Source organism: Micromonospora sp. NPDC023633, from assembly GCF_040640035.1.
Classification (GTDB): Bacteria; Actinomycetota; Actinomycetes; order Mycobacteriales; family Micromonosporaceae; genus Micromonospora.
This window is the reverse complement of sequence record NZ_JBFABB010000012.1, coordinates 1-57,489: the sequence shown is the minus strand read 5'-3', so window position 1 is coordinate 57,489 and position 57,489 is coordinate 1. Positions and strand designations below refer to the sequence as shown.

The following is a 57,489-nucleotide window of genomic DNA, read 5'->3' as shown; positions in this document are numbered from 1 at the left end:
GTAGGTGAGGGCGAACCGCAGCGCGTCGGCCTCGTTGGCCAGGCCGCCGTGGGGATCGTTGCTGGCGGTGGCGGGCGAGCCGACCGAGACGTACCGCAGGGTGTCGCCGGCGGTGGTGGCGGTGGCTTCGTCGGCGTCGCCGCCGCAGCCTGCGGCGGCGAGCAGGGCGAGCGTGGTCAGGGCGCCCAGGGTTCGGCGCCGGAGGTGCATTGTCATGGTCACCTTCGTGGGATGGGTCGTCAGTGTTGGTGGGACAGCAGGGTACGCAGGCTCCGGTTGATCGCCGCGGCGACCGCGGCGACCGCGGGTGGGCGCACCACCGAGTAGTGGTGGGCGGCGACGCCCACGGTGTGCAGCGGGCCGGTCAGGTGTGGACGCCATCCGAGGTCGGACAGGCCGGGCGGGGTGTCGTCCACGCCCATTCCGATGCCGGAGTTGCGCGGCGCGGGCAGCTCGGCGTGGACCAGCAGGGTGGCGGTGTCGTCCGCGGCGAGGCGGCCGGGCTCGTGGGCCGCCAACGCGCGGAGGTGCCGGTCGAGGACGGCCAACCGGTCACGGAGGGTCTCTCCCCGTCCCAGGAGGCGGTGGGTACGCAGTCGTCGCTCCGCCTCGGCGAGCCGGTCGGGTTCGGCTTGCGCGGTCAACCGTTGCCGCAACCCGGGTTCGGTGCTGCCGAGATCGACTCCGAGGTACGCCTCGAGCGCGCCGAGCTGCCGGACGATCAGCTCGGCCTGCCCGGCAGCCGGTGACTCGGCGGCCAGGTGCCGGATGTAGGTCGGATCATTCGAGTCGATCATGACCAGCAGGGGCACCTGCCAGCCTCGGGCGTACGCCTGGCGGGCCATCTCCTGCGCCACGGTCCCGCCCATCGACCAGCCGCCCAACAGGTACGGGCCGGTCGGTTGCCGTCGACGCAGCACGGCGAGGTAGGCCGCGGCCAGCTCGGGGATCGTGTCCGGGGCCGGTGCGCCGACCAACGCCGCATCGGTGAGACCGACGACCGAGATCCGCTCGTCGAGCAGCTGGGCCAGGTCGGTGTAACAGAGCACGTCCCCGCCCGAGGGGTGCATCAGGTACAGGGTGTCCGGGCCGGTACCGGTGCGCACCGGTACCGCGACGTCCGGCAGCGCCCGCGGGTCGCAGACCACGGGAGCGAGGATGTCCGCCGCTGCCGTCTCAGGGGGCGGCGGCGCGGTGGGCACCGCTGGCCGGCGCGCGGGCGGCAGCGCCGCGAGCGGGTCGTCCCAGCTGTCCGTGTCATCGGCCAGCCGGCGCACCCGCTCGGCGTACGCGTCGAATGCCCTCTGCACCTGGCCGGGGTCGAGCACCGGTTCGAGCGCGTCCCACTGCAACCAGAGCTCCCCGCCCTGTTCGAGGACCTGGTGGTCGAGCAGCGTCTGCGGAGTCTGGCTGACCCCGTGGACCTGCCGGCCGGCCCACTGCAGGTCGTGGTCCTCGCCGATCGTGTCCGCCATGCCGAGGGCGCTGGTGAACACCACCGGCACCGACGCCAGCCGGCCGTCCGAGACCGACCGCTCGGCGAGCACGTCAAGGCCGGAGAACTCGCGATGGTCCAGGTCGGTGAAGAGCCGCCGTTGGGTGGACGCGGCGCGCTCGGCGAACGACATCGATCCGGCGGCGTCGACCTCGTGCACGACCAGTGAGGTGAAGTCGCCCACCACCGCGTGCGCTCCCGGCACCTCGTCCGGCCGGTCGAAGAGGGTGAGCATGATGCTGAAGCGGTCGTCGCCGGACCACTCCCGCAGGGCGTCGGCGTACGCGGCCAGCAGGACGGCGGTCGGGGTGAGTCGACGGCGTACGGCATGACCGCGCAGCGTCCGCCACTGTTGCGCGGTCAACCGGGCGGTGCGGCGGACGAAGCGCACCGTCTGGTCGGGTGCGTCGCTGACGGGCAGGTCGGGCGGTGGCGGCAGGGTGGGCATGCGTCGGCGCCACCAGTCGACCGCCCGGGCGGCGGCCGGCCCTGATCGCCGCTGGTGCAGCGCGGCGGCGCAGGCCGCCGGGTGCACGGCCGGTGCCGGCAACGGCGCGTGCGGATCCTGGTAGAAGGCGCGCAGCTCGCGGTCGATGAGCCACCAGCTCGCCGCGTCGCAGATCAGCGCATCGACGCCGATGAACAACCGGACGTTCCCCTCGGGCAGTCGGGCCGCCTGCACGGTGAACAGCGGCCACCGGTCCGCCGGACCGGGTTGGCGGGAGATCCGCTCGCGCAGTGCGGCCAGTCGCCCGCCGCGCTCGGCGTCATCGGTCGTGGTCAGGTCGTGCACGCGGATCCGGTAGGCGGGCAGCGGGTCGAGCACCCGCATGCGGCCCTGCGGCGTGACGACCGCACGCAGCATCGGGCCGCCCGATCACCGTCCGCCACGCGTTCTCGTAGCGGCGCAGGTCGAGGCCGGGACAGTCGTACTCGAGGTAGAAGTGGCAGGCTCGGTCGCCCCAGCGGTAGCCCCCGGAGCGGCCCACCCAGTACGCGTGCTGGATCCGGGTCAGCGGAAACGTCCCGTCCACGTCGGGCATCGCCGTGCCCTCGTCCCCGGCCGGCGGCCTGCCGCCCGTCGGGCTGTCGGCGTGATCCGGTGCCGGGCCCGTGTCGAGGAGTGCGGCGAGGCCGGCGACGGTGGGCTGCGCCAACAGGTCGCGCAGCCGCAACTCGACACCGGTCCGGTCGCGTAGTTGGGCGAGCATCCGGGTCGCGAGCAGGGAGTGCCCGCCAAGGGCGAAGAAGTCCGTTCCGGGGCTGGTCACCGGCTCTCCGGTCAGCTGCGACCAGACCTGCGCGACCGTCTGCTGCGTGGCGGTCAATGCCGCCGGCGACTCGGGGTTGGTGGGCCGGGCCCGGGCGGCGGGGCGTGCCGCCTCGGCCATCGCCGCTGGCAGTTCCCGTGGCGACACGGCGACCAGGGGTGGCACCGTGGGCAGCGCGGCGCGGATCCGCTCCAGCGCGGCGAGGCCACCGACGGCGTCCAGGCTGTCGTGCAGGCTCACCGCGGGGTCGGTGCCTCCCGGGCCGGTCCGCCAGGCGTCCCAGGCCACCGCCAGCCAGCGGCACTGCGGGGTGTCCACCCGGTGGGCGTACGCCTCCAGGGCCGCGTTCGCGGCCGCGTACGGGCCGGTGCCGACGCCGCCGAGCAGCGTCGCCGCTGAGGACATCAGCAGGACCAGCGGCGGTCGCCGGTCCGCCGGAAGGCCGGTGATCGCGTCGTGCAGGGCGCGCGCGACGCCCAGCTTGGCGGCAACCTGCCGGGTGACCTGCGCCGCGGTGGCGTCTCTCAAGGTGGTCCAACGGTCGTCGCCGGCCGCGGCGGCGTGCACGACCAGGGCCAGCGGGGCCGGCTCGGACAGCGCCGCGACCAGCGTGGCGGTCGCGGGCGCGTCGGTGCCGTCCAGCCGGTGGACCGTCACCTCGGCACCGGTGGCGCGCAGTCGGGCCAGCGTCTCAGCACGGTCGGTGCCGGGCTCGGGTTCACCGTGCCGGGAGGTGAGCACGACGTGGTGGCCGGCTTTGGCGAGGTGGCCGGCGATGGTCAGCCCGACGTCACCGAGCCCGCCGATGATGAGAACGGTGCCGGCAACGGCGACGGTGGCCTTCGGCGTGTCCGGCCGCCAGGACGCGAGGTTGCGGTGCCAGCGGTGCGTGCCACGCACCGCCCGCTCGGTGCCCGATGCCGCGCCACCCGCCAGCGCGGCGGCTTCCGTGAGCGCCGCCGCCGCGACGTCGGCGGGGGCCGCCTCGGCGACGTCGACGGTGCACCAGCGCAGGCCTCGCCGCTCCTGCGCCACCACCCGGGGCAGGGTGTGCAGGGCCGCCTCGGCCGGATCAGGGCGTTCGCCGGGCAGCACCGCGACCGCTGCGCGGGTGACCTGGACCAGCAGCGGTGCACCGGCACCGGCCAGCAGGTGGGCCAGCCGCCCGTGGCGCAGCACCGCCGCCACGACCGCCGCGCCGTCGGCGCCGGACGCGTCGGCGCGGTTGCCGCCGGGCAGGACGACGACCCCCGCGAGGCTGCTCTCCCCCCGTTCGCCGGGGCTCCGCTCGGCGGCTGCCCCGGTGGACCCAGCGTCACCACCGCAGGCCTGCGCGGCGGGCCCGTCGGCATCCGGGTCGCGGACCGGGGACTCCGCCGGGTCGGCGGTCAGGACCGCAGCCGCCCCGGCGGTGATCAGCGCGGTGGTGACCGCCGTCGTGGTCTCGTCGTCGCCGCCGGGCATCACCAGCCACCGTCCTTCCAACCGGGGCTCGGCGGCCGGCGGTGGCGACTGCTGCCAGAGCGGCACCTGCAACGGCTCTTCGACGTCCACCCTTGAGCCCGTGACAGGTGCCTGCGCCTGCGGCGGGTCGATCCAGAGGGGACGCCGCTGGAAGGCGTAGCCGGGCGCGGCAACCCGGCGCCGCCCCGGCAGGTGCCCGGCGGCCGGATCCACTGCGGCGCCGTGGCACCACAGCGCACCCACCGCCTCCCGCAGCGTGCGCGCGTCAACGTGCGGCTCGTCGGTGGGCATGGTCGCGACGGCGGTGAGCAGCGTGTCGAGCCGGTTCCGGCGGGCCAGAGCGACCAGCGCGGCGCCGGGTCCGACCTGGACCAGCACGGTGTCACGGTCGGACACCGCCGCGCGCAGCGCCGCACCGAACAGCACCGGCTGGCGCAGTTGCCGCACCCAGTAGTCGCGGTCGGTCAGTTCGTCCGTCGCCGTCTCGCCGGTCACCGTCGAGGCGTAGTCGACGTACGGACGGGTCGGCGTCACGACAGCCGCGGCGGCGGCGAGCGCCGGCTGGGCCGGCTCGACCATCCGCGAGTGCAGGCCTGCGGCGACCCGCAGGCGCACCGGGCGGACGTCGCGCACCGAGGCGGCGAACGCGTCCAGCGCCGACGACGGCCCGGAGACCACGCAGGCGTCGGGGGCGTTGACCACGGCCAGGTCCAGCGCCGGGTGGGCGGCGAGCCGTGCGGTCACCTCCTCGGCCGGCAGCGGTACGGCGAGCATGCCGCCGCCGGAGGCGACCCGGGCCACCTCGGCGCAGCGCACGGCAACCAGGCGGGCGGCATCGGGCAGGGTCAGCGCGCCTGCGGTCACCGCGGCGGCGTATTCGCCGACGCTGTGGCCGAGCACGACGTCCGGGCGCACGCCCCAGTCGGCGAGCAGTCGGGCCGTGGCGACCGAGACGGCGAAGATCGCCGGCAGACCGAAGCCGACGTCGGCGAGCGACGCCGCATCGGCGTCGGGTCGCAACGCCGCGCGGACGTCGACGTCGAGGTGCACGGCGAGCAGTTCCGCGCACTCGTCCAGTGCGGCGGCGAAGACGGGCTCCTGCGCGTACAGCTGGGCACCCATCGCCGGAAACGCGCTGCCGGCACCGGGGAAGGCGAACACCAGTCGGGGCGGGCGGGCCGCGGCGCGTACCGGCGTCGATGCCCGGCGCGCTTCCCCGGCCCCGGCCACCGTCGCCACCCGGTAGGGCCCGTGCACGCGGCCGGTCGCGAGGGTGTGGGCGACGTCGGCGAGCCGTCCGTCGGCCGGCACCTCGACCAGCGCCGCGCCACCGGCGCGCGCCGCGTCCGCGCAGTGCCCCGAGGTGACGAGCAGCTGCGGACGACGATCCGGAGCAGCAGGCGCCCGGTCCGGCGGTGGGCCGAGGACCACGTGGCAGTTCGTGCCACCGATGCCGAAGGAGCTCACCCCCGCGTACGCGGCGTCCGGCCAGGATCGGGGCTCAGTGACCACGTCGAAGGGCGAGTCGTCCAGGCTGAGCAGTGCGTTGACCGGTCGGGCGTGCAGCGATGCGGGGATCATGCCGTGCCGGCGGGCGAGGACGGTCTTGATGAACGAGGCGATGCCGGCGGCGGTGTTGGCGTGGCCGATGTTGCTCTTCACCGATCCCAGCCCGCACCAGGCCGGACCGGCGCCGAAGACCCGGCGCAGGGCGGTGACCTCCACCGGGTCGCCGATGCGGGTGGCGGTGCCGTGCGCCTCGACGTAGCCGACCTGGCGGGGGGCGACACCGGCGACCGCCAGCGCCTCGGCGATCACGCCCGCCTGGCCGCGGACGGAGGGTGCGGTGAAGCCGGCCTTGTCGGCGCCGTCGTTGTTGGTCGCCGAGCCGTGCACCACCGCGAGCACCGGGTCGCCGTCGGCGAGCGCGTCGGCGAGTCGGCGGAGCACCACCACCCCGACGCCCTGGCTGTACACGATGCCCGTGCCCTCGGCGGAGAACGGCCGGACCCGCCCGTCGGCGGAGAAGATCCCGTCCGGCACGTACCGGTAGCCCCGTCCCTGCGGCACGATCAGCGAGGCGCCTCCGGCCAACGCGGTGTCGCACTCCTCGGCCAGCAGCGACTGCACGGCCAGGTGCACGGCGACGAGTGACGTGGAACAGGTGGTGTTGACCGCGATGGCCGGCCCGGTCAGGCCCAGCCGGTAGGCCACCTGCAACGGCAGGTAGTCCACGTGGGTGCTGATCGCGGTCTGCAGGCTGCCGCCGGGATCCGGGCCGCCGCCGGTCGGGTCCCACCGGCCCGCCAGGTTGCTGGTCAGGTACGCGCTGTGCGCGGCGCCAGCGAACACGCCGACCGCCCCGGCCGACCGCCCGCCCCCGTGGCCGGCCTGCTCCAGGGCCTGCCAGGAGCACTCCAGGAACAGTCGCTGCTGGGGGTCGAGCAGCGCGGCCTCGGCGTCGGTGAATCCGAAGGGCGCCGGATCGAACAGGTCCGGCCCTTCGATGAGCCCCCCGACCGGAACGTAACTCGGGTCCCGGCGCCAGCGTCGGGGCACCCCTCGAGCGGCCAGTTCCTCGTCTGTGAAGCGGGTCAGTCCTTCCCTTCCCTCGGCGAGCAGCCGCCAGAACGCGTCGGCGTCAGGCGCGCCGGGAAACCGGCAGGAGACGGCGGTGACCGCCACCGCGGAGGCACCGCTCATCGGGTCGCCTCCGCCGCCAGCGCCCGTGCCTGCCGCCGGTTGAGCGGCCGTGGGCCGCCAGCTCCGCTCCCGATCCGCGTGTCCGTCGCTGGCCCTTCCGGGCTCGTCGCCGGTGCCGGATCTGGCACCGGCGAGGGGAGGGTGGCTGGTCCGGAGGCGACGGTCTCGGCGCGAGGACGCCCGGCGGTGATGTGCCGGGACAGCTCGCGGACCGTCGGGTGGGCGAACAGGTCCACGATGGCCAGTTCTGGACAGAGCTCGGCGACGAGGCGACGGTGGGCGAGGACCAGCGTCAACGACGTGGCACCCAGGCGGAAGAAGGGCGTGTCGACGTCGACCGGCGCGTGGAGCAGATGACCGAAGACCGCCGTCACGGCCTGCTCCACCGCCGCGTCGGGCAGGTCGTCCGGGGTGACCGCGACCGGGGGCGCGTCGGGTTCGGCCAACGAGGTGAGGGTCACCTCCAGTGCCAGCACCGCCGCGCCGGCACCAACGTGCGCGGTGAGCGCGTATGGCCGGGCGGGATGCCGCGCCGCCGCGGTCGCGATCCGGGCGGCCTGAGTCAGCGCCGCGGCGGCGTGCAGGTCGCCACCACCCACCTCGATCCGCACGGTGAGCCCGGAGCGGACCGCGTCGACCACCAGGGACTCCAGGCTCACGTCGGGGTCGTTCGCCGCGACAAGTGGGCGTTCCGGCGCGACGGCACCGTCGGACGACGCCGCGTCCGGGCCGTCTCCGTCGGCCGTGACCTGCGGCGGCGCGGCGTCGGCCGGCGCCGACCGAACGGTGCGGTAGGGATCGGGCAGGGCGCCGTGGTCGACCTTGCCGTTGTCGGTCACGGGCAGGGCCGGCAGGTGCAGGAACCGACTCGGCACCATGTATTCCGGCAACTGTTCCCGCAGCCGGGCCACCAGGTCGTCCTCATCCGGAGGCGCACCGGGGTCCGCAGCCACCACGTAGGCGACCAGTCGGGGCCGGCCGTCGGGGCCGGGCACCGCACGTGCCACGCACTGCCGCACGCCCGGGGTCCGGTCGAGTACCGACTCGATCTCCCCCAGTTCGATCCGATGCCCCCGGATCTTCACCTGTCGGTCCACGCGGCCGAGGAACTCGATCGTGCCGTCGTAGCGCCAGCGGCCGAGGTCGCCGGTGCGGTAGACGCGGCGACGCAGCACAGGGTGGTGGGCGAAGCGATGGGCGGTCTGCTCCGGGTCGCCCACGTAACCACGGGCCACCCCGTCGCCGCCGATGTACAGCTCGCCCGCGACGCCGACCGGGCAGGGGCGTCCGTCGCGGTCGAGGATGTGGAACGACTGGCCGCGCAGCGCCCGGCCGTACGGGATGCTCGGCCAGGTGGGGTCGACCGCGTCGACCGGGTGGCAGATCGACCAGATCGAGCCCTCCGTCGCGCCACCGAGACTCACCACCTGGGCGCGCGGGGCGAGGGCGCGGAGCCGATCGGGCAGGGTGACCGGAATCCAGTCGCCGGAGAGCAGTACCAACCGCAGCGCCGCCAGCGCGGTCGCGGCGGACGCCGGGTCGATCTCGGCGTATTCGACGAGCATCTCCAGCAGTGCGGGCGCGGAGTTCCACACCGTCACCCGGTGGCGGCCGGCCAGCTCGAGCCAGTGGCCCGGGTCCCGCTGCCGGGCGGCGTCGGGCAGCACCATGGCAGCGCCGGCGCCGAGCACCCCGAAGACGTCGTACACCGACAGGTCGAAGCTCATTGCCGACAGGGCGAGCACCCTGTCGTCGGGGGTCAGCGGAAACCGGGCAGCCATCTCGTCCAACGTGGTCCGGGCCTGCCGGTGCTCCACCGCCACCCCCTTCGGCTGGCCCGTGGACCCGGAGGTGAAGATCGCGTACGCGAGGTCGTTGGCGCACGGCCGACGGGGACGCCCGGGATCGGCGCCGGCGAGCACGCCGTCGGCGTCGAGCGGGTGCGCCCGTACGTCGTCCGGCCACCGGATGTCGGCGCCGTCGGCGACCAGGGCGTGCCGGATCCCCGCCTGGGCGCAGACCGAGCCGATACGGGACGCGGGCCAGCTGGGCTCGACCGGAACGTAGCCGAGACCGGCCGCGGTCACGCCGAGGGTGGCGGCGATCTGGGCGGGTTCCCTGTCCAGGGCTACGGCCACCAGGTCCCCGGGCCGGAGCCCGAGGCCGGCGAGGGCCGAGGCGGTACGAGCGGCGCGGTCGGCCAGCTCGCCGTGGCTGACCGGCTCGGTGCCGAGCAGGGCGGCCCGTTGCGGTGCGGTGGACGCGGCCCGGCGCAGCGGGCCGTCGAGCAGCGGGCCGGCCGTGGCGAACGGAGAGCCCTCGACGCGTTCGTCGGGCCGGAACGACGGGTCCCACCCCAGGGCCGGGTCGGCCCAGATGTCCTCGTCGTCGGCGAGACGCCGCAGCAGCCGCAGGTGCGCGTCCCGCATCCCGCCGGCGTACCCGTCGGGTAGGCAGCCGTCGACGACGTCCCAGGCGATCCGCAGCCGGCCGCCCTCGTCCCAGACGATGTGGTCGATGAGGACCTGGGGGGTCTGTGAGACGCCGAAGACCTCCTCACCGAGCCACGCCGTCGGCGGCTCCCCCGGTCCGGCCAGCCCGATCCCGCTGGTGAACACCACGGGATAGGCGGGGGTCAGGTCGGCGGTGCGCCGTTCCCGCAGCGCCTCGACCGCGGACACCGAGCGGTGTTCCAGGTCGGTCCAGAACTGCCGGTTGACGGCGGTGGCGTAATCGGTGAAGCCGGTCCACCCGGTCGGATCGACCTCGGGGGTCTCGCTGAGCACCGTGGTGGTGAAGTCCCCGGCCACGGTGGCGAACTCGGGGGTCTCGGGGCGGTCGAAGAGCGTGGTGTTGAGGCAGAACCGTTCGGCCGCACCCCAACGGCTGAGCACCAGGGCGCAGGCGGCGAGCAGCACGGCGGTCGAGGTCAGGCCGCGGGCGGCGGCCCGTCGGCGCAGGGCCGTCCACTCCGGCGCCGTCAGCTCCGAGCCGTGCCGGGTGAAGTGGGGCAGTCCCAGCTCGACGACGGGACGGGCCCAGGGCAGCGTCGGCCCGGCGGGCAGGGTCGGCAGCCGTAGCGCCCAGTACTCCCGGTCGCGGTGCCGGCGGGCGGCCTCGGCGGGGTCGTCGTCGCGCCGGCTGACGAGATCGGCGAAGCTCGCTGCGGGAAGCGGGAGGTCGAGGTCCGGATCGGCAGTGAGCCGGCCCCACTCGCGCATGAGCACCATCCAGCTGGTCATGTCCAGGGCGATGATGTCCAGGCCGACGTGCAGGCGGGTGCGCCCGTCGGGCAGCACCGTCGCACGCAGGTCGAACAGCGGCCACCGGTCGACCGGGAGCAGCTGGTGGGAGCACTCGTCGCGGAGCCGGGCGAGATCGCCCTCCACGTTGTCGGCGTGCCGCAGGTCCGTCACGGCGATCCGGTAGTCGGGCACCTCGGAAAGGACACGCTGTCGGGCGTCCGGCCCGACGACCATGCGCAGCATCGGGTGTCGACGTACCACCCGGTTCCAGGCGGTCTCCAGTCGCCGCACGTCCTGCTCCGGGTCGTCGCCCGGATGGCGGTCGTACTCGAAATAGAAGAAGGTGGCGACCCCGCCGAGCGGAAAGGACGGGTCCCGGCCGACCAGGTAGGCGGTCTGGATCGGGGTGAGCGGGAAGTCGTCCTGGCCCGTTGCGGCCGGCACTCCACCGGCCGGCACGGCCTCCGCCGGCGCGTCCTGCCCGGCCGCGGCCTGGTCGGCGGATCGCGCTGCGGTGACCTCGCCCGCGATGGAACGGGGAGTCGCTCGGTCGAGGAAGGCGGTCAGCGGCAACTCCACCCCGAGGTCGTCACGGAGCCTGCGCCGCAGCCGGACCGCCGAGAACGACTCCAGACCCGCCTCGGTGAGGAGCTGGTCAGGGCCGATGTCGGCCGGGTTCCGGCCGAGTACGTCGGCGACGCAGTCGACCACGTCGGTCAGGCGCGTGGTCGATGGCGGGTGCAGCACGGTCATGCGGTGTCCTCCAGGGCGCGGCAGCCCCGCCATTAGAACATGAACACGAAAACGGTTTCCAGTTGCATTGGCGGGCCGGCCGGGCTCCGCCCGCCGTCCTGCGCGTCGCCGGAACTCCGCACTTCGGCGGAAGGGATCGCCTGCCGGCCGCTCGACCGACTGGTCTTGGGCCTCACCGCCGCTTGCCGCGACTACCGACACCACGCGCGGCTTCGACGCGACAGCCGCCGACGGACCTGGTGTCCACACGGCTCTGGCCTGCTGGTCGTGGGGCACGACCGGCACCGTGATCCCCCACCGTCATGGGCCTCGATACGGATGCGCCTCGCCGCAGGGAAATCGGGGCCTGCGACGGGTCGTGCCCGGACGGTTGATCGCGTACCGTCGAGCCGTCCTCAGCAAGACCGCCACGCCCACCGGCGCGCCACGGAAGGAATTTCCCGGTGGCGTTCGACTTTGGTATCGCTGGCTACCGACCGAGTTGGCTCAGCGGGATCGACGAGATCGCCGACCGCCACGGCCGCCGGCTGCGGGGCCTCGTCGGCCGCCGGTTGACCCGCACCTGGGTGGTGTGGGACGACGATGACGACGAGTGGTTCGCCGACTGCCCGGTGGTGCTCGACTTCGCCGGGGAGCGCGTGGAGGTCAACCACCAGAAGTTCGACGATCTGTCGATCACCTGGAATTCAGTGGACGTGACCCGGGCGCCGGTGTGGCCGACGTCGGACGACTTCCGCCTGCGGTGGCGCGACGACGTACCCCCCGTGTTGGCGGCCCGGCGCGGGCAACGGGTCGAGGCGGTGGAGCTTCTCGAATGGGCCGGCGGCGACCTGGCTGACGGCGCCGTGACCGTGGCCCTGCGGTTCCCGGACGGCTGGCTGACCGTCTACAACGCCCTGGACGAGAACGGGCTCGGCTTCGGTGGACTCGCGCCGCAGTACCGCCGGCTCCGCCCCGGCTGACCGCGTCGGCCGTCCGGCCGGCTCACCCGTCGGGCGGTACGAGACCGCCCTCCGGGAGGTGGTCAGACGCGCGGGATGAGGACGTCGGCGACCTGCCTGGCGTCGGGCAGGTTCCGCGCCTCGGAGCCGAGTTTGTTGACGACCGTCGCGGAGCACGGGCGGCGCACGCGACGGCTGCCGCCCGGGGCGGCTGTGGCAACGGTGGGCGTGCCAGGCACCGGATCCTGAGCGGCGGTACGAGCTCTGCGCGGAAAGCGGTGGCGGACTAGGCTCGTGAAGATCCACTCAAGGAGTTGGCCATGCTGAACCTGTCGTCCCCCTCCCCGGCGATGCGTGCCGCCGTCGCGGCCGCGCTGGCCGTCGGTGTCGCCACGTCCATGCCAGCCTGCACCACGGCGACTCCCCCGGCCGAGGGGCCTACCGCCTCGCCGGTGACGTCGACACCCGCCAGCGGGGCCGGCGACACGCCCTCGCCCACCGGCTCCACGCCGACGGACGAGTCGCAGACGGCCAGCCCCGGGGCGGCCGGCGGCGCAGACCCGATCATGCGGGGCGAACGGCAGGTCGTCCTGCGGCCGGTCGGGTCGTTCGAGTCGATCCTGGCGGTCGACGCCAAGGGCCGACTGAACCTGACCGACGGCGACACGGACAAGAGCCTGTTCGTGTTGCTGCCCGCCCACGGGAACAAGTACCAGATCCGGACCGCGAAGGCGCACGGCGGCGGCGAGCCCGACTGCATGGGCCTGCGTGACGACGGCAGCGCCCCGGCGACGGTCGTGGCCACCGCCTGCGATGCCGGCCGGGCCGGCCAGCTGTTCGTCATCGAGAGGACGTGGGAGAAGAGCGAAGGCCGCCCGACCTACACCATCAGCGGCGAGGGCAATGTCCGCCTCCGGGCGACGGATCGGCAGGGACTGGTCGTCGAACGGGTGCGCGAGGGCGACGCCGGTGAGGGCCTGACCTTCGACTTCGTCGACAACGGCGCTGCGCCGGCGGGCCCGGGCGACTGAGCGCCACCGCCCCCTGCGACCGCTGGAGCCGCCGGGTGAGGTGCCCGTCGGCCCACCGCGGCAGCGTTCTTCGCCGGACACGGCGCGGCCCTGGCGCTCGCCGGCACCGACCAGCTCGGCGACGTCATGTGACGCCGGCCGCGGGGGTGGCGCCCTTCCTGGAGGCGGGGCCACCTCGATCACCCCGGCTTGGCCGCCCGGCCGCCGTGCCGAGCAGCTTCCAGTAGTCGCCGGGGCGATCGTGAGCCAGAAGCCATCGCCGGAGCGGTTCGAGCGACGACCGGTGGGACTCGGAGCTGACCTCGTGCCACCGGTAGAGCAGCAGCTCGTGAATCCGAACGGCCTGTGCGGCGCGCTCCAGCACCCAACTGTCCACGGCCCGGACGACGGCGACTTCCTCCGGCTCTCCCCTGAGCAACGCGGTGCAGTCGATGTCGGTGGCGATCTGGACTCCGTCGCCAGCGGCGAGGAGGGAGAACTCGACGGTCCGGTCGCCCGGGCCCACCTCGACCGTCTGCGCGAAGACGAGGACGTCGTCACCCGAAGGCACGAGCATGCCCTCGGCCGCCGCGCCGGGTGGGATCACGTAGTGGACCCAGAACGTCATGAGCAGATGCTAGTGCGCTGTCCATGAACGTTCACCGGTTCGGTGACACGCCGAGTGTCGTCCGTTGATGAGGCGGTAGGGGCTCACTTTCGACGGCGGTGATGGTGCTGTCGAGAGCGGGGTGGGCGGGTTGGCCGAGCCGGTACGGGCACAGCGGTTGACGCGCCGCAGCCGGCCCGCAGGGAGCGACCTGCGGCGCGAGGTGCCGGCCCGCGCTCCCCCGACGCCGACACGGCCGGGGACATCGACTGGCCGGCTCTCGGTCTCCAGAATGGAGTGATGACAGCCGACGCGACCCCACGACGACATCCGCTTCTGCCCGTCCTCGCCGGTTCCCGAGCCGTCCTCGTCGGCCGGGACACCCCCGACCCCGACGCCGACCACGGATTCGGCCACGGCTACGAGTCGGCGGTGGAGGCGACCAGGGCGTTGGCCCGCACCCTCGTCTCCCCGAACATCGGAACGCCCTTCCTCGAAGCGCACACCGAACAGTTCGTGCTCGGGGAGTCCCCCGACGCGGTGATCGACGCCGTGCGCCGGGCCGCCGCGGCGGCGTCAGACACGTTGCTGTTCTCCTACGCCGCGACCGGCCCGGAACACTGGGAGACCCCCGAGGGCGCGGAGCAGTGGACCGAGGATCCGGGCAGCCGGCGGTCCGTGCTCAGGAGGGTCGCCGACCTGATGCGGAACAGTGCGGCCACCCGACTCGTCGTCCTGCTGGACTGCGGTTCCGCGCAGATCGCCGCGCAGCACTTCACCCTGCCGGACCCACCGGCCGATCACCGGCACGGCGCACAGTTGTCGCTGCTGGGCGCTGGCCGGGTGATGCTGTTCGGGAGCGAGATCGACCCATTCACGAGCACCCTCACCAGAGCGCTTCAAGCAGGGGTCGACGGCGGTCCCGAGGCCCTGAATCTGGTGGCGCTCGGCAACGCGGTGCGGGCCAAGTTCACCGAGCTGCGGTACCAGGTCGAGAACGAGTACATTCCGGGAGCGAAACAGCTACTCCTCCACGGCGGCTATGAGGTGGCGCTCGGCATCAATCGGGCCTTTCCGCCTGATGACCGCGACGTCGCCCTGCGGTACCCGCCGCGCTATCCCGGCGCCTTCTTCGCCACCCCCGACGCCGTGAGTGAATTCGAAGGCTACTGACCCGACGACTCCGGGCCCGGGCGCTCCACCATGTCGGATCGGCGCGAGGCACAGTGGCCCGCCGAGGCACCCCCGGGCCGGCTAGGCCGTGTATCGAAGTCGCGACGGTGGGCCCAAGACGGCGGCGCGTCGGTGATCGATAAACCGCGAAGCAGTAGGATCGCTTTCCCGTGGACTTAAGTCTCGACCTGATCCCCGTTCCGGGGGGCGAGGTGACCCTCACCGATCGGCGCACCGAGCGCCGCTGGACCGTGCCGGTCGCGGCTTTCCGACTCGCCTTAGCACCCGTCACCCGAGCCGCTTACGCCATGGCTGGCGGCGGCCTGAGCGGCGCTAACCTGCCGGCGGCAAGCATCTCCTGGTGGGAGGCAATTCGCTTCTGCAACGCCCTCTCCTCGCTCCACGGCCTCACTCCCGCCTACCGCGTCCACGCCGTCGTTCCAGATCCGTCGCCGTCTCCGGCTGGATTGGTCGTCCGCAACGCCCCGCTCCCGCCGGACCGGCAGGTCGCGGATCCCGGCATCACCTGGGACCGTGACGCGGACGGCTACCGGCTGCCGACCGAGGCGGAGTGGGAGCATGCTTGTCGCGCAGGATCCTCAGGCCCTCGATACGGGCCGCTCGACGAGATCGCCTGGTATCGCGGCAACTCCGGCGAACGGGCTCACGCCGTCGGCGGCCGAGCGCCGAACGACTGGGGCCTGTTCGACATGCTCGGCAACGTGTGGGAATGGTGTTGGGACCTCTACGACGCCGAGGTCTACGGCCCTTACCGAGTGTTGCGCGGCGGCGGCTGGTTCGACGAGAAGTGGAGCTGCCGCGCCCCAGTCCGGCGCCGCAGCCATCCCACCCTCAGCCTCGACGATGTCGGCTTCCGCTTGGCCCGCAACCACCCAGGTTGAGGCCGGCGACCTCCGACGAAGCGACTACTCAGGGCTTCTACCGCCGCCCGTGGAGAAGCTGCGGCCCAACGCCTTCGGCGCTTCCAGGAGGAACGCGGTGACTATCCGCGAAGCCCTTTCACTGCGGCAACGGTCAGCCGGCTGCCGATATTTACCGTGCACGCAACGATGTCCCTCTGACCTTAATCCTGAAGGAGGGGCTAAAACCATTCGTTGATAGCGGCGATGTGCACGGTGGCTTCGTAGCGGACGGCGAGTTTGTCGAACCGGGTGGCGACCGCGCGGTTGCGTTTGAGCCGGTTGATCCCGCACTCGACAGCATGCCGCTGCTTGTACAACTCGGGGTCGAAGGCCGGCGGCCGGCCGCCCCTCGATCCGAGCTTGCGCCGGTTGGCGTCCTGGTCTGCCTTGGACGGAATGGTCGCCTTGATGCCACGCCGTCGCAGGTAGCGGCGGGTGCTTCGACTGGTGTACGCCTTGTCGGCCAGGATCCGGTCCGGACGGGTCCTGGGTCGACCGCCGCCGAGCCGAGGCACCCGGATGCCGCCGAGCACCGCGATGAACTGGGGGTTGTCCCCGCGCTGCCCGGCGGTCAGCACGATCGACAGCGGCTTCTGGCCCTGCTCGCAGCCTAGGTGCAGCTTCGTGGTCAGCCCGCCACGAGACCTGCCCAGCGCGTGATCGGCCGGTTCGACCCGCGTCCCGCCCGGCGGTTCCGCCTGCAGATCCCCCTTTTACGCGCGCCAGCAGCATGCTGATGCGCGCGAGCAACCGTCGAGTCCACCGATACGTCCCAGGCGATCCGGCCTGCCGCGTCCGCGACAGCTTGCAGGGCGGTCAGGATCCGCGCCCAGGTCCCGTCGCGCTGCCAGCGCCGGAACACCGCATACCCCGCTGACCAGGATCCATACGCCGGCGGCACGTCCCGCCACGGGGCGCCTACCCGGATGCGCCACCGGATCCCGTCGATGAGCTGCCGTTTTGTCCACTGCGACGGCCGGCCTGGCCTACGACCCGGCGGCAGCAGCGGCTCCAGCGCCGCCCACTGCACGTCGGTCAGGTCAAACCGCCGCGTCACCGCTAAGGTGTCCACGAGGTCCCCGGTGGTCTTCGGTTTTGCTTGGCCGCTAAACCACCTACCGGAGACCTCGTTGTCTATCGATCAACGACACGCGTGACTTCCACCGCCGCCGAACCGACTTCGATACAGGCTCTAGCGCCGTGACCACGAACGTTGACGGTGTTGGGGTCAGGCTACGCGGGTGGCGGGTTGGGCCCATCGTCGTTGGCGTTCGCTGCGAATGCGAGCTCGTTCTCGGCGTTGGGCGGTCAGGACGTCGGGGTGGCGGGCGTTGGCGTTGCGCCAGCGCAGGTAGGCCTGCAGCTTTCGGGTCAGCGCGGGGTGGTTGGGGTGGTTCGAGCCCACTGAGGGTCCAGGCTGGCCATCCCCATCTCGTTGAACCGGTGGATGACCTGCCGGATCGTGTCCTCATCGGCCTGGACCAAGCGGGCCATCGCCGGCACTTGTTCCCACCGGTCGACGCGAGCACGACCATCGCCCGCCGCAGTCGGATCGGCGAGCCACAGCTCGTGGCGCGTGGCCACGAGGTCGCCCTGCCCAGCCCAGGTAACCGGATCCCACGGCGGACGAGCCCCGGCCGATCGTTGACGGATCGGCCGGGGCTCATCGTTCGGAGCCAGGTCAGGCGAGGTCGAACCGGTCGAGTTCCATGACCTTGGTCCAGGCTGCCACGAAGTCCGCCGCGAACTTCTCGCGCGCGTCCTGGCTGGCGTAGACCTCCGCGAGGGCCCGTAGCTGGGAGTTGGACCCGAAGATGAGGTCGACCGCGGTGGCGGTCCACTTCACCTCGTCGGTGGCCAGGTCCCGGATCTCGTACACGTGCTCGTCGGACTCCGACGCCTTCCACCGGGTGCCCGGAGAGAGCAGGTTGGCGAAGAAGTCGTTGGTGAGCACGCCGGGCCGGTCGGTGAGGACCCCGTGCCGCGTGCCGCCGACGTTGGCCCCGAGGGAGCGCAGGCCGCCGATGAGGACGGTCATCTCGGGCGCGGTCAGGTTGAGCATGTAGGCACGGTCGAGGAGCAGCACCTCCGGCTGGGTCTTCTCGCCGGGACGCAGGTAGTTGCGGAACCCGTCGGCGCGCGGCTCGAGGACCCGGAAGGACTCGACGTCGGTCTGCTCCTGGCTGGCGTCGGTGCGGCCCGGGCGGAACGGCACGGTCACCTCGACGCCGGCGTCGCGCGCCGCCTTCTCGACGGCGGCCGAGCCGGCCAGCACGATCAGGTCCGCGAGCGAGATCTTCGCGCCGCCGGCGGAGTTGAACTCCCGCCGGATGCCCTCGAGGGTCTCCAGGACCTTTGCGAGCTGCTCGGGCTGGTTGACCTCCCAGCTGCGCTGCGGCTCGAGACGGATCCGCGCGCCGTTGGCGCCGCCGCGCTTGTCGGTGGAGCGGAAGCTGGCGGCTGACGCCCAGGCGGTGGAGACCAGTTGGGCGGTCGTGAGGCCGGACTCCAGGACCTTCGCCTTCAGGGCGGCGACGTCGGCGTCGCCCACGAGCTCGTGGTCGACGGCCGGCACCGGGTCCTGCCACAGCTGGGGCTCCGGCACCCACGGGCCGAGGAAGCGGCTGACGGGCCCCATGTCGCGGTGCAGCAGCTTGTACCAGGCCTTGGCGAACGCCAACGCGAACTCGTCGGGGTTCTCCAGGAAGCGACGCGAGATCTTCTCGTACGTCGGGTCGACGCGCAGCGCCAGGTCGGTCGTGAGCATCGTCGGCTTGTGCTTCTTCGACGGGTCGTGGGCATCCGGGATGATCGCCTCGGCGTCCTTGGCGACCCACTGCTTCGCGCCGCCGGGGCTCGTGGTGAGTTCCCACTCGTAGCCGAAGAGGATCTCGAAGAAACGGTTGCTCCACTGCGTCGGTACGTCGGTCCACGTCACCTCGAGACCGCTGGTGATCGTGTCCCCGCCCTTGCCGCTGCCGTAGGTGCTCAGCCAGCCCAGGCCCTGCGCCTCCAGCGGGGCGCCCTCGGGCTCGGGGCCCACGTGGTCGTCGGCGACACCGGCGCCGTGGGTCTTGCCGAAGGTGTGGCCGCCGGCGATGAGGGCGACGGTCTCCTCGTCGTTCATCGCCATCCGGGCGAAGGTCTCGCGGATGAAGTGCGCCGCCGCGGCCGGGTCCGCGTTGCCGCGGGGGCCCTCCGGGTTGACGTAGATGAGACCCATCTCGGTCGCCCCGACGTCGGCCGCCATCTCCTTCTCGGAGACGTAGCGCTCGTCGCCGAGCCAGGCGTCCTCCGGACCCCAGAAGATCTCCTCGGGCTCCCAGACGTCCTCGCGGCCGAAGGCGAAGCCGAAGGTCTTGAAGCCCATCGACTCCAGGGCGACGTTGCCGGCGAGCACGAGCAGGTCGGCCCACGAGACCTTCTGGCCGTACTTCTGCTTGACCGGCCACAGCAGCCGGCGGGCCTTGTCGAGGTTGGCGTTGTCCGGCCAACTGTTGAGCGGGGCGAACCGCTGGCCACCGTCGCCGGCGCCGCCGCGACCGTCGTGGATGCGGTAGGTGCCCGCGGCGTGCCAGCTCATCCGGATCATCAGGCCGCCGTAGTGGCCGAAGTCAGCCGGCCACCAGTCCTGCGAGGTGGTGAGGACCGTGACGATGTCCTGCTTGAGGGCCTCGACGTCGAGCTTGGCGAACTCCTTGGCGTAGCTGAAGCTCTCCCCTAGCGGGTTCGCCTTGGACGAGTGGGCGTGCAGCACCGACAGGTCGAGCTGGTTGGGCCACCAGTCCCGGTTGGTGCGCGGACGACCTGCGGTCTTCGGCGTCGGCGAGTCGATCGCCGGGTTCTCGCTCTCGCTGCCGTGCGCGGTCACGGAGTCGTGCGCGACCGGGCAGCCGGCCGCCGCCTTCTTGTCCACGCCCTGCGCGCTGGAGGGGGCGTTGTCCTGCGTGTCGCTCATCTGGTTCCTTCCGAACTGGCGGACCACTGGGAGGTGCGTTCGGTCGCGCAGTCGGGGCAGGTGCCCCAATAGACGACCTCCGCCTCGTCGACCGCGAAACCGTGGTCGTCGGAGGCGGTGAGACAGGGAGCATGGCCGACGGCGCAGTCGACGTCGGCGATCGCGCCGCAGGAGCGGCACACGACATGGTGGTGGTTGTCCCCCACCCGGGACTCGTAACGGGCGGTCGCGCCGGCAGGCTGGATGCGCCGCACCAGACCCGCGTCGGTGAGCGCACGCAGCACGTCGTAGACCGCCTGGTGGGAGACCGTGGGTTGGTCCGCCCGCACCAGCGCGATCACCGTGTCGGTGTCGACGTGCGGATGATCGCGCAGCGCGGCCAGCACCGCCAACCGGGGCCGGGTCACGCGCAGCGAGACCGCCCGCAGCTGGGTCTCGAAGTCGGACGGCACGTGATGAATATAGTCCACTCTTCTGGAATGAATCAGGTTTTGCCTCGGCTCAACCCGCACACCTTCGACGTGGACCTGGTCGCCCATCTGGTGGGGCCGGGTCCGGGCGGCCGGGCGGCCGTCGTGTCCACCACCAGCCCCGTACTGCTCACCGCGCTGTGGCGCTCGTGGCACGGCGACCCGATGTGACGTGAGCTCCCCGGCGGGCGCTGTGTCGGTAGGGCGACACGAACCATTGCCCCACCGCCGATGACAATCGGCAAAACCTTGAGGCTCGCGCAAGTCTAGCTGCCTTGGTGACCTCTTCGGGATCGCCGGAGAGGCCACCAAGCCGAAGAGCCGGGTCAAGGCCTGGCTCGCGGGACCGGCGCCCCAGAAGGTCGAGTCGCTGACAACCCTCGCACGGCCGACCAGAAGCTGTACATCGATCTACACCACGTCTCTTACTGTGCCGATCTCGGGCACGGTGGTCAGGAACGTGGCCGCAGTGGCATTGGCACCCTGCGCCGCGTCGGGCACCCAAAAAGTGAAGGGGTATCCCGCCGGTCGTCGAAGGCGGTCCGCGTCGGCCCGGCCGATCCGATCGCGGCGGTGACGATGACCCCGACGAGGACGGCGGCGTTGAGGATCCCGATGATCCACTGCTGGCGTCAGGGGACGAGCGGCCCCGAGCAGCGCGGTGAGCATTCTGACCACGAGCAGCATCTCGGGCAGCAAGCGGCCGTATCTGGCCGAGGCGGGTTCGATGACGTCGAGCAGTAGACGCGGCAGAGCACCGAACAGCAGGGAGATCTGGAGAAGTGGTCCCACCCACCAGACCTCGGCGGGGTGCAGGTCGGTGAAGCCAACCGCGTGGCCCTGGCCTCAGCCCAACTGCAGGTCCGCGCCATTGAAGAGCCGCACCTGACACGGGTAGCGACACGGTCTACACCGCCAGAAACTGGCCGGTTACCGCCCGGCATCAGCCGTCTCACCACACCATCGGCCGGCGGCACACCGCAGGCCCAGACCACGGACGCGGCGAACCGGGCGGCACTCTAGCTGGCTGCCTCCGATCCCGCGGCGCGGCGGATGTCGAGCAGGTGGTGTTCGCCCTCGTGGAGGGTGTGTCGGCCGAGCCACAGCAGTGTGCGGGCCTGCGGTCGCGGCCACGGGTAGACCCCGGTGCGGGCGAGTTCCACGGGGCCGAGCACGCCGATCCGGGCGGCCAGGTCGTCGGCGGCCGCGCCCAGCGCCGCCAGCACGGTCGCGGGATCCTGCTCGTTGTACGCCTCCGCCACGGCGCGCTCGTCGCGCCCCATCGGGGCGAACTCCGGTTCCTCGACGCGCAGCGCCAGCGCGAGGCGTTCGGCCTGCACGCTGAGTACGTCGCGGACGTGGCAGGCGTACTCCAGCGGCGACCACACCCCGTCGGCCGGACGCCGGCGCACCTGCCGCACCTCGGCGAGGACGGCTGCGTACCGCCCGCCGAGCGTGCGCAGGAGCGACGGCAGTTCGTCGATGGAGACGCCGGCATAGTCGAAGCCGCACTCGTCGCACCGGTCCACAGGCCGAGGCTAGCGGCGTTGCCGCCCGCCGTCACGCCCACGGGCGCCGCGCGGCGCTCGGGGATGGGTCGGCCCGAGAAGGTGGCGGCCGGCACCGCCGACAGGCGCCGTCGAAGGAACGGACCCAGGTGGCCTGGTCAAGTCGCGGGCTTCCGGCCCAGGGCCTTGACCGCACCCGGGCGCGGTGCCGTAAGCATCGGCGCGGCGATCACTTCGTCGCCGAACAGCGGAGCCTTGCCGTTCACATGTAGTGCTCAGCCGTGGCCTACCGGATAGCGACGCACGGGTTCACCGGTTCGCCGGTCGATGTGAGACAGACGGTTGACCCGGCAGCGAGTCAACACCGCATGCACCGTCGAGGCAGGCATGCCAAGGCGGCCGGCGATCTGGACCGGGCCCAGGCGATGTCTCCCCCGCAGGTGCACCACTTTGCGGACCACCGGCTGTGAGGTGCGGGTAGGGCTGTGGTGCGGCCGCGACGAACGGTCGGCCATCCCCTCCGACCCGAGCTCGGCGTACCGCACGGCCCAGCGCTTCGCCGTCGGCCAGGACACGTCACAGCGCTCCGCGGCCCGGGCGACCGGCCATCCCTCATCCACGATCAAACGCGCAAGCCGAGGACGTGCACGAGGGGTCAAAGCGGCGTTAGCGTGGAACACGAAGGCCTCCTGGTTGGCGGAGCGGTTCCTAGACAGCTCCACTCCACAACCGGAGGCCTTCGTCATCACGTCTATCTACGTCGTGTCGTCACACAACCTCGACCAACCTGCCTGGGCAGTACACCTAACCCAACACCTCAAAGGAGCCACCCATGGGATGCGACATCCACGCCTACGTCGAAACCCGCACCAACGGCACCTGGGCCTACGCCGGAGACAACACCTTCCCTGACAACGAGTTCCCCAAAGAAAAGCAGTGCCCGTTTGACGGCGCCCGCGACTACGGCCTGTTCGGGTTCCTCGCCGACGTCCGGAACTACTCCGAGTCGCCGGTCATCGCCGAGCCGCGCGGCCTGCCCGCCGACGTGTCCGCCGAGGTTCGCGCCAAAAGCGACGACTGGAACGTTGACGGGCACAGCCACACGTGGCTGACCCTCGCTGAACTGCTGGCGTTCGACTATGACCAGACGTTCGCCGATCAGCGTGGTGAGGGTGAGCCGCAGGTGAAGACGGTTCGTGGGTTCCTCCACGACTGGTACTTCGGTCGGCTCGACCTGCTGGCCAAGCTGGGTGCCCCGGAGGACGTGCGCATCGTGTTCTGGTTCGACAACTAGCCGGTGGAAGCCCTCATGGCCCCAACTCGACCCCGCGCCGGAGGCATCCGATGACCAACACCCTCGCCCCCCGCCGTCTCGCGCAGCTGACCCAAGCACGATCCGGAGGTAGCCCAATGACCAACACCGCCGCCCGCGCCCGCGCCGCCCACTACTTCGAACGCCTCCGAGCTCCGACGGGCTGGCTGGCTAACGCACTCAACTCGGCACGAGCGGTCGGCTGACTTGTCGGTCTGGCAGGTGCGGCCCCTGACGCCCGTTCGGCGGCGGATTCGTGCGTTCGTCATACAGGGAATCGCGAGGCGCGGTGTCAGCTCAGGGAAGGTCGGGATCTCGATGCTCGGCCACGAAACGCTCGCCCGCTTCCTCGTCGACCAGCAAGTTGTAGACCCGCCATTCAACCGCCCGCCGCCTTGCGCACACGTCGCGGAAGGCGTGCCATGCCGGCAGCAGCCATCGGTGCTCGTAGTCGGGTACATGGCGGACCCCCCAACCACCGTGCCGCCCGGTGCGCGCGATCAGCGCGGCCCTGGCGCGGTGACCTCGGCGGTCAGGACGCCGGGCAGGCTTGGTCCGCGAAAATGGTGAGGTAGATGCCGGCTGGGCTGGCCACCGACCACTGCGGCGACGGCGAGCGGTCGGCGCTGCTGGGCCGCACGTCGACCCGCTGCGTCGGGTTGGACCGCACGATCAGGCGGCTGGGCACGTCCCGCACGCTGCGGCACCAGCTGAGGAAGCTCTCACCATCAACGGCCGGCCCCCGGTCGGGGATCTCCGCGTAACGCCAGCCCGCGGCATCGGCCACCGGGTCGTAGGTGCGTCGCAGCTCCGCGTTGCCCCAGTCCCGATCCGGTCGCCAGGACAGGGAGACCGAGGTGCTCGAGACGTCCTCCTTATTGAGCCGCCGGCATCCCCGGCTGCGGGCCACGTCGCCCACCCGCTGCGCGCCGTCCGGCGTCACCGCCAGGACCGGGTCGTCGGCGTACGCGTCGAGCAGCCCGTCCACGTCGGCCGGGAGGCTGCAACCCGGCACCGGCGAGCCGGCCTGGTCGTCCATCACGGCGCATCCACCAAGGGCGAGCGCTAGGAGTACGACGAGGGAGGCAGTGGAGCGTCGTCTCATGGCCGCACGATAGTGGTCCCGGTTGCGTCCGGCTGCCCCGTCGTCGCCACGATTTCGGCTCTACGTCCGGCCCTCAAGTGCTCTCAACCCCACCCGTGGCGAGCGCTTCGCGGCAGTTGAGGACGTCCGAGCAGCACGAACCTCAACCCGTCCCGGCTGCTTCCCGACCATCGCAACCTGGCGACCCGCCTGCTTTCACTACACTGACGCGGCAGCACGACGAGGGCCGGAGACACCTTGAGCTGGGATGTATTCATCTTCAAGGCGCCACCGCACGCCAACTTGATCGACGAGTTGCCGAAGGACTATGAACCGCCGGTCCTGGCTGCCGCGAGCGATGTCAGGCAGCGGCTAGTCGACAGCTTCCGGGACGTCGACCTCTCCGATCCGGCGTGGGGCCACTTGACCGGGCCCACTTGGAGCATCGAACTCAACATCGGGTCCGACGACCCCGTTGATTCCATCATGTTGCACGTGCGTGGAGGCAGCGCCGACGTCCTGACGGTCATCGCACGGATCGCCGCCTGTGTTGGTGGTCGCGCGCTCGACACCTCTACCGGCGAGTTCCTCAGTGGCCACCCGGCCGAGAGCACTGGCTGGCATGGCTTCCGCAAGTACCGGGATCAGGTTCTCTGTGACGGGTGACGCTGGCGAGACCGGGACCGTGAAGATGCCCGATCAGAGCAACCCGCCGCTCACGGCATGCCCTCGTACGTTGACCGCTCGGCGCACGCGACATGACGAACGCCTCGCGGTAGAAGCAAACGGTCATGAGCCGTCGAGGTGCGGCCACTTCGCCTTTCCCTAGGCTGCTTACGTGAGCAACAGGGAGGCCATCGAGACCGTACGTCTACGCAAGATCAAGCGCCCCGGTGGCGTCTTCTGGTACGACCTCCAGCGCGTCGGACAGGACCTTGATGGGACGTGGCTGCGAGGCCCGGTGGGTTCGGCATGGGGCGCTCCGCATGACTGCGGCACTCTGTCCGTACCCGTTGTGGTGTTGCTGGCAGCGGATCGTCCATGGGTCGCGTGGTGGGTCGGTGATCTCGCTGACCAACGACTGGAAATCGACGTATGCGTTCCACCGGAGGTTACCGACGCCGGCTGGCAGTATGTCGATCTCGAGCTGGATCCGGTGCTTCACGAGCCTGACGGACGGGTCGAAATCGAGGATTGGGATGAGTACGAAGACGCCTGCCGGAACGGCTGGATGGACTCGGACGACGCCCAGCTTGCAAGGACCACGGCGCAGCGCTGCGCGGAGTTGCTCCGGCAGGGGACGGAACCCTGGCTGCGGCGCGGATGGCAGGTGCTTCGCCAGCCGATGTGAGTGGGGCGCCGCGCGCTCATCGGCCAGATCCGGATGGCCGCCCGGGGGCCTCACCCGAACTTCGTCCATTGCCCTTCGGAGACCACCTCGACGGAGCCGTCGACGACCTTGATGGCCGTCTGTTCGTCGATGGCATAGGCCGGGACGCCGAGGTCAGCGGCCCACCGCTCCGCGTCAGCGAGGGTGTTCGCTGGGAAAGCGTCCAGGTGCGGGAAGATCGAGAAGTCGACGACTCCCAGGGTGCGGTCGTCCGGCGCGGACGGCCACTCGACGAAGTCCGTTCCGATACGGGGCGTCATCACCATGCTTCCCGCACTCACGCCCACCCAGACCAAGTCGGGCAGCGAAGGCAGCAGATCGGCCAGCCCGGACGCTCGCATCCAATGACACAGATACGTCGCGTCGCCGCCGTCGACCAGGAGCACGTCGGCCTCCCGGATCCAGGGGACCCATCGCTCCGCGCCGATGGTGGGCAGCGCGGTGAGTTCCAGCACGCCCAACGACTTCCAGCCCAGGTCGCACATGGGTGACGGGCTCCGGCCGGCGATGAAACGCCAGGCCGAGGCGGGGGTGCACATGGGGTGCCCGTACTCAGCTGTGGGAATGCAGAGGGCATTGGCGACGCCGATCGGCTTGCCGAGAAGCTGCACGAGCGCCGAGTGGATGCTGGGGTTCGTGACGCCACCTGATGTAAGCAAGAGCTTCAAGGTGCCTCCGAACTCGCGCGCGGAAGGGTGGATGTGCCTGAGACCAGGCACCGAGCCAGGCTCATCGTAGTTCGGGTCTCCTCTTTCGGAGGTCCCTCAGATTGCCAGGCGCGATCGGCCCCGTACCCGGGTCCTACTCACACAGCACGTGCACCCGACTCAGGCACGCGGGATGCCCATGTCACGACGACCGCTCATCGGCAGATCCGTGCACCTCAGCTGGCGGTGCACGAGCTCTCTGAGTACCTGACCGCGGCGGCACTCGGCGTCGTTGAGATCCAGCCTCCCCGCAGCACGGTGCGCCGGCTGGCCCCCGCACGGCCGGCATCCCGGCCTGGGCCAGGCCAACCACAACCACCATCCGACTAAATCGAGCCAGGGAACGTGAGTTAGCGAGGTGGGTTCGCGTCCAACCAGTTGGTCGGTCCTCCACCACGCCCGAAACCGGTCACAGCGCCGGCAGCCAGTGAGCTACAAGCTCACTACGTCTGCTCGGGGTAGTTGCGATCCTCGCCCGGTCCGAAGACCGGGCACAGCCACAGAGGGGTTCCAGATCCGTGCACCTGACCTTGGCCGACGCGCAGGTCGCGGTGAAGCCGCAGTGCCGCAGTGTGACGTACACCGGACGCCGCGGCTCGGCCAAGCGCAACCGAAGCTGACTCCCTCAGCGGAACGTGCCTGAAAGTGTTGCGTCCTCAGCTGGTGAAAAGACCGTTGGCGTGACCAGTCCGTTGCGTATCGACCGGGTTCTCGGTGATCGGCCCTTCGCCGAGGTCGGTGAGCCTGCCCTTGCCGTCGCCGAGGAGAGTCGTGGCCTGCTGGCAGTGGCGGGCACCTACGAGTTTGTTACTGCACCGGTAGGTGTCTACGACGTCGGTGATCTGGGTTGCCGTGCTCTTCTCCGTTCGGGCTACCCCGTGCACGCGATGGCCTTCCACCCCACGTTTCCCCTGCTGGTGGTAGGCACGGGCCGCTACGACGGCGGCTACTTCTTCGAAGGCGAGTTGCTCCTGATGGACCTGGAGACAAGTACCGAGGTGTCACTCATCGAGCACCCGCTCGGCCGTCAAGTGCTCGCCCTGGAGTGGCTCACCGGCCAGGAACTACGCGTGCTGATGGCGCCGCCTGACGACTGGCAGGACAAAGATGCATGGGCTGAGGGACACGTTGCGGTGGTGCGCCGACGCGATTGGCGAGTCGTACCACCGGGGTCGAGTTGGCCGGACCGCGGGTCGCTGCGCCTCGCTTTGACAGCCGGGAGGACGCCCGCTGTGCGGTCTCCAGTCTGAGCGGGGATTGGGATCTGCGGCGTGACGTCCGTGCGGTCGAGGAACTGTCCGACGGCAGGATCTTGGCGACGCTCGACGGTGCTCAGGCGGAGTCCTGGCTGCTCTCGGGGGATCGGCAGTGGATTGTTCCGGACGACAAGGGCGGCCGTGACATCGTCGTCGCGACCGATGAGCGATCGGTCTGGGTCTGTTTGATGCGGCCCGAGTGGGAGGAACGTCCTCAGTCCCTGGTCCGGCTCTCGCCCGAGGACGGGGCGCAGCTCGAGCAGCTCACCTTGTCCGCCCCGGCGTCTCTGGTGCGCTGCGCCGACGGTCTACCGGCCGTCGCACCCGCCGGGCATGTCGGGGAGCGCAGCAGGCTTCGTATCCGGCGCGGCAGCCGGGTCTATTTTCGGGAGATCGACCGCGAGCGCGAGTGGACGCCCGAACCGAGTGAAGCCTGGCTCGCCGCAGCCGACCTGAAGGATCCGCCGATTGCCGGGCGTCCGCGTGAACCGACGGAGCGGGAGTTCCGTCGCCTGCTCCCGTACTCGTGGACGCCGGGTGAGACACATTTCGCCGGCCCTGGTGTGGAGACCACGGACGGCAGTCTCGTTCACGCCGGCACCGTGTATCACGGCCACGGGTTGCAGCCCGGCGGCTCGTTCGTAGTACGGCGCAAGGTGACCAGTGGAGAGTCGCGCTGGGTTTTCCGGACCGACCGGAAGGCCACCGACCTCGACGCCGACGCGGAAACCGCGTATGTCGCCTACGACGATGGTGAGATCGTCGCACTCGACCTTCATGTCGGCACCGTGCGCTGGCGCCGGCAACTCACCGTTGCAGGGGTGGCCGCCATACCGACCGCGCTGACCGTAGCCGGACCGGGACGTCTACTCATCGGCACTAGCGACGGGCGGATCTTGGACTGTTCGGCCGGATAGCTGCTACCTGTCGAGTCCAGGGTTGGCCACCACCAACCGCCGCCTCCGCAGACAGGCTACGGCGGTGACGCGCACTGATCTCGGCAGTTCCGGTGCCTGCCGGGGCGCCGTCCCCGTTCACGTTGCGTGACGCGCGGATCGCGGCATGAGCGAGCACCTGATCAAGCGCGCGTTCACACGGTCCCTCGGTGCGAGCTGGCGTGCTTGAGAAGTTGTTCGAGATCCGCTACTCGGGTCAGGTCTCAGGCGACCCTCTCGATCTCGGCACGTAGTTCGAGCGAGAGGACACCGATCTCCTCGCAGAGTCGGCGGAGTTGTTGGTGACGAGGAAATCACCATGCGGAGCATGACCCGACCACCCAGGTTTGCCGGTGCCTGGGAAGGCAACCACGGCGTGAGCCGGGATCTGCTCAACGGCGCCACTGGCCAACTGCGGAACTACTGACCGCCGGCTCGGCACCCCACCGCCGTACGCGAATCCGGTCGACTGACCGCCGGCCACCGGCGCCCGTCCGTGACCGTGCGGACAGCCGGAAATGCGTTTCTCCGATTGCAGGCACTTCGTAGGATCTCCGGTGATCAAGGAGGATGACGCAGTGGGCGATTTCCGGCAGTTCGTGACGGATGTGACTTCGCGTCTGTCCGCGATGTCCAAGGGTGAGTTGTACGCCGTCGGCGACGGTCTCGACCGGGACTCACTCTGGCTCACCTTTCTCGATTCCTTCCCCGCCGGCACCAATCTGCGGTTCCGTGAGCGATCCGAGTACGACTGCTCGACCTGCCGCGGTTTCATCAAGCACTTCGGCAACGTCGTCGAGATCCACGACGGGCGGGTCCGTACCGTCTGGTCCGGGGTGTCGGCATCCGACCCGGTCTTCTCCGTCGTCGCCGCCGCTCTGGACGAGTTCGTTCTTACGCTGCCGTTGTCCACCATCTTCCGGTCCACTCAGGCGCAGTACGGGACGAAGACCACCCGAACGCTGCGCGACGGCCAGGTCGAGGTGTGGCACCACCTGCACGGCCGGGTGGAGAAGCGGCATCGCATCGAGGACGTCGGCGCAGCACAGGGCAACTTTGACGCCGCGGTGCAGGTCTTCCAGCGTGGCCTGGCCGAGCTGACCCGGCACGCTCTGGACACCGTCGTCGACCTCGTCGACGACAACGCCCTCTACCGCGGCGCGGAGCATCGCCGGGCGGTGACCGAGTTCCGCTCGCTGCAGAACCGGTGGACCCAGGCGACCGACCGACGTGCCTTCGTCTTCGCCAACGCCATGAACCCGGCGGCCCGGTTCCGCAACACGGTGATCGGCACCCTCGTCCAGGATCTCTCCGCGGGCGTCGACCTGGAGCAGGCGGTCCGGTCGTTCGAGGCGAAGGTGGCGCCGCAGAATTACCAGCGCCCCACGGCGTTGATCACCCCGGGCATGGTCAAGGCCGCCATGAGGACCATTGCCGAGCTGGGTATCGAGGAGTCGTTGCAGCGACGGTTCGCCCGGCTGTCCGACGTGTCGGTCACCAACGTGCTGTGGGTCGACAACGACGCCCAGGCACGGATGAAGGACGGCATCGAAGGGCTGCTCATGCAGGCGGCCACCACCCGGTCGTCAGGTGCGCTCCTTCGCGACGCCAAGCCGGAGGAGATTCCCGTGGTCTCCTTCATGAAGGACATCCTGCCCGGCGCCGCCACCATCGACCTGTGGGTCGCCAACACCTACGAGCCGCACCTCGTCAGCCTCACCACCGGCCGGTGCCCGGCTGCTCCGCGGTTGTTCAAGTGGGACAACGATTTCGGCTGGTCGTACGGCGGCAACGTCACCGACTCGATCAGGGAGAAGGTCAAGCGGGCCGGCGGCAACGTCACCGGCAAGCTGCGGGTGAGCCTGTCCTGGTTCAACCACGACGACCTAGACCTGCACGTGTACGAACCCAACGGCGACCACATCTGGTACCAGGAGAAGCGCAACAAGCTGGACGTCGACATGAACGCCAGCGGGACGCTCTCCCGCGAGCCGGTGGAGAACGTCACCTGGACCGACCGTGTCCCCGACGGTGAGTACCGGATCGAGGTGAACCAATACCGCAAGCGGGACAGCACCCAGGTCGGCTTCGTGATCGAGACCGAGAGCAACGGGAAGATCGAGCATTACAGCCACGAGCGCGCGGTCGGCCACAAGGAGACCGTCGAGGTGGGCCGGATGACGGTTGCCGGCGGGGTGATCACCGCTTTCCGGCCGGGTAAGGACGTGCAGCCGGGCAGTGCGGGCAAGGAGTTGTGGGGCATCACCACCGAACAGTTCGTACCGGTGTCCACCATCATGTACTCGCCGAACTACTTCGACGACAACGAGGTCGGCAACCGGCACTACTTCTTCATCCTGAAGGGGTGCGTGAACGACCAGCCGACGCGGGGGATCTACAACGAGTTCCTCCGCAGCGACCTGCAACCGCACCGCAAGGTGTTCGAGGTTCTCGGCGACCGCACCAAGTGCGAGCCGTCTCCGGATCAGCTTTCCGGCCTCGGCTTCAGCTCCACGGTCCGCAGCTCTGTGGTCGCCAAGGTGACCATGACCGGCGGCCGGCGCCGCCTCATCAGCATCCAGTTCTGAATCCCTACCCAGATATTCCAGAGAGGCTACCGTGACCATTTTCGAGAAGGCCACACGGGAGAAGTTCCGCTATCCGTCGGCCAAGGGACTGCTGACCACGGAACAGCTGTGGGAGCTTCCGCTGACCGCCAGGTCCGGCTTCAGCCTCGATGATGTGGCCAAGGCGGTCAACGCCGAACTCAAGGCCGTCGACACCGAGTCGTTCGTGGCCACCGAGGCCAATCCGGCCAAGGCAACCTTGGAGACCAAGCTGGAGGTCGTCAAGCACGTCATCGCCGTCCGCCTTACGGAGGACCAGGCGGCGAAGGCGGCGGCGGCCAAGAAGCTGGAGAAGGAGAAGCTGCTGGCGGTCCTGGCCCGCAAGCAGGACGCGGTCCTGGAAAACCTGACCGAGGCAGACCTACTGGCCCGAATCAACAACCTGTAGCCCGCCGACAATCAGCGTCTGCCAGCAGGCCCGCACATCGCCGAGAAGTACGGTCGCCATGCAAGACTTGCGCGACCAGGCCGGCGCCCAACGGCCACTTCTCGATGAGGGTGCCCTCCCGCCTGGGAGGGCACCCTCATCGCATCCGGTCGGCGAAGCCATGGCCGGTCAGCAACAGGTCAGCAGGTATGAGCGCAGATCGGTCAGCGCGGTGAGCACCCCGTCGCGGTCCGCCCGGTAGTAGACGGTCTTGCCGGCACGCCGCGACGTCACCACCCGGCCGCGTCGCAGCAGGGTCAGCTGCTGCGACGCCGTCGCCTGGCTGACCCCCACTCGCTCGGCGACCTCTCCGACGGACAACTCCGCGCCCTGCGCGAACAGCATCATGATCCGCTGTCGCGTCGGGCTACCCAGGGCCTTCAGGAACTCCTGTGTGTCCTCCGCCAGCGCGACGGGCGAGCTGCCCTGCTCCCGAGGTGCGGACGCTTCAGGGCACCGCTCGGACGTCGTCTGCTCCATACCCACACCCTCCCGCACCACCGTCATATTGTCATTCAACAAAATGACTATATGATGAGGGGGTGAGTGCCTCTCCAGAACCGATCATCATCGTCGGCGGCGGCCAGTCCGGCCTCGCCGCCGCGCACGCCGCCCTCTCCGCGCGCCTCCGCCCGCTCGTCCTGCACGCCGGGGCAGAGCCGGTCGGCTCCTGGCCGGCCTACTACGACAGCCTCACCCTGTTCTCCCCGGCCCGATACAGCGCGTTGCCCGGCATGACGTTCGGTGGGGAAGATCCGGACCGCTATCCGACCCGCGACGAGGCTGTCGACTACCTGCGACGCTACTCCCGCAGTGTCGACGCCGAGATCCGCACCGGCGTCCGCATCAACGCCGTGCACCCGCGCCCGGGTGGCGGCTACCTCGTCCGCACCGACACCGGCGACGAACTCGCCGCGGCGGGCATCGTCGCCGCCAGCGGCTCCTTCGGGAATCCCTACCTGCCCGTGCTGCCGGGCCGATCCGACTACGTCGGGGAGGTGCGACACGTGGCGGACTACCGCCGACCCGACCCCTACGCCGGAAAGCGGGTCGTCGTCGTCGGCGCCGGGAACTCCGCGATCCAGGTCGCCCACGAACTGGCCCCGCGCGCCACCGTCACCCTGGCCACTCGAGCAGCCGTCCAGTTCCTTCCGCAGCGCATCCGCGGCCGGGACCTGCACTACTGGCTCGACGTCACCGGCGCGGACCGCATGCCGCGGTGGTTGCTCACCCGCCTCATCCAGCACGCGGCCGTGCTCGACACCGGCGTCTACCGCGACGCCCTCGCCTCCGGGCTCCTCACCCGCCGCGAGATGTTCACCGCATTCACCCCTGACGGCGTCACCTGGTCCGATGGCACCACCGAACCCGTCGACGCCGTGATCTTCGCTACCGGATACCGGCCCGACCTCGGATACCTCGCCCCAACCGGGGCGCTGCACCGCGGCCTGCCCGCACATGCTGGCGGCCTTTCCACCACCCATCCCGGGCTCGTCTACCTGGGGACCGAGTTCCAGCGATCGTTCTCGTCCAACACCCTGCGCGGCGTCGGCCGCGACGCCACCCACGTCATCACCGCCCTGGCCGAGTACGTGGCCAGCGGAAGCCGGCGCTGGCGGCGAGGAAGCCACCAACCAGCCCGTAGTGGTCTCAGGGCCAGCGCAAAGGTCGACTGACGACAGGGCTCAGGACGGCCAGGACCGCCCGCGGACGCCCGGGCTGGTGCGCCCGTTAGGCCACAAGGACCGGTTCGACGGCGAGTAGCGCCGCCAGCTGACCCAGGATGCCTAGCCGGGCGCGGTAGTAGACCCAGGTGCCGCGCCGCTCGGCGTCGACCAGCCCGGCCTCCCGCAGCGTCTTGAGGTGGTGGGAGATCGTCGGGCCGGTGAGGTCGAAGGCGGGTGTCAGGTCACACACGCACGCCTCACCGCCCTCCGCCGAAGCGATCATCGACATCAGCTGCAGACGTACCGGATCGCCGAGCGCCTTGAACGCCGGAGCCAGCACTGCGGCGGTCTCGGCAGGCACCCGCCGCTGCGCCAACGGCGGGCAGCAAGGGGTATCAGCGCTCAGGTCGACGAGAGTGAGGGACGTCCCTTGCTTCGACATTCCTCTAGGTTGACATCCTTCTAATCAACGTGCAAGTCTCTGCTTAGACGGACGTCAAGACAGCGTCCGTGACGGAAGGAGAACGGCATGTTCGGACGGATTCGCCGAGCGAAGGCAGTCACGGCGGCGGTACGGTTCTGCGACTCCTGCGCCGAGGTCACCACCGCCGAGCAGCGCGCGCAGCGCCGCTACGACGACACTCGCACCGCCGCCCACGCCGCGATGGGCCGGTAGCGCCAGAGGACTGGGCTGCCGCTGCCAGAAGCTTGTCCGGCTCGAACGTCACAGTCCCCGCGTCACCTAGTAGTCCGGTTCGGGCAGGGCGGCCTGTCCAGCCATTGGTTCGAATAGTGTCAAGAAAGAGGAGCCTTCTGATGAGCGTTGTCGACGAGCTGCCGGTCGTGGTCATCGGCGCCGGTCCGGTGGGGCTGGCCGCTGCCGCGCACCTGCACGAGCGCGGTATCTCCTTCACCCTCCTTGAGGCGGGGGAGACTGCGGGCGCGGCGGTGCGGCAGTGGGGGCACGTGCGGGTGTTCTCCCCGTGGCGGTACAACATCGACCCGGCCGCCCGACGGCTGCTCGACGAGGCCGGCTGGGTCGTCCCGGACCTTGACGCCCTGCCGACCGGCGCCGAACTTGCCACCGACTACCTGCAGCCCTTCGCCGAGCTGCCGCAGCTCAAGCCGCACCTGCGCTACGGCGCCCGGGTCGAGGCGATCAGCCGGCTCGGCCTGGACCGGTTGCGCACCGCAGGCCGCGAGCAGACGCCGTTCCTGGTCCGGCTCGCCGACGGTGACGAGCTGCTCGCCCGGGCGGTCATCGACGCCTCCGGCACCTGGGGCACGCCGAACGTGCTCGGCGCGTCCGGGCTGCCGGCTCGTGGTGAGGTGGCCGCCGCCTTCCTGGAGCACGCGCTACCGGACGTGCTCGGCGCGGACCGGACCCGGTTCGCCGGCCGCCACACCCTGGTCGTCGGCGCCGGCCACTCTGCCGCGAACACGCTGCTGTCACTGGCGGAGCTGGCAGCCGTGGCGCCCGGCACCGAGGTGACCTGGGCGATCCGCTCGACCAGCCCCGCCCGCACCTACGGCGGCGGGGACGCCGACGCGCTGCCCGCGCGTGGGGCTCTCGGTTCCCGGCTGCGTGAGCACGTCGACGCGGGACGGATCCGGCTGCTCACCGGCTTCTCGGTGCACGCCCTCACCCCGACCGACGGCCGCGTCGCTGTTGTCGTCCGGCACGCCAATGGCGGGGAGGAGTCGGTGACCGTAGACCGGATCGTCGCGGCAACCGGCTTCCGCCCCGACCACTCGATCGCCGCCGAGCTGCGGCTGGACCTGGACCCGGTCATGGGGGCCACCCGGGCGCTCGCGCCGCTGATCGACCCGAACGAGCACTCCTGCGGCACGGTGCCCCCGCACGGCGTGGACGAGCTGGCGCACCCCGAGGCCGGCTACTACGCCGTCGGCATGAAGAGCTACGGCCGGGCCCCAACGTTCCTCATGGCCACCGGCTACGAGCAGGTCCGCTCCGTCGTCGCCGCCCTCGCCGGCGATTGGGAGGCTGCTCGCGACGTCCAGCTGGACCTGCCCGAGACCGGGGTGTGCAACAGCAACCCCGCCGACTCCGTCGACGGCACCGACTGCTGCGGCCCCGCTCCCGCCGCCGAGCCGGCCGGACGTGGTCTGGCCACCGGCATCTCCGGCGGCCTACTGTCGGCGCCGCTGAGCCTGGTCACGCTCGACGCGGCCCCCGCCAACGGCCAGACCGGCGGCTGCTGCGCCAGCTGATGCCCACCACCACGACGGTGCCCGCCGACCCCACAGTCGGCGGGCACACTACCCGCGGCAGGCGGATCGTCGCGGCGCTCGCCATCACCCAGACCGTCGGTTACGGCACCCTGTACTACGCCTACGCCGTCTTGCTGAACCCGATGGCGGCTGCGCTCGGCGCGTCCACCACCGCCGTGACCGGCGCCCTGACCGCGTCCGTCCTCGCCGGCGCACTCATGGCCATACCTGTCGGACGGTGGCTCGACCGCCACGGCGGACGCGCCCTCATGACCACCGGCTCCGCGACCGCCACCGCCCTGGTCCTGGCCTGGTCCCAGGTCGACGCCGTCTGGCAGCTCTACGCGGTGATGATCGGCATCGGCATCACCGGCGCGATGGTCCTCTACGAACCCGCCTTCGCCGTCATCGTCACCTGGTTCACCCCCGACCGACGAAACACCGCCCTGCTCGCCGTCACCATCGTCGCCGGCTTCGCCAGCACGATCTTCCTGCCCCTCACCGGCCTGCTCGTCGAACACCTCGACTGGCGCACCGCGCTGATCGTTCTCGCCGCCATACACGGACTGATCACCGTGCCCCTGCACGCTCTCACCATCCGCAGGGCACCCCACCCGCCGATGCACCACCGGCCACAAGCCCCCCCGGCCTCAGCCCGGACCGCGACCCACGACATCCGATTCTGGATCCTCGTGATCACCTTCGTCGCCCACGGCGCCGCCACCAGCACCATGGTCGTCCACCTCGTCGGCTACCTCACCAGCCGCGGCCACCCCGCGACCTTCGCCGCAACCGTCACCGGCCTGCTCGGCGTCCTCTCCGTCACCGGCCGCATCGTCCTCACCGCAGCCCGACGACTCGCCCCGATCACCACCATCGTCGCGGCGATCTTCGCCATCCAGGCCGTCGCCGCCGCCTGCCTACCCGTCCTCGCCGGAAACCGCGCCGGCGCTGTCATCGCCGTCGTGGCGTTCGGGCTCGGCTTCGGCGTGTCCAGCCTCGCCGCCCCCGCCCTGCTCGCCGACCGCTACGGCACCATGGCGTACGCCAGCATCGCCGGCGTCCTCGCTGTGCCCGTCACCATCTCCCGAGCCGCCGCACCGCTGGCCGCCGCCGCACTACTGCACGTGACCGGCTATCACTGGCTGCTCACCGCGGTAGCGGTCAGCTGCGCCGTCGCCGGCACGGGCATGCTCCTGCGAGCGGGATCTCTGCCACACTGCCATGACCGCTGAACGAGTCAATCCGCGCCGAGGGACGACTGAATTGTCAGGTGAAGTCGGCTGACGTGATGGACCGTCCGACCTCTGAACGGAGGTGGCGGCCCCTGAAATAGACGTGAGGCGGTGCGCTGCTGGATGGCACCGCACCGCCCTTCTACTTCTGCATCTGGCGGATGACGCCGCCGCCGCCCTTCTGCACGTCGGCGACCTCCGCCAGCGTCTTCGATCCGTACTCGCCGCCCCGACGCCCGTCCCCGTAGGACAACGCCCAAACCGTCGTGCCCTGGCCTTGCTGCCGCAGTTGCAGCCCACGCCCGTTCCTCCCTTACTCGCCATGCACCTTGGCGGCCAGCGCCGCCACGAGGGTCTTCCGGTCCCGGCCGATCGACGCGGCGATCCGCTCTACCGTCGCCGCCGCGGCGGCGCGCTGCCGCTCGGCGGCGAACCCGGCGGCGACCGCGCGCCGCACCGCCGCGTCGAGGGCGGCCGGCGACGTCAGGGCGGCCGCGCGCTGGCGGCTGCGGGCCGGCGCCGACGGCTGCCAGCCGGACCAGCCGGAGGCGACCATCGCGTACGCCCGGCCACCCGACGTCCGGCCCCGCACCACCGGGAACCCGTCGACGTTGACGCACAGCGCCGCCACGAGCTGCCGGGCCCCGTCGAGCCTGCGGCACCGCGGCATCCGGCACGTCATCCCCGAACGATCCGACCAGGTCGCCCGCCGTGCCGCCAAGGGCAGCGCCGGCGGGCGACCCCCAGCGTTCGACAAGGTCATCTACCGCAAGCGCAACGTGGTGGAACGCTGCTTCAACCGCCTCAAGCAGTGGCGCGACCTGGCCACCCGCTACGCCAAACGCGCATCCCTCTACCGAGCCAGCCTCGTCCTCATCGCCGCCATCATCTGGCTTCCATCATCGACAAGACAGGCCCTACGAGAACTTGACCGAGCCCGCTCGGTTGCTCCAGCCGTCGCCAATGGTGCCGAGGTTTGGTGCCTGATCGATCCAGGTCGAGGAGGCCCCCCCGAAGTTCACTAGGCCGAAGAACTTGACGTCGCACTGGTTGTAGGTATGCACCGAGCTGACCCGGTTGTTCCAGCCGATGCTGCTGAGATCGTCCCACTGCCATTCACTGTCGTAGGTGCCGGTGCACTGGCGGGACTGGGTCCATGTGAATGTACCCGCAGCAGTGTTGTAGCCGGTGTTGTCGTAGAAGATGGCGATCGTCAGGGCCGCTGCTCCGACATCGCTGAGTTGCCGGGCCTGCTGTTGGTCGCTGGCACAGGTGATTCGGCCGGTGTCCAGGTTGCCGATGCAATGCCGAGTGGAGGTTTGGTTGGGGGCAGAAGCCGCAGCAGGGTTCGGGATGCCCACGACGGCGATGGTCAATAGCAGGGCGAAGGTACCGATCAACTTTCTCATGCACGCCTCCCAGGCGAACAACGTTGGGGCTAGGGGCGGAACGAGACACGGTCGAGGACGATTCTCCACAACGGAGATCGACCCAGTAGCTACGTTCCGTCGACCACACTGCCACACCGAGTCACCAGGGGGTACCCTGGGTGAGCAATTAATTGGATTAGGTCGATGAGGCCAGTCGGTGGCCTGGCGTTGCTTGATGCGGATGTAGCCGGCGCTGGCGTCGTCGTCGCCGAGGTGCAGGATCGGAGCGCACAGGCGCAGGCGCGGAAAGTTACGCTGGCGCTTTTGGATGGAAACGTGCGCACCGGCTTGACCAGCTCGAATCGCGCCTCGGCTGAGTTGATCGATGAGGCGCGGGACTTCGCTCCCTTGGCGCCAACGCACCCGAGACCTCGGCCACGTCCGCGCTGATGGTGCAGGAGACGGCCGTCGCGGGATCCGGTTTGATGTTAGGCGGCGATTGGGGTGGGCTCGTCCTAATGACCTCGTGCATGGTTGCGGATCTTTAGGTATCCATGATCGTTGTTCCTGTCATGGTTGGTGCTGCGATCATGATGAATCGTCGGATGATGGGGCTGTCCCGGCTGGTGATCGAGGGCTTGGTTGTGGAGCTGGCGCCGCGCTGGCAGGCCCGGCACCGCGATCGGCTTGCCGCGCGGACGCGTCGGCGTGAGATTGGCGCTGGAGCGAAACACCGGTTCGCGTTCAAGGATCGCCTGTTGGCCACGCTGGTGCATCTACGGCACGGGTTGACCCATGACGTGGTGGCCGCCTGGTTCGGAGTGCACCGCTCGACGATCACCCGCAGTGTCGCCGAGGTACGACCGCTGCTGGCCGAGCGTGGCTGCCGGGTACCCGACGGAGTCAGGCTACGCACCCTCGCGGACGTGGTGGCCTACCTGGGCCACCACCCGCAGGCGTTGATGGACGCCACCGAGGTACGAGTCCGCCGACCGGTCGAGGGCCGGGCGGGCCGGAACCGTTCCGTATCCGGCAAGGCCCGGCTGAACACGATGAAAGCCCTGGTGATCTGCGATCCGGCCGGTCGGCTGCTTTTCTGCGGCGAGACCCCGCCGGGCCCGATGCACGACCTCACCCAGGCACGGACCGCAGGCCTCGTCGACCTGCTTCTCCACACGCCGATCGGGGTTCAGGTCCTCGCCGACGCCGGCTACCAAGGACTCGGTACCGACACCGCCGGCGCGGTGATCACCCCAAGGCCCAAACCGCGGAAAGGCCAGAAGTCGCTGCCGCCGAGCGTCATCGCCGCACACGACGCGGCTCGAAAACGGCACTCGTCACAGCGCATCCGAGTCGAGCACGTCATCGGCCACCTCAAGAACTGGCGGATCCTGGCCCGCTACCACGGCCGACGCGAACACTTCGACGCCTCCATCCGCGCCATCGCAGGCCCGCTGTCCGACCACCAACACACCGACCGCACCGAACACACCACCAAGCGACCGAAGGCCTTACCAGCCACAGCCCACCACCGATGAAGCGGCCAATCCCCGAGGAGACGGCGACTCCAGACAACCGTGCACGAGGTCGTTAGTCCACGCAGACGCGCGCCAGCAGTCGCTCCGCCCAGCAACGATAGTCCGTCTCGAGGCGAGGACATGACAACCGCCAAGATGTAATGCCTGCCCCTGCTCAGCGAGCGGCCGATGCCTGACGGCATCGGCCGCTTCTTCATGCCTGCCAAAGCAACCGGCACACGAGCCAACTTCGGAGGACCCCTCCATGACAACCCACCCATCCGACACGGCGCGAGCCTCCAACGCATCGAGGTGCAGCACGACCACCCCGCTCGCTCCCGAGGCCAATGCCCGCGTCGCGCTCCAGCCCGTCCTCTTCGGAAACGCAGTCGTGGAGGCCAAGGAGCGAACGATGCACGGCCACCGACGGATGTCTCCGCCAAGTCAGCCACCGGACGGAGGCGCATGACTCTGCCGTCCGATCACCAACATCAGCAACGCAAGGAGTCCAATCCGGCGACGGGCGTGGCACCGGACAAGCGACTTGACAGGTGCAGTGAAGGCGACGGTTCATGGACGGTCGACGACGTCGACGGGCGTGCGACGACCGCATTCATCAGGGTGGAGGCTCCCCACCAGCCACCTGAGCTGCACCCTGGTGCCGCTGCCGCCCTACTGAATCTGCTCAAACGCGTCAACGGCCGCCGCACAAACAACCCGATCGAGGAGAACGGATGACCACCCCTCAGCCGAAACCCTTTGCCTTCTACGGCCGCGTGTCGACCGAGGACAACCAGGACCCCGAATCGTCCCGGAGCTGGCAGCTCACGCGGGCGACCACACTCATCCAGCCCCACGGCGGACGCATCGTGACCGAGTACTTCGACATCGGCCAGAGCCGCTCCCTCCCGTGGCAACGCCGGACCCAGGCCAGCCTGCTTCTCGCCGCGCTGCGCGACCCACGGCGCGGGTACTCCGCCGTCGTCGTCGGCGAACCCCACCGTGCCTTCTACGGCAACCAGTTCGGTCTCACGGTGCCGATGTTCGCCCACTACGGCGTCGAACTTTGGGTGCCCGAGATCGGCGGCCCCATCGACCCCGACAACGAGCACACGAACTCGTCATGTCCGTCTTCGGCGGCATGAGCAAGGGCGAACGCAACCGGATCAAGCTTCGCGTGCGTACCGCCATGACCGCTCAGACCCTCCTCGAAGGCCGCTACCTCGGCGGACGCCCACCCTACGGCTACACCCTCCGCGACCTCGGCCCCCACCCCAACCCCGCCAAGGCCGCCGACGGCAAACGCCTCAAGGGCCTCACTCCCGACGACCACACTGCGCCGATCGTCCGGCGGATCTTCGCCGAGTTCCTCGCCGGCATCGGCCTCTTCGCTATCGCCGAAGGACTCACCGCCAACCACGTACCGTGCCCGTCCGCACACGACCGCGCCCGCAACCCCCACCGCAGCGGCATCGCCTGGTCCAAGAGCGCCGTCCGCGTCATCCTCACCAACCCCCGCTACACCGGGCGACAGGTATGGAACAAACAACGCACCGACGAGGTACTGCTCGACGTCGACGACGTAGCGATGGGCCACACCGGCATCATGCGCTGGAACGCCCGCGACAAGTGGGTGGTCTCCAAGGAGATCACCCACGAACCACTCATCGACGACGCAACCTTCGAACAGGCCCCCAAGCAATCCTTCAAAAGCGCGGACGGGGCACCGGAGGTCAACACGTCAAGCAGCGCACCCGCAACCCGTACGTCTTCCGCGGCCTGATCTACTGCGCAGCCTGCGACCGACTCATGCAGGGCCAGTACAACCACGGCAACGCCTACTACCGCTGCCGCTTCCCCCAGGAGTACGCCCTCGCCAACCAGGTCGACCATCCCCGCAACGTGTACCTGCGCGAGGACGCCCTCACCGACCCGCTCGACACCTGGCTGGCCTCCGCCTTCACACCCCACCGCATCGAGCAGACGATCACCGCGATGGCCGACGCCCAACCCCTGGATCATCCGCCCGGTCACGGCAAGGCAGCCCAGGCAATCATCACCGAATGCAACGCCAAGCTGGAACGCTACCGAGCAGCCCTCGACGCCGGAGCCGACCCGACGGTGGTTACCGGCTGGATCGCCCAGACACAGGCCGAACGCGCCCACGCGGAAGCAGATTTACGCGCGAACACGGGCGCCACCCCGCGCCGGATGAGCCGAGCAGAAATCACGACCCTGGTGACCGCACTCGGCGACATCACCGCCGTGCTCCGCGACGCCGACCCTGCCGACAAGTCCGAGGTCTACCGGCAACTCGGGCTCCGGCTCACCTACCAGCCGGAAACGCAAACGGTGCGCGCCGCAGTGGATCTCAGCGCGCACCGTGGGGTAATGGTTTGTGTCCGAGGGGGCACACGGTCGCACCGGACGGCGGCGGACACGACGGTCGCGGGTGGCTGTCGGCCAAGCATGCCGGCGACGGCGTCGGGTCGTTCGCGGGCACGCCCGGCGTCTGGTTGAGCGCACCCGCACGCCGACGCTGGTTGTGGCCCGGGCGCGAGCTCGCCCACTCCGACGTCAACCCGGTCAGGAGCCGGGGGCGTACCGGTCCTGCGTTCCGAACGTTCCGAACAGTTCGGCACGGGCGTACCCCTTGCCGGCGCCCGCGCGCCTGGATCAGGGTTGACGCCAGCGCCGCGGCAGCACCGGGATCTGCGCCACCCACCCGATCCTGGCTCACGCCGCGCAGGCGGAATTCGATCGTCGCCAAACAGGAACTCGCCGCGGTGCTGACGGCAATGCCCCTCGGAGGGAGAGCTTGATGAATGCCCGAACCGGCCGACCTGTCAGCAACACCGTCGTCGCCGAACCCGACCGATCGACGGTGGTGGACGTTGAAGCTGCGTGAGCGCGTCCCCAAGGTTGGGCCCACCCGCGAGGTGACCACGCTCCAGACCCTTGAGCGCGTCACTCCCCTGCTGCGGACGGTGGGAGTGTCCCGGGTCGCCGACATCACGTGGCTCGACCGCGTCGGCATTCCCGTCCACAACGCCATCGTGCCGCGATCCCACGACCTGCTCTCGGTCTACAACGGCAAGGGGCGCACCCACGACGACGCACGGGCGTCGGCGATCATGGAGGCGGTGGAGCGCTTCGCCGCCTGGCAGCCCCGCACGCCGGACCTCGTCGCCTCGTACACCGAGCTGGACGCCGCTGAGCGGGCGGTATTGAACCCGGCCGACCACAACCTCGCGCCGGGTCACGCCTACCGCCCGGACGTGCCGATCTCGTGGACCCAAGGCTACGACCTGCTACGCGACGAGCCGGTCCACGTACCGCTGAGCCTGGCCGGCTACTACATCAGCTTCCACGAAGTCCAGTGCTTCGCCATCAACAGCAGCAACGGGCTGGCATCGGGCAACTCGCTGGAGGAGGCCATCTGCCACGCCCTGTGCGAGGTCATCGAACGCGACGCCCTGACGATGGCGGATCTGGTCAGCAACCGCATCACCCACATGATGCGCGACAAGCTCGGCACGTCCGCACCTCCGGGCGCGGTGACGACGCTGGAGGACAGCACCCCGAGCGTCGATCCCACCACCCTTCCCGAAGCGGCGCGCTGGTTCGCCGAGCGGATCCAGGAGGCGGGGCTACCACTGGTCATCAGAGACATCACCTCCTCCCTCGGCATCCCGACCTTCGCCGCCGTGGTCAGCGAGTCGTTGGCCGACACCTTCTCGCCCGGCCACTCGGGATACGGCACGCATCCCAACGCCGAGGTGGCGGTCATCCGAGCCCTGACCGAACTTGCCCAGAGCCGGGCCGTGGACATCCAGGGCATGCGCGAGGACATCAGCCTGCCCAGCACCGAGGTCGACAACTGGAACCACCACGTGTCCCGTGGCGGGTCGGTGGACCGTTCGGTGTGGCCGTGGCGGGAGTCCGAGACACCGGTGCGCTTCGGCGACGTCCGCAGCTTCCCGAACGACGACGTCATGGCCGACATCCAGCTGATGCTCGGGCGGCTGCGCGACGGCGGACTAGAAAGGGTGATCGTGGTCGACCGCACACCGCCGGGTTTTCCGGTGCACGTGGTCCGGGTGATCGTACCGGGACTCGAGTCCTGGGCGATCGACCAGAGCAGACTCGGCCCGCGGGCGAAGGCACGCTGGAACGAGGCGCTGAGGATGGTGGCCCCACCCCGGAAGCGGGCGGCCGGGGCAGGAGCCGGACGATGACGCGCGCCGTGGTCTTCGCCGGGCCGAGCATCGACGCCGCCACGATCGCCGAACTCGCTCCGGTCGAGGTGCGCCCTCCGGTCAAGCGGGGGGACATCGACCTCCTGCTCGCCGAACCGGAACCACCGACCCATATCGGCATCGTGGACGGCCAGTTCCTCCAAGGGCTGATGATCTCCCCCAAGGAGGTGCTCCGGGCCATCGACCGGCACCCGAATCCGGTGCGGGTCTTCGGCTCCTCCAGCATGGGGGCCCTGCGCGCCGCCGAACTGGCCACCGAGGGCATGGTGGGGGTCGGGCAGGTCTTCGAGCTGTACCGTTCGGGCGCGATCGACGCCGACGACGAGGTGGCGATCACCTTCGACCCGGATTCGCAGCGCGCCCTCTGCGAACCGATGGTCAACATTCGGGTGGCGATAGCCGCGGCGGTGGAGCGCGGCGTGATCTCGCCGGGTAGCGCCGCGACCGTGTTGGCAGCGGCCAAGGCGCTCTACTTCCCCGACCGCACCTACGCTCGGATCCTGCGCCTGCCGGTCGTACGGAAGCAGGTCGGCGACGCGGAGCTGGTGGCGTTGCGGGAGTTCCTCGACGCCGACGCCCCGGACGCCAAACGCGACGACGCGATAGCCCTGCTTCGCCGGATGGACCTCCGTTAGCCGTCGAAAGCCCCTCTCCGGTGGCCGCGGCGACAGCTCGTCGCAGCCACCGGGCGGAGGGGTTCGGTCGGCATGTCACCCAGGGAGCATCTTGTCGACTTCACACCACCCGGGCCCGGACTGGCGCGATGTCGTCCATGGCTGTTCGCCACGGATGACGATCGAGATCGTGACCGGGACGCCCCTACTTCAGCACGGCCTGGCCGAACTGCTGAGGAAGGTGCCGAACTTCTCCGTGGACGACGGGCTCCCGCCCCCGACCGTGTCTCCGGTTTCCGCCGGACAGCCGTCGCACACCACGATTCTGGTCATCGACGCCGGTGACGAGTTCCCGGACACGCTGGTCTCGCCCATTCTCGACGAGCGGCCCGACTCGAAGATCGTCGTCTTGACCGACTCCGACGATCCTCTCTTCCTGTGGAAGGTGCTCACCTCGGGCGCGCATGCGTGCCTCGCCAAGGGCGTGCAACTGGACGAACTGGTCTGTGTCATCCACGCGGTGCACCGGAAGGAGGACCGCTTCATCCTCTCCGCCCCCGTCGGTGCCCTCCGCGAGCTGCGGCCGTCCACGGCGGCCCCGGGCCCGCTGACCAGCCGGGAAGTGGAGATCATGCGGCTGGTGGCCGCGGGCATGAGCAACCGGCGGATCTCCATGCAGCTGTTCATCACCGAAGCGACCGTCAAACGGCATCTGACGAACGTCTACGCCAAGCTCGACGTCACCTCACGCGTCCAGGCCATCCAGAAGGCTTTTGGGCGCGACCTGCTCGATGAGCAGGTCGCGCCCGGCGCGCTGGGCCTCGCCGGTGCGCGCATCGGGACGGGCGCGACGCCCGCCCCGGGCGCGAGGGTTCAACCGAAGGCCCGGCCGAGGGCCATGAGGTTCTCGTAGGCGCTGTCGCCCTCCGCGATGGCCTCCACCTCGAAGACGCTCACCGAGGTCGGCGGGTACCCGATCAGCCCGACGGCCCGGCTCACCCGGGCCGGGCCGTCCATGTACTCGGCGCCGTCCCACAGGTAGACCGCGCCCCACACCTGACGCTCGGGGTTGGCGAACCACATCTTCAGGCGCATCCCTGGCAGCTGGGAGTACGCCTCGACGGCGTAGTCGCGCAGGTAACCGCGCAGGTCCTCGACGGAGACACTCGACTTACTCAGGTCCCAGAGGACGAACTGCAGGTACATCCCGGGCTCCTTGATCTCGGGGGCGGGTCAGGGGAACGGGTGGGGGTGCGGGTTGACGTCCGAGTGCTCCAGCCGTCGTCCGCGATGTCCGAGGCGGTGGGGAATCTCGTGCAGCCGGGGTATCCCGTCCACCCGGCGCAGGTGGTGGCCGAAGGTCATCGGCAGGGTTCCGGGGATGATCACCTTGGCGCAGGCGAGCCCCTGTACGCGCTGCTCGGGCGTGGTCTGGTCGACGACGATCACGTCCATGCCCTCATCGAGATAGCGGCGGACCAGTTCCCGGAGGTCGTCGCTGAGGTCGGCGTTGCGGAACCCGTCCGGCTGCGCCATCCCGGCGAAGGTCACCGAACGCGACGAGCCGGTCAGGAAGTCGAAGCGGGCGAAGGCGGCACGGGCGCCGTACAGCAGGGAGTGGTGTGCCATCTCCGTCACCAGCGATCCGTCCCGCACCATCCGCTCGGCCTGGTCGCGCTGTCCCGGGTAGCGGCGCACGAGGTCGACCAGGATCGCCGCCAGTTCGCTCAACGCGTTCTCGGCGGCCGTCTCCGGATCGAGGTGGCTGCCGGCGGCGCAGACCGCCCTGGGGCGTTCGTCGTCCTCCGACGGGTCCACCGCCATCGCCCACACGCAGGGAATGCCCTGCTCGAGGGTGATGTCGAAGGCCTGGACCGTGTAGCCGGTCTCGGACTCGATGGCCTCGGCCATGAGCGGGACCGTCCGGCGGCGCGCGGAGCGCAGGTCGATCCGCGGCACCGGCATGCGCGCGTACCACGTCATCAGGAACGCGTCCCGCTCGGCGATCTCAAGGATGCCGTGGAGTATGGCCTCTTCCAGGCTTCCGCCCAGCGCGCAACCGTTGGAGATCTCGTACACGAAGGGTGCGGGTTCGTGGTCGGAGCGGTGGATGCGGTAGTAGGCGTAGGCCTCGGGCACCAGGATCGGTTCCTTGCGCCGGAACGAGTGGCCCCACACCCAGCGGTAGGGTTGGTCGACGTCGAACGAGCGGTAGCGGAATCCCTCGATGCGGTGACGGTCCGGCGGATAGAGACCGAGGTCCCGGGGGTCGAGCGCCCGGTCGCGCAGGTCGGCGTAGCTGCCGCGCACGGCCGTCCGTCTGCCTCCGGGCTGCATCCCGCCATGCCGCTCCAGCGCTTCCAGGACCGAGACCAGCTCACTGGCGCGGTAGCTGCGGGTCCGCCCGTAGCCGCCCTCGGTCGCGCCGTCCGACAGCCCCATCCAGGCCGCCGCGACCACCGTCCCGGCGTTGTTGTCCCGGGCCAGCAGTCGGATCAGCCCGCACTCGGGGTCCACGTACGTGGCGATCAGCGCGTCCTGGTGCTCGGCCAGGTTCCGGGTCCGGTAGCGGTCGGGGGCGCTCTTCATCCGGGGCCGCAGCACGATGTCTGCCGCCGCCGCGCTGTCTTCCGGCAGGTCCGCGCAGACCGGGCAGGTCGGGTCGGGCAGGAACGGGTGCCGGGTCACCTCCAGGGTCTTCAGGTCCAGACAGATCAGGGCGCGACGGGTCCGTGCCGTGGACGGATCCCGGTGCAGCCGGGCGATCTCGTCGTCGACCAGCGCGGCGACGACGGCGGCGGCCAGGCCGGTGAGCCAAGCGGAGGGCCGGGTACGCAACGCCGGACCGTTGTCGGCGATCACCGCGTCATGGGCGCGGGAATGCAGGCGGTTGCGCCGGCGCCGCAGTTCGACACAGTCCACACAGCCGGGCTCACCTGCCCGTTCCAGCGGCCCGATCAGCACCCGGCCCAGCTCCGTGCGGACCGGCAGCCAGGACGGCCGGCGGCCGGTGCCCGCACCCCGTACCGCCGCGTGGTCGTCGAGGTCCCAGGCGTCGGTCGCGGTCACGATGACGGTGTCGGTGGTGACCGCCGTGGTGCCGACGCGTCCGGCCGTGGTGGTCACGTCGGCGGGCCGGTCGACGCCGCGGGCGATGGCGTCGGCGAGGATGCCCGTGCCGAGCAGTCTCACCTCAGTCATGGGTCACCACCACGTGCACGGTGTTGGGCATCACGGCACTCACTTCCGGATCGTGGTCGAGCGGTACGGCCACCGCCTCCCGGCCGTGTGCCGCCAGGGCGGCCACGACGGCGTCGAGGTCCAGCGGATCGGCGCCGGGCCGGTGGCCCTCCGGCCCGGACGAGGACGCCGGCGCGGGGATCGGTGGCGGCGCGTACGCGGGTTGGCCGTGCAGCTTCGACTGATACGACACGACCGCCTCGGCCAGGGCGTCGCGCAGCGCCTCGGCCATCGACAGGCCGCTGGCGCAGCCCCGCGCCGCGCGGCCCACCTGGCAGAGCACGGTCGGCACCGAAAGCGTCCCGGTGATGTCATGGGCGACCACCTGCTCGCGCGCCGCCGCCAGGATCGCGCGGTAGCGGTCACCGACCGGATCGAGGGCGACGGCGTCCAGGTCGAGGCGGGGACACGGTTGCCCGGCCGTCACCATCTCGTCCAGGGTCCACCGCCTGACCTGCGCGAGGATGCCGGTCGTCACCGCCTCCCGCCAGCCGTACGCCGAGGCGACCCCGGGCGGGATCGGGCCGGCCCGATCAGCGGCGCGCAGCGCCGGGAAGGCCCGCGACACCGGTACGAGGCGAATCCGGCCGTCGGTCAGCGCGATGCCCGGTAGGTGGCCCGCCCACACGCGGGCGTCGCGCAGCGCCAGATCGGGGTCCAGGTCCCCGGCGAAGATCGGCTCGTGGTCGGCGCCGACCAGCCGGCGCGGATCGAGCATGAGCGACCCGTAGGCGGAGAACGCGTTGAGCCCGGCGGCGAGGCGGGCGGCGGCGAAGTCCAGGCCGGTGCCGAAGACGCGGAGGGGAACGGAGCCCGCACCGAGCAGCCCGACCGGATCGGACACCTCGATCTCGCACACGCGCAGCGGAAGCTGACCGAGGTCCCCTTCCACGGGCCGCCCGAAGACCCCCAGCCGGTCGTCCATGCAGCCGGCGGCGCGCCGGGAGAAGACCTCCGGATCGAGCGGCGCGGCGGCGCGGCGTTGCTCGATGCGCCCGCGTACCGCCTCGACGGTCGACGCCTCGACCTCCGCCTCGAAGGGGTGCGGCACCACGGCGTGCGCCTCACTGCCCAGGGTGTCCGGGTCGAGACGGGTCACTCCCGCCGGCTCCGGTCGCGCCGCGCCGGTGACCGTGCGCAACGCCCGGGACACCAGCTGGGCGGCGGCGACGGCGCGGGCCGTGCTGTCCGCCCGCCTCGACCGTGCGGTCCCGGCGCCGCGGTGGCGCGCGCGGAGCCGACGCGCGACCGACGGCCACCGGGCCCCCGCCCCCGCCCGGGGGCCGCGGGACAGGAACCACACACCGTCGTCGATCAGGAGGGCCTGGAAGAGATCGGTGTGCGAGGCCGCGCAGACCCCTTCCAGCACCCGCACCTGGTCGACCGCCGGACGGTCGCGGACGTGCAGGACGAGGCCCGCGCCGTGCAGCGCCGCCGCGACAGCGTCGGCATCGGCATCGGCGTCGCACCGGGTACGGGTGACGCGCTGCCCCGGGTCGCGGCGGCCGCGCTCCACCTCGGTCAGCAGGGCGTCCCCGCCGGTCCCGGGTTCCTCCGTCAGCAGGCGCACCTGCGCCGATCCCGAGCGCAGGGCGGCGGCGGCCACGGCGGGCACCAGTTCCACCGGGCCGACCACCGCGACCGTCTCGGCCCGGTAGTCCTGGAACGTCTGGAGCGCGGAGTCGGTCAGATGGCTGAGGAAGGAGATTTCCCGGTGGTAGCCGTCGACCTGCTCCGGGGTCACCGGCGGCGCCTGGTCGTGCGGGGTGATCGCGCCCTTGGCGATGAGCACGGTGACGAGCTGCCGCACCATGTCCCGCCGCTGGCCGGTCAGGTTCGCCGTCAGGTCGGCCAGGGAGTGACGGCCGTCGAGATAGGGTGCCAGCCGGGCCAGCAGCGGATACGCCGAGTTGCCGCCGACGATGACCGGCCCCTCGTAGGTCAGCAGGTACAGGCCGTCTTCGGAGGAGGTGTAGTAGGTGTCGGGACGCAGCAGCAGGCCCATGGTCTCCGATTGTCCGTTCACTGTGTGGCGGGGCGGCTGCCGAGCAGGAACTCGCCCACCGCGCTCTCGTCGGTATAGCCGACGCCGGTCACCTCGTTGAGGGTCTCGCGGTCGCCGCCGCCGAGCCCGCAGGCGGCCAGACCCATGGCCGTGGCTGCCAGGTACATCGTCTGGTAGAGCACGCCGACGTGCTTGAGCACGAGCGAGTACGGCATCTGCTCGTAGGTCCAGGCCAGCCGCCCGAAGCGGGCCGCCACCACGATCAGCACCTGCGGGGTCGACTGTTCGAAGGTGCCCCTGCGAGCCGCGGCGATCAGCCGGGCCATGCCGGGCCCGGGCCCTTGGACCGACCGCAGCGCGTGGTCGTGACCGTCGTAGTGGTACACCCCGGCCGGCAGCCCCGAGGCCAGCCGGACGACGGGGTACAACTCCAGCTCGTAGACCGAACCGCCCGACGGGTACGGCCGACCGAGCTGCCGCCCGCCCTCGGGGCCGGAGTCCGCCCGCATCCGCGCGCAGCGGTAGAGGAACTCGCCGAGCTGCTCCAGCGTGATCGGTGTGTCATCGTCGTGGGTGCGGACGGAACGGCGGTCCTCCACCACCGCGGCGAGCGGCGGATCGGTGCGCCGCAGCCGCTCCAGGTCGGGGGTGGGCAGTGCGACGACCGGCCCCGGATAGGGGTCGTGGCGGGCCGGCAGCGGTTCGAACAGCCCTTCGGCCCAGCGGGTGCGGCCGTACCCGCTGCCCAGCCGGTCGCGGTGCCCGATCCGACTGCGCTGGTGGAACCACAGCTCGTGGGCGCTCCACTGGCGCAGGTGGAACGCCTCCTCCTCGGCGCCGCCCACGGGCACCGCCAGTCCGCACCGGTACAGGTCGTGCAGGAACCGGTCGGCGAGCCGCTGCGGCACCTGCGCCAGCCCGGCCGCTGCGGGCGTCTTCGCCGTCAGCAGGCCGAGCAACGCGGGGTCGTGGAGGCGGATCCGGGCCCAGGCCAGGGGCGACTCGACGACCAGGTGCCGGCTGTCCCGTTCCCGGTGCACGATCGCGAACCGCGACAGGATCAGCTCGTCGGGGGTCGGTGACGATGCCGGGACGGGTCGCCGGGTCGGCTGCAGGGTGTACAGCGGTCCCTGCGCGCGCCCGACCTCCGTCTCCAGCCATCCCCCCGCGTGCAGCGCCGTCAGGAACCCGGCGGCGTGGTCCCGCGCCGCCAGGTCCCGGGCCGGGCACGGACCGGCGGCGAGTTGGTGGAGCAGGTCCCGCTTCCACGTCTGTACGGCGCCGAACGTCGCGGCCCGGGAGCCGGCCAGTAGTCGCAGCTGGTCGTCCTGGTCGACCACGGTGTAGACGCCGGGCACCAGCGCGAGGTGTTCGGTGAGCGCCGTGGTGGCGACCGACTCGATCATCGTGCGGCCTCCGCACCGGTCATCGACGGGTCGGCGAGGGTCCTGATCAGCTCCACCGCCGACATCCCGTGCGCCTGCTCCACCGCACAGGCGGCCAGGTGGCACAGCAGGAACCGTTCGACCGGGCTGACCCCCAGCCGGGTCAGGTGCAGGTAGGTGTGGTTCAGCACCAGCTTGTAGCTGAGGAACCACTCGGTGGCCTCGGTCTGCTCCTGCCAGGCGCTGGTGGCGAACAGTTCCCGGTGGAACGGGCTGACCTGCGTCAGGTCGACGATGTCGGCGTCGGCGCCGACGGGGGGTGCCTGCTCCGTCAGCAGCCCCGAGCCGACCAGCCGGCCGGCCCGGTCCCGGTACGGCCGCAGCACGTCGAGCCAGTCCCGCACGTACGGCACCGCCGACGTCGCGCCGTCCAGGTCGGCGGCCACGGCCCGGACGCGTGCGACCAGCGCCGCGCCGCGCCGGTGGTAGTGCCGGTCCCATGCCTCGCGCAGGCCCTGGCCCTCCGGGTATCCGTGCAGGAACGCCTCGGCGTGCGAGCGGAACGAGAGGCCGCCGCGGGCGAGCCCGACCCCGGACAGCGAGTGCGCCGTGGCGATCATGAGGTCGAACGCGATCGCGAGCCGCCGCCCGCCGGCGGCGATGTCCTCGGTCATCCGGAAGGCCAGCTCGGTGGTGTCCGAGTAGAAGTCCGTCAGCAGCCGGGCGGACGTCGCCTCGGACGGCGCCGGGTCCGCCTCGGTGGTGAGGTGCAGTGAGTTGTCCGGGTACCACGGCAGCAGGTCACCGCTGACCGACTCCAGCGCGGCCAGGCGCTGGTGCATCGGCAGGTGTTCCTGCGGGTCCAGGCGTGCGGTCGACGGCCGTTGGGCCAGGAAGCGACCGACCAGCTCCTCGACCGTCGGACGGACGAGCGTCTCCAGGAGCCCGGGTGCGCAGCGTACGTAGAGGCGCACGTGCGGGCCACGAAGCCAGTGCCGCAGGTAGTAGACGGAGTCGGCCTGGTCGCCGAGCCGCCGCGTCACCGGCCGGATCGCCTCCAGGATGAGCTGATCGATGTCCTCGGCGTGGTAGTGGATGTGGAAACAGTGCCAACGCATGGTTCAGTCCCCTTCGGCGAGCGCCGACACGGCCGCCCCGGCGAGCTGGCGCAGGGAGATCTCCGCCGGCAGGGTGATGGCGAGCCGGTTGCAGACGAGGTGCGCGCAGATGTCGATGATGGTCAGGACGGAGGTGCCCGGCCCCGCGGTGACGATGCCCCCGGGGCCTTCCCAGCCCGAGTCGGGTGGCGCCAGCGTTCCCCGGTCCAGTTGCTCGTCGAGCGCGTCCCGTAGCGTCGCGACCGACCGGGCCCAGCCGGCCAGTGTTCCCGCGTCGGTGTGCCGTCGGCTGGCCGCCACCAGCGCCCGCATCCGCCGGGCGACGGAGACCGCCGTGCCGAGCTGCTGCGCCGACGGCTGCGGCAGGTCGAAGGGTGCCGCCGCGTCGTCGTACCCGGGTCCGGTCTCGATGCGCTCGCGCAGGCGCACCGGGTCGGGTTCACAGGTCAGCCAGGCGATGAGGAGCATCGCGTACGCGGCGGTCGACCGCTCCTGCGGGGAGGCTCCCTGCCGCAGCAGCCGCATCGCCAGCGTGCTGGACTGCACGAAGTGCCGCTCCACCGCCTCGATCGCGGCGCCGTGGCCGTAGCGGTGGTGCTCGCGGCGGTACGGGACGTAGGCGACCGAGTCGTTCGGTTGCAGCGTCGCGAAGCCCGGCTCGACCTGCTCCCAGGCGGCCAGCATCTCCGCGCTCTGCGCGTACGCGTGCTCGGTCATCACCGGGGTGGAGGGATTGTCCCGCAGGTAGGCGTCCAGCCGTGTGTCGATCGCTTCCCTGATCCTGTCGGGGCTGGTGCCCGCGGCCGGGAGGACGCGCAGCCGCACATGCGGTCCGCCGTCCCAGTAGCGCAGGTAGAACCAGCCGTCGGCGCGACCGTCGGAGACCAGCTCCGTCACCAGCGGATCGACCGCGTCGACCAGCAGGCGGTCCTGGTCGCCCTGGTGGAAGGCGTGCGCGCTGACCCAGTTGGTCTCTTCCATCTCACCCTCGGTTCGAGATCTCGACGAGGTACTCAGCAACGGCCGGCTCGTCGGTGAGCGCGGCGGTGTCGCCCGGCGCGGGCAGCGCCTCCTCGAACACCATCACCGGCCCTGGCGCCCGCAGCATCCGTTCGAACACCGCGAGCAAGTGCCAGTTGGCGAAGTCGATGTAGACAGGTTTGCGAGACTTGTCCAGCACCCACTTGCCCCACGTGTCATCCGCCGGGTCGGTGCCCCACAGCCCGTCGGTCCACATCCGGACATAGCAGCGGTCCGGGATCCCGTGGGCCTGCAGCCACCCGACCAGGCGCACCAGATAGTCGGCATCGGCCTCCGCCCTGTGCCGGGTGGGCACCTGCCCCGTCGGCACCCGCCACCGCGCCCGACGCAGGACGACCCGGCCGGCCTCCACCCGGGGATGGGTGGTGAGGCGATCGGGAGGCGCCAGGTCGGCGCCGCCGGCCAACGGCGAGAAACTGGGGTGCAGGTAGTAGGTCACCCCGAACGACCAGCTCAGGAACTGGGCGATGGGCGGCAGCAGGACGTCGGCCATCATGCCCAGGTGCAGCGGTACGACCCGCTGGCGCAGCCGGTTCGAGACGATGTTCACCAGGTCGGTACGCGGATCGTGCACCGCGGTCAGATCCCCGAGGGGCAACCGCTCGGCGGCGGGCCGGCCGGTGACCGTGAACGGGTAGTCGATCTCGTAGTCGGTGCTGGCCGTCCGGGCGTTCAACGCCGACGAGAACGTCCCGCCCAACTCCGCGAAGATCGTCTCACCGGACGCCCCGGACCAGGCCCGGCCCGGTGGCACCGTGCCCCCGGCCAGGGCGGTCAACCGCGTCGTACGGCTCCGCCCTCGCCCGTACCCCGAGTGCGCCACGTTCAACGCCAACGCGAGCTGCGCTCCCCGCTCGACCACCTGCACGTAGCAGCCCAGCGATCCCGCGGGAGTGATCCACTCCGGCCAGCCGGCTGCCATCGCCCGCAGCGTCCCGGCCGGAGTACGGATGACACCGTCCGCCTCGACCGGCCCGAGCAACCCGGCGCGGGCCGCCTCCTGGATCCGACCGAGTTGCCGCAACCTGCCCAGCGGACTGGCGGCCAGGGCGGTGCCGGTGGCCAGCGGCGACGCGCGCAGGAACCGCGCCACCTCCTGCCCGGCGGGGGACCCGCCGGCCCCGTCTGCACGGGCGATCTCCTCGTGCACCGCCCGGCACAGCTCCAGCACCGGAACCTGGGCGCCCGAGCCGAGGCGTTCCCGGAAGTAGACACCCAGCGCCAGCCGCAGCGGCAGCGCCGGGTCGAAGACGGCGAGCCACCGCCGCACCGCATCGAGGTCCTCCAGCGCCGGACGCCACCGCCCGGACGCGCATTCCACCGGCGGGTCACGGAACACCGCGTTCTCGTGGTAGACGGCCTTGCTCATCTCGGCCACCGGCTGGAAGGGCAACCCGAGACGGTCGACGAGGTCGGCGACGGCGTCCCGCAGCCGGTCCTGGCGGGCGCAGTGCCCGTCGACGTCCTGCACCGGCACCGGCAGGCCGACCTCCGTACGCAGCCGGTCCAGCAGCACCGTGACGTCGACCAGGTCCTCGCCGCCGTGCGCGGCGACCCAGGCGATCAGATCCGACAACGGGTCGAGGGCCTGATCCGTCACCGGTGGCTCGAGGATCAGCAGCCCGGCCCGCACCAACGCGTCCAGGAACGGCCGAACGTCGCCCGGTGTCCTCGCACCGGAGGCGAGCCGGTCCCGCAGCCCACGCAGCGTGCCCGGCGGACCCTCCTGCACGACGCGCAGGCAGGCGCGGATCGCCGGTGTCTCCGGCATGGTCACGATCGGCTCGCGGGGCGGCAACCCGGAGAAGGTGATCTTCCCGGCCGACCTGGTCACACTCGGGTTCACCCGTACCCGCATCGACGCCTGCAGCCCAGGGGTCTCGCGCAGGGCCCGGATCACGCTCTGCAGCAGGAAACCGTCCAGCTCCAGGAACCCGCTGACCGGCGCCTTGGCGAACACCTCCGGGGCCGAGCCGTCGACCCAGGCACCCAGGCCGCTGATGGTGAAGGTGCTGTAGGGGCTGGTCTTGGCCGCCGCCCGGGCCACGTACTTCGCCAGCCGGGCCAGGCTCTGCGCCCTCGGCCGGTGCGCCGGATCGGCCAGCCACTTGCCGAGCTCCACGTGCAGCGCGGGACTGGCCTGTGACAGGGCCCGGCGGAAGCCGGAATCCGCGGTCACCTCGCGCAGCACCCGTTCCCGGTCGGTGATCTCGGCGGCGAGGACCGCCGGCAGTTCGGCGGCGGTCCGGTCCAAAGTGTCCAGTTTCGACCGCCAGACGGCGATCCGCTCGGCGACGTCCGAGGTGAGCAGCTGCGCGACGGTCTCGTTCCACTCCTCGTCGCGAGGCCGCCTCGACTGGTAGACCGCCCTGCGCAGACCCACCAGCCTCGGCTTCAGGGCGGTCTGCTCCAGCGCCCCGATCTCGGCGAACAGGGCGTCCGACAGCGCGTGCCCCTCCAGCGCCAGCCACCGGCGCAGCCGCGCCTGTTCCTCGGCGCGTCGGAACGACTCCGTCAGGCGCAGCCGGCCCAGCGCCGCCGCGGGTAACCCCGCGAGCCGCAGAACCGGAGGCGACTCCACGCGTGCGTCACTCGACAGAAGCACGCCCTCGTCCGTGATCGTGCCAACGCTTTCGCCCATGGCCCCTCCCGGCCCCGGGGCTGTGCCGCCGGCCGAAGCCGGCGGCACAGCCGATTTCAAGGTCAGCTGCTGCTGCTCGGGCAGCAGCTGCAGGTCGCGCTGCACGAGCAGAAGGGCAGCGACGCGCCGTGCTCGGGCATGCCGTGACCGGCCGTCAGCGACTCGATCGTGAGCCCGCTGTCGGCCAGGTCGAACACGTCCATCGGCAGGTCATCGAGCTCGAAGTCGAGATCGTTCGAATTGTTCACGCCTGCTCCTTTGCTTGGAATACGCATGACTGGAAGACCTTCCGGTAAGGACATTAAGTCAGGGAACTGAATCTCGGGAAGGCGCAGAAATGTCGCAGGCGGAATTCGACGAAGGTGTCAGCCGCCCCGGTACCCCCGCCTGCCACCAAAGGCGTAGAACGGACTACGCCGGTCCCCCCGCCCTTGCGCTGACCAGCAGGAAAACCACATGATGGCGAACGGGCAACAATGGGAAGCAAATTTGCGGAGGCGGCATGAACAGCGCGCTGGATCGCCTTACGGCCCGGCCGGAAGAATTCACCGAACAATGGCCGCAGCAGCCCGAGGTCCATCATGGCGACCCGGCCGCGCTGGCCGCCCTCCTCGACGTCGACGACGTCGACCGACTGATCAGCGACCAGGGCCTACCCGCGTCGTCGGTGACGATGACCAGGAACAACGTGATGGCGCAACCGGGCAGCCTGGTCAGCCCCGACCTCGCGGCCTTCCCGGACGCCGCCGGAGCCATCGACGCCCGCCGCGTCGGCGCGCTCCTGCGCACCGGGCACACCCTCCTGCTCATGGGCCTGCACCGCAGCTGGCAACCACTCAGCCGCTTCTGCCGGCTGTTGTCCGCGGAACTCGGTCACCCGCTGTACGCGCACGCCTTCCTCACCCCGCCGAAGAGCCAGGGTTTCGCGCACCACTGGGACACCGAGGCGGTCTTCATCGTGCAGACCGTGGGGCAGAAGACCTGGGAGTTGCACGAGCCGTACCTGCCGGACCCGCTGCCCCGGCACCGCTGGGGACGGGTCCCGGTTCCGGCTGCCGCCCGGGCCCGGTTCGAGAAGGGCGACCCGTTCCTGCGGGTCCGCCTCGCGCCCGGAGACGTGCTCTGGGTGCCTCGGGGCTGGATCCACAACGGGTACGCCGAGGAAGGCACTTCCCTGCACATCAGCGTCGGCGTGCTCCAGTTCACCCGGCACTGGCTGCTTGAACAGCTTCTGGACGTCGCCGCCGGGGAGCCCGAGTTCCGCGCCGCGCTCCCGCCCGGGCTCAACGACCACGGCATCGACACCGCGCTGGGCGACGTCACCGAGCGCTTCGCCCGCTGGCTCGTCAACCTCGACCTCGACCGGGCTGCGCAGTCGGTGCGGGCCCGGGCGCTGCGCGCGCAGTCAGGGCCGCGCCGTCGCGCTGTCAGCGCCGCCGTGGGGGCGTTCAGCCAGGACGTCGAAGCGGTGCGGTACGTACCGGGGGCGGTCCTGGTCAGCACCAGGGGCGCTGACGGCACCGTCCTGCACCTCGGCGACCACGACCTGCGCCTGCCCAAGCCGGTGACCGAGACGATCATGCGGATGATCGATCACCCCGGCACCGTGGTCGCCGTCGAGGAACTGCGCGCCTCGATCGGTCTCGACGAGGCCCGTCGGCTCGTACGCGAGCTCATCGACGAAGGAGTCGCCGTCTCCGCCTGACCGCGTACGCCTTCCCGGCGACGCGGCACGATCGCCGGCGGCCCGTTCCGGTCGGCGGGATCGCCGTCGGTCCGCCGCCTCCCTGTTGCCGGTCCTCACGGCTAGCGTCCTGAGTCGTTAATCCGTTTGCAGTATGCGGCGATCGTTTCGAGGATGTCGTCAGCCGTCTTGGTCCACACAAACGGTTTGGGGTCGGCGTTC

At 70.8% G+C, this 57,489-nt stretch carries 49 protein-coding genes and 3 pseudogenes (1 of these 52 only partly in view); 26 read left to right on the top strand and 26 right to left on the bottom strand.

What is annotated here, in order from left to right:
• The 4 genes in view from AB0G13_RS05725 to AB0G13_RS05710 are tightly spaced (at most 23 nt apart) and all read right to left on the bottom strand, a layout consistent with a single transcriptional unit that may run on beyond the window.
• Positions 1-216, bottom strand: partial view of an ABC transporter substrate-binding protein gene (locus AB0G13_RS05725; protein ID WP_357869399.1) — the 5' end (the start) only. The gene continues 1,311 nt to the left of window position 1, outside the view; 216 of the gene's 1,527 nt are visible here — the first part of the coding sequence; it begins with the start codon at positions 214-216; the stop codon falls past the left edge of the window.
• Positions 217-239: 23 nt separating this feature from the next.
• Complete coding sequence (locus AB0G13_RS05720; RefSeq protein WP_357869396.1) at positions 240-2,360, bottom strand: thioesterase domain-containing protein; 2,121 nt, start codon at positions 2,358-2,360, stop codon at positions 240-242.
• Positions 2,263-6,933, bottom strand: a complete 4,671-nt coding sequence (locus AB0G13_RS05715; RefSeq protein ID WP_357869393.1) for an SDR family NAD(P)-dependent oxidoreductase — start codon at positions 6,931-6,933, stop codon at positions 2,263-2,265. Before AB0G13_RS05715 ends, AB0G13_RS05720 begins: the two co-directional genes overlap by 98 nt.
• A complete protein-coding gene (locus AB0G13_RS05710) occupies positions 6,930-10,931 on the bottom strand; it encodes an amino acid adenylation domain-containing protein (RefSeq protein ID WP_357869390.1) in 4,002 nt (1,333 codons plus the stop codon). Before AB0G13_RS05710 ends, AB0G13_RS05715 begins: the two co-directional genes overlap by 4 nt.
• 443 nt (positions 10,932-11,374) lie before the next feature.
• On the opposite strand from AB0G13_RS05710, the gene AB0G13_RS05705 reads away from it, so the two are divergent.
• Together AB0G13_RS05705 and AB0G13_RS05700 are read left to right on the top strand one after the other, a co-directional pair.
• On the top strand, positions 11,375-11,893 hold the full coding sequence (locus tag AB0G13_RS05705) for a hypothetical protein (protein WP_357869388.1): 519 nt from the start codon (positions 11,375-11,377) through the stop codon (positions 11,891-11,893).
• A gap of 299 nt (positions 11,894-12,192) precedes the next feature.
• Positions 12,193-12,903, top strand: a complete 711-nt coding sequence (locus AB0G13_RS05700) for a hypothetical protein (RefSeq protein ID WP_357869385.1) — start codon at positions 12,193-12,195, stop codon at positions 12,901-12,903.
• Positions 12,904-13,027: 124 nt separating this feature from the next.
• Here AB0G13_RS05700 and AB0G13_RS05695 read toward each other — a convergent pair whose 3' ends face one another.
• Positions 13,028-13,510, bottom strand: coding sequence for a hypothetical protein (locus tag AB0G13_RS05695; RefSeq protein ID WP_357869383.1), 483 nt, complete (start codon positions 13,508-13,510; stop codon positions 13,028-13,030).
• Between the two features lie 279 nt (positions 13,511-13,789).
• Here AB0G13_RS05695 and AB0G13_RS05690 point away from each other — a divergent pair, with 279 nt between their 5' ends.
• Positions 13,790-14,662: a hypothetical protein gene (locus tag AB0G13_RS05690; protein WP_357869381.1), complete on the top strand. Its 873-nt coding sequence runs from the start codon at positions 13,790-13,792 to the stop codon at positions 14,660-14,662.
• Between the two features lie 170 nt (positions 14,663-14,832).
• Positions 14,833-15,564 carry an SUMF1/EgtB/PvdO family nonheme iron enzyme gene (locus AB0G13_RS05685; protein ID WP_357869378.1) on the top strand — a complete coding sequence of 244 codons (732 nt, stop codon included), beginning with the start codon at positions 14,833-14,835 and terminating at the stop codon, positions 15,562-15,564.
• 200 nt (positions 15,565-15,764) lie between these two features.
• On the opposite strand, the pseudogene AB0G13_RS05680 reads toward AB0G13_RS05685, so the two are convergent.
• The 4 genes and pseudogenes from AB0G13_RS05680 to AB0G13_RS05665 all read right to left on the bottom strand — a co-directional run bounded on the left by AB0G13_RS05680 (position 15,765) and on the right by AB0G13_RS05665 (position 19,995).
• Positions 15,765-16,657, bottom strand: a pseudogene (locus AB0G13_RS05680) (IS5 family transposase).
• 299 nt (positions 16,658-16,956) lie between these two features.
• Complete coding sequence (locus AB0G13_RS05675) at positions 16,957-17,169, bottom strand: helix-turn-helix domain-containing protein (protein WP_357869487.1); 213 nt, start codon at positions 17,167-17,169, stop codon at positions 16,957-16,959.
• Positions 17,170-17,266: 97 nt separating this feature from the next.
• On the bottom strand, positions 17,267-19,543 hold the full coding sequence (gene katG, locus AB0G13_RS05670; protein ID WP_357869375.1) for a catalase/peroxidase HPI: 2,277 nt from the start codon (positions 19,541-19,543) through the stop codon (positions 17,267-17,269).
• Positions 19,540-19,995, bottom strand: a complete 456-nt coding sequence (locus AB0G13_RS05665; protein ID WP_357869372.1) for a Fur family transcriptional regulator — start codon at positions 19,993-19,995, stop codon at positions 19,540-19,542. Before AB0G13_RS05665 ends, katG begins: the two co-directional genes overlap by 4 nt.
• A 27-nt stretch (positions 19,996-20,022) precedes the next feature.
• On the opposite strand from AB0G13_RS05665, the gene AB0G13_RS05660 reads away from it, so the two are divergent.
• Positions 20,023-20,184, top strand: coding sequence for a hypothetical protein (locus AB0G13_RS05660; RefSeq protein WP_357869369.1), 162 nt, complete (start codon positions 20,023-20,025; stop codon positions 20,182-20,184).
• A gap of 240 nt (positions 20,185-20,424) precedes the next feature.
• On the opposite strand, the gene AB0G13_RS05655 is transcribed toward AB0G13_RS05660, so the two are convergent.
• The 3 genes and pseudogenes from AB0G13_RS05655 to AB0G13_RS05645 all read right to left on the bottom strand — a co-directional run.
• Positions 20,425-20,805, bottom strand: a complete 381-nt coding sequence (locus tag AB0G13_RS05655) for a hypothetical protein (protein WP_357869366.1) — start codon at positions 20,803-20,805, stop codon at positions 20,425-20,427.
• Positions 20,806-21,032: 227 nt separating this feature from the next.
• Positions 21,033-21,542 (bottom strand): DinB family protein, encoded by a 510-nt coding sequence (locus AB0G13_RS05650; RefSeq protein WP_357869364.1) that lies wholly within the window; start codon positions 21,540-21,542, stop codon positions 21,033-21,035.
• A 257-nt stretch (positions 21,543-21,799) separates the two neighbouring features.
• Positions 21,800-22,201: pseudogene (locus AB0G13_RS05645) on the bottom strand (leucine zipper domain-containing protein); the annotation flags it as partial.
• 152 nt (positions 22,202-22,353) lie between these two features.
• Between AB0G13_RS05645 and AB0G13_RS05640 the strand changes: the two are divergent.
• The gene (locus AB0G13_RS05640) at positions 22,354-22,815 is read left to right on the top strand and encodes a hypothetical protein (RefSeq protein ID WP_357869361.1); all 462 of its coding nucleotides are present in this window, start codon (positions 22,354-22,356) and stop codon (positions 22,813-22,815) included.
• 550 nt (positions 22,816-23,365) lie between these two features.
• On the opposite strand, the gene AB0G13_RS05635 is transcribed toward AB0G13_RS05640, so the two are convergent.
• Complete coding sequence (locus AB0G13_RS05635; protein WP_357869358.1) at positions 23,366-23,875, bottom strand: hypothetical protein; 510 nt, start codon at positions 23,873-23,875, stop codon at positions 23,366-23,368.
• Between the two features lie 300 nt (positions 23,876-24,175).
• Here AB0G13_RS05635 and AB0G13_RS05630 point away from each other — a divergent pair, with 300 nt between their 5' ends.
• Positions 24,176-24,583 carry a hypothetical protein gene (locus tag AB0G13_RS05630; protein WP_357869355.1) on the top strand — a complete coding sequence of 136 codons (408 nt, stop codon included), beginning with the start codon at positions 24,176-24,178 and terminating at the stop codon, positions 24,581-24,583.
• Between the two features lie 172 nt (positions 24,584-24,755).
• Complete coding sequence (locus tag AB0G13_RS05625) at positions 24,756-25,268, top strand: DUF402 domain-containing protein (RefSeq protein WP_357869353.1); 513 nt, start codon at positions 24,756-24,758, stop codon at positions 25,266-25,268.
• Positions 25,269-25,318: 50 nt separating this feature from the next.
• Here the strand turns inward: AB0G13_RS05625 and AB0G13_RS05620 are convergent, their stop codons facing one another.
• Entirely contained in the window at positions 25,319-25,975 is a 657-nt protein-coding gene (locus AB0G13_RS05620; protein WP_357869350.1) for a Type 1 glutamine amidotransferase-like domain-containing protein, read from the bottom strand.
• 719 nt (positions 25,976-26,694) lie between these two features.
• On the opposite strand from AB0G13_RS05620, the gene AB0G13_RS05615 reads away from it, so the two are divergent.
• The 4 genes from AB0G13_RS05615 (at position 26,695) to AB0G13_RS05600 (ending at position 31,220) form a co-directional block, all read left to right on the top strand.
• A complete protein-coding gene (locus AB0G13_RS05615; protein WP_357869347.1) occupies positions 26,695-27,264 on the top strand; it encodes a hypothetical protein in 570 nt (189 codons plus the stop codon).
• A gap of 62 nt (positions 27,265-27,326) precedes the next feature.
• Positions 27,327-28,187 carry a hypothetical protein gene (locus AB0G13_RS05610; RefSeq protein ID WP_357869344.1) on the top strand — a complete coding sequence of 287 codons (861 nt, stop codon included), beginning with the start codon at positions 27,327-27,329 and terminating at the stop codon, positions 28,185-28,187.
• A gap of 596 nt (positions 28,188-28,783) precedes the next feature.
• Entirely contained in the window at positions 28,784-30,793 is a 2,010-nt protein-coding gene (locus AB0G13_RS05605) for a hypothetical protein (protein WP_357869467.1), read from the top strand.
• 31 nt (positions 30,794-30,824) lie between these two features.
• Positions 30,825-31,220, top strand: coding sequence for a hypothetical protein (locus AB0G13_RS05600; protein ID WP_357869342.1), 396 nt, complete (start codon positions 30,825-30,827; stop codon positions 31,218-31,220).
• Between the two features lie 168 nt (positions 31,221-31,388).
• Here the strand turns inward: AB0G13_RS05600 and AB0G13_RS05595 are convergent, their stop codons facing one another.
• Positions 31,389-31,739 carry a metalloregulator ArsR/SmtB family transcription factor gene (locus AB0G13_RS05595; protein WP_357869339.1) on the bottom strand — a complete coding sequence of 117 codons (351 nt, stop codon included), beginning with the start codon at positions 31,737-31,739 and terminating at the stop codon, positions 31,389-31,391.
• A 62-nt stretch (positions 31,740-31,801) separates the two neighbouring features.
• Here AB0G13_RS05595 and AB0G13_RS05590 point away from each other — a divergent pair, with 62 nt between their 5' ends.
• A complete protein-coding gene (locus AB0G13_RS05590; RefSeq protein WP_357869337.1) occupies positions 31,802-32,935 on the top strand; it encodes an NAD(P)/FAD-dependent oxidoreductase in 1,134 nt (377 codons plus the stop codon).
• 55 nt (positions 32,936-32,990) lie between these two features.
• Here the strand turns inward: AB0G13_RS05590 and AB0G13_RS05585 are convergent, their stop codons facing one another.
• Positions 32,991-33,368, bottom strand: coding sequence for a metalloregulator ArsR/SmtB family transcription factor (locus tag AB0G13_RS05585; RefSeq protein WP_357869334.1), 378 nt, complete (start codon positions 33,366-33,368; stop codon positions 32,991-32,993).
• An 87-nt stretch (positions 33,369-33,455) separates the two neighbouring features.
• On the opposite strand from AB0G13_RS05585, the gene AB0G13_RS05580 reads away from it, so the two are divergent.
• The 3 genes from AB0G13_RS05580 (at position 33,456) to AB0G13_RS05570 (ending at position 36,393) form a co-directional block, all read left to right on the top strand.
• Positions 33,456-33,602, top strand: a complete 147-nt coding sequence (locus AB0G13_RS05580; RefSeq protein WP_357869332.1) for a hypothetical protein — start codon at positions 33,456-33,458, stop codon at positions 33,600-33,602.
• A 140-nt stretch (positions 33,603-33,742) separates the two neighbouring features.
• Positions 33,743-35,158 (top strand): FAD-dependent oxidoreductase, encoded by a 1,416-nt coding sequence (locus tag AB0G13_RS05575; RefSeq protein WP_357869329.1) that lies wholly within the window; start codon positions 33,743-33,745, stop codon positions 35,156-35,158.
• Entirely contained in the window at positions 35,158-36,393 is a 1,236-nt protein-coding gene (locus AB0G13_RS05570; protein ID WP_357869326.1) for an MFS transporter, read from the top strand. Before AB0G13_RS05575 ends, AB0G13_RS05570 begins: the two co-directional genes overlap by 1 nt.
• A 313-nt stretch (positions 36,394-36,706) precedes the next feature.
• Here AB0G13_RS05570 and AB0G13_RS05565 read toward each other — a convergent pair whose 3' ends face one another.
• A complete protein-coding gene (locus AB0G13_RS05565; protein WP_357869485.1) occupies positions 36,707-37,075 on the bottom strand; it encodes a hypothetical protein in 369 nt (122 codons plus the stop codon).
• Between AB0G13_RS05565 and AB0G13_RS05560 the strand changes: the two are divergent.
• Positions 37,044-37,292, top strand: a pseudogene (locus tag AB0G13_RS05560) (transposase); the annotation flags it as partial. The gene AB0G13_RS05565 and the pseudogene AB0G13_RS05560 sit on opposite strands and share 32 nt — an antisense overlap.
• A gap of 18 nt (positions 37,293-37,310) precedes the next feature.
• Here AB0G13_RS05560 and AB0G13_RS05555 read toward each other — a convergent pair.
• Complete coding sequence (locus tag AB0G13_RS05555) at positions 37,311-37,802, bottom strand: hypothetical protein (protein WP_357869323.1); 492 nt, start codon at positions 37,800-37,802, stop codon at positions 37,311-37,313.
• A gap of 515 nt (positions 37,803-38,317) precedes the next feature.
• On the opposite strand from AB0G13_RS05555, the gene AB0G13_RS05550 reads away from it, so the two are divergent.
• The 8 genes from AB0G13_RS05550 (at position 38,318) to AB0G13_RS05515 (ending at position 45,066) form a co-directional block, all read left to right on the top strand.
• Positions 38,318-39,301 (top strand): transposase family protein, encoded by a 984-nt coding sequence (locus AB0G13_RS05550; protein ID WP_357869321.1) that lies wholly within the window; start codon positions 38,318-38,320, stop codon positions 39,299-39,301.
• Positions 39,302-39,745: 444 nt separating this feature from the next.
• Complete coding sequence (locus tag AB0G13_RS05545) at positions 39,746-40,018, top strand: hypothetical protein (protein ID WP_357869318.1); 273 nt, start codon at positions 39,746-39,748, stop codon at positions 40,016-40,018.
• Positions 40,015-40,425: a recombinase family protein gene (locus AB0G13_RS05540; protein WP_357869315.1), complete on the top strand. Its 411-nt coding sequence runs from the start codon at positions 40,015-40,017 to the stop codon at positions 40,423-40,425. The genes AB0G13_RS05545 and AB0G13_RS05540 overlap by 4 nt, the downstream gene beginning before the upstream one ends.
• Positions 40,404-41,063, top strand: coding sequence for a recombinase family protein (locus AB0G13_RS05535; RefSeq protein ID WP_357869313.1), 660 nt, complete (start codon positions 40,404-40,406; stop codon positions 41,061-41,063). The genes AB0G13_RS05540 and AB0G13_RS05535 overlap by 22 nt, the downstream gene beginning before the upstream one ends.
• A gap of 26 nt (positions 41,064-41,089) precedes the next feature.
• Positions 41,090-41,800: a hypothetical protein gene (locus AB0G13_RS05530; protein ID WP_357869311.1), complete on the top strand. Its 711-nt coding sequence runs from the start codon at positions 41,090-41,092 to the stop codon at positions 41,798-41,800.
• Between the two features lie 374 nt (positions 41,801-42,174).
• Positions 42,175-43,518 (top strand): YcaO-like family protein, encoded by a 1,344-nt coding sequence (locus AB0G13_RS05525; RefSeq protein ID WP_357869308.1) that lies wholly within the window; start codon positions 42,175-42,177, stop codon positions 43,516-43,518.
• Entirely contained in the window at positions 43,515-44,174 is a 660-nt protein-coding gene (locus AB0G13_RS05520) for a TfuA-like protein (protein WP_357869305.1), read from the top strand. Before AB0G13_RS05525 ends, AB0G13_RS05520 begins: the two co-directional genes overlap by 4 nt.
• Positions 44,175-44,328: 154 nt before the next feature.
• Entirely contained in the window at positions 44,329-45,066 is a 738-nt protein-coding gene (locus AB0G13_RS05515) for a response regulator transcription factor (protein WP_357869303.1), read from the top strand.
• Here the strand turns inward: AB0G13_RS05515 and AB0G13_RS05510 are convergent.
• From AB0G13_RS05510 to AB0G13_RS05475, 8 genes are all read right to left on the bottom strand, one after another.
• Positions 45,027-45,359 (bottom strand): hypothetical protein, encoded by a 333-nt coding sequence (locus AB0G13_RS05510; RefSeq protein ID WP_357869300.1) that lies wholly within the window; start codon positions 45,357-45,359, stop codon positions 45,027-45,029. The two genes, AB0G13_RS05515 and AB0G13_RS05510, sit on opposite strands and share 40 nt — an antisense overlap.
• 27 nt (positions 45,360-45,386) lie before the next feature.
• A complete protein-coding gene (locus AB0G13_RS05505; protein ID WP_357869297.1) occupies positions 45,387-47,354 on the bottom strand; it encodes a TOMM precursor leader peptide-binding protein in 1,968 nt (655 codons plus the stop codon).
• On the bottom strand, positions 47,347-49,398 hold the full coding sequence (locus AB0G13_RS05500) for a YcaO-like family protein (RefSeq protein WP_357869294.1): 2,052 nt from the start codon (positions 49,396-49,398) through the stop codon (positions 47,347-47,349). Before AB0G13_RS05500 ends, AB0G13_RS05505 begins: the two co-directional genes overlap by 8 nt.
• A gap of 17 nt (positions 49,399-49,415) precedes the next feature.
• Positions 49,416-50,804: a SagB family peptide dehydrogenase gene (locus tag AB0G13_RS05495; protein ID WP_357869291.1), complete on the bottom strand. Its 1,389-nt coding sequence runs from the start codon at positions 50,802-50,804 to the stop codon at positions 49,416-49,418.
• Positions 50,801-51,901 carry a thiopeptide maturation pyridine synthase gene (locus AB0G13_RS05490; protein WP_357869289.1) on the bottom strand — a complete coding sequence of 367 codons (1,101 nt, stop codon included), beginning with the start codon at positions 51,899-51,901 and terminating at the stop codon, positions 50,801-50,803. The genes AB0G13_RS05495 and AB0G13_RS05490 overlap by 4 nt, the downstream gene beginning before the upstream one ends.
• Positions 51,902-51,904: 3 nt before the next feature.
• A complete protein-coding gene (locus AB0G13_RS05485; protein ID WP_357869286.1) occupies positions 51,905-52,882 on the bottom strand; it encodes a lantibiotic dehydratase C-terminal domain-containing protein in 978 nt (325 codons plus the stop codon).
• A 1-nt stretch (position 52,883) separates the two neighbouring features.
• On the bottom strand, positions 52,884-55,523 hold the full coding sequence (locus AB0G13_RS05480; RefSeq protein ID WP_357869284.1) for a lantibiotic dehydratase: 2,640 nt from the start codon (positions 55,521-55,523) through the stop codon (positions 52,884-52,886).
• Positions 55,524-55,645: 122 nt separating this feature from the next.
• Positions 55,646-55,831 (bottom strand): thiomuracin/GE37468 family thiazolyl RiPP peptide, encoded by a 186-nt coding sequence (locus tag AB0G13_RS05475; protein ID WP_357869281.1) that lies wholly within the window; start codon positions 55,829-55,831, stop codon positions 55,646-55,648.
• Between the two features lie 254 nt (positions 55,832-56,085).
• On the opposite strand from AB0G13_RS05475, the gene AB0G13_RS05470 reads away from it, so the two are divergent.
• Positions 56,086-57,288, top strand: coding sequence for a cupin domain-containing protein (locus tag AB0G13_RS05470; RefSeq protein ID WP_357869278.1), 1,203 nt, complete (start codon positions 56,086-56,088; stop codon positions 57,286-57,288).
• Positions 57,289-57,489 lie beyond the last annotated feature (201 nt).

Bases quoted from the DNA above. Each gene is read 5' to 3' on its own strand.
- AB0G13_RS05720 (WP_357869396.1), bottom strand. From the start codon at position 2,360: ATGCTGCGTGCGGTCGTCACGCCGCAGGGCCGCATGCGGGTGCTCGAC.
- AB0G13_RS05715 (WP_357869393.1), bottom strand. From the start codon at position 6,933: ATGAGCGGTGCCTCCGCGGTGGCGGTCACCGCCGTCTCCTGCCGGTTT.
- AB0G13_RS05710 (WP_357869390.1), bottom strand. From the start codon at position 10,931: ATGACCGTGCTGCACCCGCCATCGACCACGCGCCTGACCGACGTGGTC.
- AB0G13_RS05700 (WP_357869385.1), top strand. From the start codon at position 12,193: ATGCTGAACCTGTCGTCCCCCTCCCCGGCGATGCGTGCCGCCGTCGCG.
- AB0G13_RS05695 (WP_357869383.1), bottom strand. From the start codon at position 13,510: ATGACGTTCTGGGTCCACTACGTGATCCCACCCGGCGCGGCGGCCGAG.
- AB0G13_RS05690 (WP_357869381.1), top strand. From the start codon at position 13,790: ATGACAGCCGACGCGACCCCACGACGACATCCGCTTCTGCCCGTCCTC.
- katG (WP_357869375.1), bottom strand. From the start codon at position 19,543: ATGAGCGACACGCAGGACAACGCCCCCTCCAGCGCGCAGGGCGTGGAC.
- AB0G13_RS05660 (WP_357869369.1), top strand. From the start codon at position 20,023: ATGAATCAGGTTTTGCCTCGGCTCAACCCGCACACCTTCGACGTGGAC.
- AB0G13_RS05640 (WP_357869361.1), top strand. From the start codon at position 22,354: ATGGGATGCGACATCCACGCCTACGTCGAAACCCGCACCAACGGCACC.
- AB0G13_RS05595 (WP_357869339.1), bottom strand. From the start codon at position 31,739: ATGGAGCAGACGACGTCCGAGCGGTGCCCTGAAGCGTCCGCACCTCGG.
- AB0G13_RS05585 (WP_357869334.1), bottom strand. From the start codon at position 33,368: ATGTCGAAGCAAGGGACGTCCCTCACTCTCGTCGACCTGAGCGCTGAT.
- AB0G13_RS05580 (WP_357869332.1), top strand. From the start codon at position 33,456: ATGTTCGGACGGATTCGCCGAGCGAAGGCAGTCACGGCGGCGGTACGG.
- AB0G13_RS05575 (WP_357869329.1), top strand. From the start codon at position 33,743: ATGAGCGTTGTCGACGAGCTGCCGGTCGTGGTCATCGGCGCCGGTCCG.
- AB0G13_RS05570 (WP_357869326.1), top strand. From the start codon at position 35,158: ATGCCCACCACCACGACGGTGCCCGCCGACCCCACAGTCGGCGGGCAC.
- AB0G13_RS05565 (WP_357869485.1), bottom strand. From the start codon at position 37,075: ATGACGTGCCGGATGCCGCGGTGCCGCAGGCTCGACGGGGCCCGGCAG.
- AB0G13_RS05555 (WP_357869323.1), bottom strand. From the start codon at position 37,802: ATGAGAAAGTTGATCGGTACCTTCGCCCTGCTATTGACCATCGCCGTC.
- AB0G13_RS05550 (WP_357869321.1), top strand. From the start codon at position 38,318: ATGATCGTTGTTCCTGTCATGGTTGGTGCTGCGATCATGATGAATCGT.
- AB0G13_RS05545 (WP_357869318.1), top strand. From the start codon at position 39,746: ATGACTCTGCCGTCCGATCACCAACATCAGCAACGCAAGGAGTCCAAT.
- AB0G13_RS05540 (WP_357869315.1), top strand. From the start codon at position 40,015: ATGACCACCCCTCAGCCGAAACCCTTTGCCTTCTACGGCCGCGTGTCG.
- AB0G13_RS05535 (WP_357869313.1), top strand. From the start codon at position 40,404: ATGTCCGTCTTCGGCGGCATGAGCAAGGGCGAACGCAACCGGATCAAG.
- AB0G13_RS05530 (WP_357869311.1), top strand. From the start codon at position 41,090: ATGCAGGGCCAGTACAACCACGGCAACGCCTACTACCGCTGCCGCTTC.
- AB0G13_RS05520 (WP_357869305.1), top strand. From the start codon at position 43,515: ATGACGCGCGCCGTGGTCTTCGCCGGGCCGAGCATCGACGCCGCCACG.
- AB0G13_RS05515 (WP_357869303.1), top strand. From the start codon at position 44,329: ATGACGATCGAGATCGTGACCGGGACGCCCCTACTTCAGCACGGCCTG.
- AB0G13_RS05510 (WP_357869300.1), bottom strand. From the start codon at position 45,359: ATGTACCTGCAGTTCGTCCTCTGGGACCTGAGTAAGTCGAGTGTCTCC.
- AB0G13_RS05505 (WP_357869297.1), bottom strand. From the start codon at position 47,354: ATGACTGAGGTGAGACTGCTCGGCACGGGCATCCTCGCCGACGCCATC.
- AB0G13_RS05500 (WP_357869294.1), bottom strand. From the start codon at position 49,398: ATGGGCCTGCTGCTGCGTCCCGACACCTACTACACCTCCTCCGAAGAC.
- AB0G13_RS05495 (WP_357869291.1), bottom strand. From the start codon at position 50,804: ATGATCGAGTCGGTCGCCACCACGGCGCTCACCGAACACCTCGCGCTG.
- AB0G13_RS05490 (WP_357869289.1), bottom strand. From the start codon at position 51,901: ATGCGTTGGCACTGTTTCCACATCCACTACCACGCCGAGGACATCGAT.
- AB0G13_RS05485 (WP_357869286.1), bottom strand. From the start codon at position 52,882: ATGGAAGAGACCAACTGGGTCAGCGCGCACGCCTTCCACCAGGGCGAC.
- AB0G13_RS05470 (WP_357869278.1), top strand. From the start codon at position 56,086: ATGAACAGCGCGCTGGATCGCCTTACGGCCCGGCCGGAAGAATTCACC.